The 46,349-nt window shown below is 62.4% G+C and carries 40 protein-coding genes and 1 pseudogene; 22 read left to right on the top strand and 19 right to left on the bottom strand.

The annotated features are described in order from the left end of the window. From ABIB57_RS25960 to ABIB57_RS25975, 4 genes are all read left to right on the top strand, one after another. Positions 1–208 (top strand): hypothetical protein (locus ABIB57_RS25960; RefSeq protein WP_354044306.1); only part of this gene is annotated, 208 nt, incomplete at its 5' end. 78 nt (positions 209–286) lie between these two features. After that, a complete protein-coding gene (metK, locus tag ABIB57_RS25965) occupies positions 287–1,543 on the top strand; it encodes a methionine adenosyltransferase (protein ID WP_354044308.1) in 1,257 nt (418 codons plus the stop codon). Between the two features lie 95 nt (positions 1,544–1,638). Next, positions 1,639–2,352 carry a tRNA (guanosine(46)-N7)-methyltransferase TrmB gene (gene trmB, locus ABIB57_RS25970; RefSeq protein ID WP_354044309.1) on the top strand — a complete coding sequence of 238 codons (714 nt, stop codon included), beginning with the start codon at positions 1,639–1,641 and terminating at the stop codon, positions 2,350–2,352. 112 nt (positions 2,353–2,464) lie between these two features. After that, positions 2,465–2,854 (top strand): winged helix-turn-helix transcriptional regulator, encoded by a 390-nt coding sequence (locus ABIB57_RS25975; protein WP_354044311.1) that lies wholly within the window; start codon positions 2,465–2,467, stop codon positions 2,852–2,854. 112 nt (positions 2,855–2,966) lie between these two features. On the opposite strand, the gene ABIB57_RS25980 is transcribed toward ABIB57_RS25975, so the two are convergent. Next, the gene (locus ABIB57_RS25980; RefSeq protein ID WP_354044312.1) at positions 2,967–3,248 is read right to left on the bottom strand and encodes a hypothetical protein; all 282 of its coding nucleotides are present in this window, start codon (positions 3,246–3,248) and stop codon (positions 2,967–2,969) included. A 257-nt stretch (positions 3,249–3,505) separates the two neighbouring features. Here ABIB57_RS25980 and ABIB57_RS25985 point away from each other — a divergent pair, with 257 nt between their 5' ends. From ABIB57_RS25985 to ABIB57_RS26015, 7 genes are all read left to right on the top strand, one after another. Next, positions 3,506–4,171, top strand: a complete 666-nt coding sequence (locus ABIB57_RS25985; protein ID WP_354044314.1) for an FAD-binding oxidoreductase — start codon at positions 3,506–3,508, stop codon at positions 4,169–4,171. 108 nt (positions 4,172–4,279) lie between these two features. Beyond that, positions 4,280–4,900 carry a ribosome maturation factor RimP gene (gene rimP / locus ABIB57_RS25990; protein WP_299727481.1) on the top strand — a complete coding sequence of 207 codons (621 nt, stop codon included), beginning with the start codon at positions 4,280–4,282 and terminating at the stop codon, positions 4,898–4,900. Beyond that, the gene (gene nusA, locus ABIB57_RS25995) at positions 4,900–6,495 is read left to right on the top strand and encodes a transcription termination factor NusA (protein WP_354044315.1); all 1,596 of its coding nucleotides are present in this window, start codon (positions 4,900–4,902) and stop codon (positions 6,493–6,495) included. Before rimP ends, nusA begins: the two co-directional genes overlap by 1 nt. Continuing rightward, the gene (locus tag ABIB57_RS26000; RefSeq protein ID WP_354044317.1) at positions 6,476–7,201 is read left to right on the top strand and encodes an RNA-binding protein; all 726 of its coding nucleotides are present in this window, start codon (positions 6,476–6,478) and stop codon (positions 7,199–7,201) included. The genes nusA and ABIB57_RS26000 overlap by 20 nt, the downstream gene beginning before the upstream one ends. Positions 7,202–7,214: 13 nt before the next feature. Further along, positions 7,215–10,136 carry a translation initiation factor IF-2 gene (gene infB / locus ABIB57_RS26005; RefSeq protein WP_354044318.1) on the top strand — a complete coding sequence of 974 codons (2,922 nt, stop codon included), beginning with the start codon at positions 7,215–7,217 and terminating at the stop codon, positions 10,134–10,136. A 119-nt stretch (positions 10,137–10,255) separates the two neighbouring features. Continuing rightward, on the top strand, positions 10,256–10,537 hold the full coding sequence (locus ABIB57_RS26010; RefSeq protein WP_354044319.1) for a DUF3800 domain-containing protein: 282 nt from the start codon (positions 10,256–10,258) through the stop codon (positions 10,535–10,537). Positions 10,538–10,566: 29 nt separating this feature from the next. After that, the gene (locus ABIB57_RS26015) at positions 10,567–11,019 is read left to right on the top strand and encodes a DUF3800 domain-containing protein (protein WP_354044321.1); all 453 of its coding nucleotides are present in this window, start codon (positions 10,567–10,569) and stop codon (positions 11,017–11,019) included. 273 nt (positions 11,020–11,292) lie between these two features. On the opposite strand, the gene ABIB57_RS26020 is transcribed toward ABIB57_RS26015, so the two are convergent. The 5 genes from ABIB57_RS26020 to ABIB57_RS26040 form a co-directional block, all read right to left on the bottom strand. Next, a complete protein-coding gene (locus tag ABIB57_RS26020) occupies positions 11,293–11,919 on the bottom strand; it encodes a L,D-transpeptidase (protein ID WP_354044322.1) in 627 nt (208 codons plus the stop codon). 156 nt (positions 11,920–12,075) lie between these two features. Further along, positions 12,076–12,498, bottom strand: coding sequence for a bleomycin resistance protein (locus tag ABIB57_RS26025; protein ID WP_354044323.1), 423 nt, complete (start codon positions 12,496–12,498; stop codon positions 12,076–12,078). A 66-nt stretch (positions 12,499–12,564) separates the two neighbouring features. Continuing rightward, on the bottom strand, positions 12,565–14,691 hold the full coding sequence (gene pnp, locus ABIB57_RS26030; RefSeq protein WP_354044325.1) for a polyribonucleotide nucleotidyltransferase: 2,127 nt from the start codon (positions 14,689–14,691) through the stop codon (positions 12,565–12,567). Between the two features lie 519 nt (positions 14,692–15,210). Beyond that, the gene (gene rpsO, locus ABIB57_RS26035) at positions 15,211–15,480 is read right to left on the bottom strand and encodes a 30S ribosomal protein S15 (RefSeq protein WP_299727505.1); all 270 of its coding nucleotides are present in this window, start codon (positions 15,478–15,480) and stop codon (positions 15,211–15,213) included. Positions 15,481–15,680: 200 nt separating this feature from the next. Further along, positions 15,681–15,875, bottom strand: coding sequence for a hypothetical protein (locus tag ABIB57_RS26040; protein WP_354044326.1), 195 nt, complete (start codon positions 15,873–15,875; stop codon positions 15,681–15,683). Positions 15,876–15,971: 96 nt separating this feature from the next. Here ABIB57_RS26040 and miaB point away from each other — a divergent pair, with 96 nt between their 5' ends. Continuing rightward, the gene (gene miaB, locus ABIB57_RS26045; RefSeq protein WP_354044328.1) at positions 15,972–17,369 is read left to right on the top strand and encodes a tRNA (N6-isopentenyl adenosine(37)-C2)-methylthiotransferase MiaB; all 1,398 of its coding nucleotides are present in this window, start codon (positions 15,972–15,974) and stop codon (positions 17,367–17,369) included. Here miaB and ABIB57_RS26050 read toward each other — a convergent pair. After that, positions 17,366–18,052 (bottom strand): class I SAM-dependent methyltransferase, encoded by a 687-nt coding sequence (locus ABIB57_RS26050; RefSeq protein WP_502914486.1) that lies wholly within the window; start codon positions 18,050–18,052, stop codon positions 17,366–17,368. The genes miaB and ABIB57_RS26050 overlap by 4 nt on opposite strands. Before the next feature lie 192 nt (positions 18,053–18,244). On the opposite strand from ABIB57_RS26050, the gene ABIB57_RS26055 reads away from it, so the two are divergent. The 4 genes from ABIB57_RS26055 (at position 18,245) to ABIB57_RS26070 (ending at position 21,796) form a co-directional block, all read left to right on the top strand. Next, positions 18,245–19,306, top strand: coding sequence for a PhoH family protein (locus ABIB57_RS26055; RefSeq protein ID WP_502914487.1), 1,062 nt, complete (start codon positions 18,245–18,247; stop codon positions 19,304–19,306). A gap of 23 nt (positions 19,307–19,329) precedes the next feature. Next, complete coding sequence (gene ybeY / locus ABIB57_RS26060; RefSeq protein ID WP_502914488.1) at positions 19,330–19,776, top strand: rRNA maturation RNase YbeY; 447 nt, start codon at positions 19,330–19,332, stop codon at positions 19,774–19,776. Between the two features lie 75 nt (positions 19,777–19,851). Continuing rightward, positions 19,852–20,880 carry a hemolysin family protein gene (locus ABIB57_RS26065; protein ID WP_354044331.1) on the top strand — a complete coding sequence of 343 codons (1,029 nt, stop codon included), beginning with the start codon at positions 19,852–19,854 and terminating at the stop codon, positions 20,878–20,880. Between the two features lie 4 nt (positions 20,881–20,884). Then, complete coding sequence (locus ABIB57_RS26070; RefSeq protein ID WP_354044332.1) at positions 20,885–21,796, top strand: acetamidase/formamidase family protein; 912 nt, start codon at positions 20,885–20,887, stop codon at positions 21,794–21,796. A 187-nt stretch (positions 21,797–21,983) separates the two neighbouring features. Here ABIB57_RS26070 and ABIB57_RS26075 read toward each other — a convergent pair whose 3' ends face one another. The 10 genes from ABIB57_RS26075 to ABIB57_RS26120 form a co-directional block, all read right to left on the bottom strand. Further along, positions 21,984–22,553: a NifU family protein gene (locus ABIB57_RS26075; RefSeq protein ID WP_354044333.1), complete on the bottom strand. Its 570-nt coding sequence runs from the start codon at positions 22,551–22,553 to the stop codon at positions 21,984–21,986. Between the two features lie 86 nt (positions 22,554–22,639). After that, a complete protein-coding gene (locus ABIB57_RS26080) occupies positions 22,640–23,113 on the bottom strand; it encodes a universal stress protein (RefSeq protein WP_354044335.1) in 474 nt (157 codons plus the stop codon). Between the two features lie 8 nt (positions 23,114–23,121). Beyond that, positions 23,122–24,153, bottom strand: coding sequence for a tryptophan--tRNA ligase (gene trpS / locus ABIB57_RS26085; protein WP_354044336.1), 1,032 nt, complete (start codon positions 24,151–24,153; stop codon positions 23,122–23,124). Between the two features lie 84 nt (positions 24,154–24,237). After that, positions 24,238–25,800 (bottom strand): murein biosynthesis integral membrane protein MurJ, encoded by a 1,563-nt coding sequence (gene murJ, locus ABIB57_RS26090; RefSeq protein WP_354044337.1) that lies wholly within the window; start codon positions 25,798–25,800, stop codon positions 24,238–24,240. Positions 25,801–25,944: 144 nt separating this feature from the next. Continuing rightward, positions 25,945–28,749, bottom strand: a complete 2,805-nt coding sequence (locus ABIB57_RS26095; protein WP_354044339.1) for a [protein-PII] uridylyltransferase — start codon at positions 28,747–28,749, stop codon at positions 25,945–25,947. Further along, the gene (mutS, locus tag ABIB57_RS26100) at positions 28,730–31,441 is read right to left on the bottom strand and encodes a DNA mismatch repair protein MutS (RefSeq protein WP_354044340.1); all 2,712 of its coding nucleotides are present in this window, start codon (positions 31,439–31,441) and stop codon (positions 28,730–28,732) included. The genes ABIB57_RS26095 and mutS overlap by 20 nt, the downstream gene beginning before the upstream one ends. A gap of 65 nt (positions 31,442–31,506) precedes the next feature. After that, complete coding sequence (locus ABIB57_RS26105) at positions 31,507–32,358, bottom strand: DUF2189 domain-containing protein (protein ID WP_354044342.1); 852 nt, start codon at positions 32,356–32,358, stop codon at positions 31,507–31,509. 181 nt (positions 32,359–32,539) lie between these two features. Beyond that, a complete protein-coding gene (gene xylA / locus ABIB57_RS26110) occupies positions 32,540–33,847 on the bottom strand; it encodes a xylose isomerase (protein WP_354044343.1) in 1,308 nt (435 codons plus the stop codon). Then, entirely contained in the window at positions 33,844–35,313 is a 1,470-nt protein-coding gene (xylB, locus tag ABIB57_RS26115) for a xylulokinase (RefSeq protein WP_354044344.1), read from the bottom strand. The genes xylA and xylB overlap by 4 nt, the downstream gene beginning before the upstream one ends. A gap of 93 nt (positions 35,314–35,406) precedes the next feature. Beyond that, the gene (locus tag ABIB57_RS26120; RefSeq protein ID WP_354044345.1) at positions 35,407–36,435 is read right to left on the bottom strand and encodes a LacI family DNA-binding transcriptional regulator; all 1,029 of its coding nucleotides are present in this window, start codon (positions 36,433–36,435) and stop codon (positions 35,407–35,409) included. A 136-nt stretch (positions 36,436–36,571) separates the two neighbouring features. On the opposite strand from ABIB57_RS26120, the gene ABIB57_RS26125 reads away from it, so the two are divergent. The 3 genes from ABIB57_RS26125 (at position 36,572) to ABIB57_RS26135 (ending at position 39,728) form a co-directional block, all read left to right on the top strand. Continuing rightward, on the top strand, positions 36,572–37,582 hold the full coding sequence (locus tag ABIB57_RS26125) for an aldose epimerase family protein (protein ID WP_354044347.1): 1,011 nt from the start codon (positions 36,572–36,574) through the stop codon (positions 37,580–37,582). Between the two features lie 220 nt (positions 37,583–37,802). Further along, on the top strand, positions 37,803–38,918 hold the full coding sequence (locus tag ABIB57_RS26130; protein ID WP_354044348.1) for an epoxide hydrolase family protein: 1,116 nt from the start codon (positions 37,803–37,805) through the stop codon (positions 38,916–38,918). 72 nt (positions 38,919–38,990) lie between these two features. Further along, positions 38,991–39,728, top strand: coding sequence for a helix-turn-helix transcriptional regulator (locus tag ABIB57_RS26135; RefSeq protein ID WP_354044349.1), 738 nt, complete (start codon positions 38,991–38,993; stop codon positions 39,726–39,728). Here ABIB57_RS26135 and ABIB57_RS26140 read toward each other — a convergent pair. Further along, complete coding sequence (locus tag ABIB57_RS26140; RefSeq protein ID WP_354044351.1) at positions 39,715–40,368, bottom strand: DUF1294 domain-containing protein; 654 nt, start codon at positions 40,366–40,368, stop codon at positions 39,715–39,717. The two genes, ABIB57_RS26135 and ABIB57_RS26140, sit on opposite strands and share 14 nt — an antisense overlap. A 144-nt stretch (positions 40,369–40,512) precedes the next feature. On the opposite strand from ABIB57_RS26140, the gene cfa reads away from it, so the two are divergent. Further along, entirely contained in the window at positions 40,513–41,628 is a 1,116-nt protein-coding gene (gene cfa / locus ABIB57_RS26145; protein ID WP_354044352.1) for a cyclopropane fatty acyl phospholipid synthase, read from the top strand. 56 nt (positions 41,629–41,684) lie between these two features. Here the strand turns inward: cfa and ABIB57_RS26150 are convergent. Further along, positions 41,685–42,983 (bottom strand): annotated as a pseudogene (locus ABIB57_RS26150) (YifB family Mg chelatase-like AAA ATPase); the annotation flags it as partial. A 588-nt stretch (positions 42,984–43,571) separates the two neighbouring features. Here ABIB57_RS26150 and ABIB57_RS26155 point away from each other — a divergent pair. After that, the gene (locus ABIB57_RS26155; protein ID WP_354044354.1) at positions 43,572–43,934 is read left to right on the top strand and encodes a hypothetical protein; all 363 of its coding nucleotides are present in this window, start codon (positions 43,572–43,574) and stop codon (positions 43,932–43,934) included. Between the two features lie 179 nt (positions 43,935–44,113). Beyond that, complete coding sequence (locus tag ABIB57_RS26160) at positions 44,114–46,123, top strand: AAA family ATPase (protein WP_354044355.1); 2,010 nt, start codon at positions 44,114–44,116, stop codon at positions 46,121–46,123. The last annotated feature ends 226 nt before the right edge of the window (positions 46,124–46,349 follow it).

Consider the following 46,349-nt stretch of genomic DNA (forward strand, 5'->3'; position numbering starts at 1 on the left):
GCACGTCTCGCCGCATGCCGCAGTCTTCGAGCCGTCCCGCTCTGCGGGCAAATCGATCCAGTGGATCGATTTGAGGAGAGAAGGCCATGAGAGCTACGCTCGAATGGCAAGGAAACCGCCCGGCATCCCCGCGCGGCGCTTCGGCACGGGCATTTTCTTCTCCGAGTGGACCGACACACATATCAAGCTTTCTTTATATCCCGCTTGACCGGGATGGGTCCAAGTGTCACAAACCCACCCGAATAGCGTGTTTTTCAGCATTTTCGGCATTTTGGGGAACTTCACCTTGGCCCGTTCATCCTACCTCTTCACTTCGGAATCGGTTTCCGAAGGCCATCCCGACAAGGTCTGCGACCGGATCAGCGACGAAATCGTCGATCTGGTGTTCCGCGAGGCCAAGAAGACCGGCATGGACCCGTCCAAGGTGCGCATCGCCTGCGAAACCCTGGCAACCACCAACCGCGTCGTCATCGCGGGAGAAGTGCGCGTGCCCGAGACGCTGCTGAAGAAGGACAAGGACGGCAAGATCCTGCATGACGCGGCGGGCAATCCGGTGGTCAATCCATCCAAGTTCAAGTCTGCGGCCCGCAAGGCGATCCGGGCCATCGGCTACGAGCAGGCCGGGTTCCACTGGAAGACCGCCAAGATCGACGTGCTGCTGCATGGCCAGTCGGCCGATATCGCGCAAGGCGTCGATGAAAACGGCAACAAGGATGTGGGCGCGGGCGACCAGGGCATCATGTTCGGCTATGCCAGCCGCGAAACCCCAGAATTGCTGCCGGCGCCGATCTATTACGCGCACAAGATTCTCGAAGTGCTGACCATCGCCCGCAAGGAAGGCACCGGCCCCGCCAAGGTTCTCGGCCCCGATGCCAAGAGCCAGGTCACCGTGCGTTACGAAAACGGCAAGCCGGTCGGCGTCACCCAGATCGTGCTCTCCACCCAGCATATCGATGCCTCGCTGACCTCTGCCGACGTGCGCAAGATCGTCGAGCCCTATATCCGCGAAGCGCTGCCCGAAGGCTGGATCTCCAAGGACACCGTCTGGCACGTCAACCCGACCGGCAAGTTCGTCGTCGGCGGTCCCGATGGCGATGCAGGCCTGACCGGCCGCAAGATCATCGTGGATACCTATGGTGGCGCGGCCCCGCATGGCGGCGGCGCGTTTTCGGGCAAGGACCCCACCAAGGTCGACCGTTCGGCCGCTTACGCAGCGCGCTACCTGGCCAAGAACGTCGTCGCCGCCGGCCTTGCCGATCGCGCCACGATCCAGCTTAGCTATGCCATCGGCGTGGCCCAGCCGCTGTCGATCTATGTCGACCTGCACGGCACGGGCACGGTGGATGAGGAAAAGCTGGAAATCGCCCTGGGCAAGGTCATGGACCTGACCCCGCGCGGCATTCGCACCCATCTGGATCTCAACAAGCCCATCTATGCCAAGACTTCGGCCTATGGGCATTTCGGCCGCAAGGCGGGTCGCGACGGCTCGTTCTCCTGGGAAAAGACCGATCTGGTGAGCGCCCTCAAGGCTGCAGTAAAGTAATCCACGCTTCTGCGTTCGGCCCTATCCTGTCATGGATGGGGCCGAACCATTTTTGCCACGACCTCGTGGTGCAACGGTCCCATGAGGTCTGCGCCGTGACGAAATCCGACGACCATCAGCTTCCCAAAACCCTGAGTGGCGAGCCGCGCGCGTTTTTTGGCCGCCGCTCGGGCAAGAAGCTGCATGGCGGCCAGCAGGCGGAGTTCGACGCCACGCTGCCGGAGCTTGAAATCAAGCTCGACGGGTCGCTCGACCCGAAGACGCTGTTTCCCCAGGCCGAAAAAATCATCGTCGAGATCGGCTATGGGGGCGGGGAGCATCTGGCGCTGGAGGCCTCGCGTTCTCCAACCACCGGCTATATCGGGTGCGAAGTGTTCACCGGCGGCATCGGCAAGATGGTGCAGGCGGTCAATGCGCAGGGCTTGCGCAATGTGCGGCTCTATACCGACGATGCGTTCAAGCTGCTGCTGGCGCTGCCCGATGCGAGCCTGGATGAAGTTTATCTACTCTATCCCGATCCCTGGCCCAAGACGCGCCATCACAAGCGGCGGTTCGTATCGCCGACAACGCTGAGCGAATTGGCGCGAGTGATCCGGCCTAGTGGGGTGTTCCACTTCGCCAGCGATATCGAGGACTATGCCAACTGGACGCTGGCCCACATTCTGCGGGCGCCGGCGTTCAGCTTCGAGCCCAGGACACCGGGGGATTGGCACCAGCCCTATCCGGGCTGGCAGGCGACGCGCTACGAGCAAAAAGCCCGGCGCGAGGGGCGAATGGTGAGCTTCTATTTCACGTTCACGCGACGTTAACCCCAAAACGCCGAACGCAGTGTTATCGCCCACGTGTCAAAGTTTAATTCCCCTGGCTCTGGAAGACAGCGGACAAAGCCCCATATCGGGGCGAACAGACGACGAGGCTGCCATGTCCAACTATGCTCGCGACCCCAACGAACCAGACGAAATGCTGGTGGTGAAACCGGGCAAATGGACGCTGATCGTGATCACACGACTGCGCAAGGACAAGCGACGCTTCAATGAATTGCGCCGCGATATCGGCGCCATTTCGCAGAAGACCCTGACCGCGACACTGCGCGACCTGGAGCGCGACGGGTTTATCTCGCGCACCTTATTCCCCACCATTCCGCCGCGTGTAGACTACGAGCTGACGGATTTGGGGCATCATCTGCTGGATCTGGCCGATAGCTGGCGGCAGTTTGCACTGCAACACCGCACATCGGTGGAAGCGGCGCGGCAGCGATTCGATGCGGCCGGCGAAGGGGCGGTCATCCGCCTGCTCAGCAGCCACGACTGAATTTTGGAATTTTCCAATTCCGGCGCCGTCGGACAAAGCCGGCGGCGCCTGGACGGTCAGTCAGTGTGAGAGCGCGGACGCTCTGACGCGTGGTTGACGCTATGTCCAATGCTTAGAGGGCGACGGGCTTGAGGGTATCGGGCGTAAAGAGCTGCGATACCTTGGTGCCGTCAGACTGGATCACGAAGGCGCGGACGAGAGTGCCCCAGTGTTCGACCGAAGTGGCGTTGACGCCCTGCTCATGCAGGCGGGCCAGTACGGCGTCGGTATCCAGATAGTTGCCATCGGCATGGTTGGAGTTGCTGTTGCCCATGTCGTTGTCGGCGAAAGCGGGAGCAGCGACGCTGCCCATGGCAGCAACGGCGACGAGAGCGATGATTGCGGACTTGATCATTTTAGTGTTCCTTTCGTTTGAACACACCGTAGATGATCGTGGGTCAGGGCCGTCGCAAGATCAAAGATTCATGGAATCCGCCCTTGACGTTTGCGTCAAGATGCCGATGGTTTTCACAAGGATATCAAGGCGTTGTGGAGATACCCGGTATCTCGCGAGACACTGCGTATCATGGAAGTGACGGATTGCAGGCCGGGGCTTTGAGGGCGGCTGGACCCCATTTAAAGTCCCCGCGTATCCCTTCAAAGGAGACCGCCGTGCCCACCAGCGTCAAGATTTTGAAGACCGAAATGGTCACTCACAATGTGCGACACTATCGTGTAGAAAAGCCGAAAAATTTTCATTTCGGCCCTGGGCAGGCCACCGAAGTCAGTATCGACAAGGATGGCTGGCGCGACGAGAAGCGGCCATTCACCTTCACGAGCCTGCAGGATGAGCCGACGCTGGAGTTCACCATCAAGAGTTATCGCGACCATCCGGGCGTGACCAATGCGCTGTGGGGCCTGGAAGCCGGCGATAGTCTGCTGCTGCGCGATGTGTGGGGCACCATTCAATATAAGGGCGTCGGCACGTTCATCGCCGGGGGCGCGGGGGTGACGCCGTTCATAGCCATCCTGCGCAGCCTCAATGCCAAGGGCGGGCTCAAGGGCAATCGGCTGATCGTCTCCAACCAAACGGAGCGCGACATTATCCTGCGCGACGAGTTCGAGGCGATGGACGGGCTCGAAACGCTGTGGACCGTCACGGGCGATGCGAAATCCAAGCTGCTGCAGGAGCGGATCGACGTGGATTTCCTCAAGAGCCACATCACCGACTTCAAACAGAACTTCTACCTGTGCGGGCCCGACGCCATGGTCAAGGACCTGTGCGAGGCGCTGGAACAGCTGGGCGCCGATGTGTCGAGCGTGACCTGGGAGAAGTAGCCCGCCCTTGCGGCTTTCTGCGTTGCGCGCTATATAGGCCACAACATCTCAGCAAGTTTGCAGAGTGGGAGCCTCCCGGCCCCGCTCTTTTTTATTACCCAAGGACCGATGAGCTTCAACCTTACCGAACCGCGTTACATCAAGCAGACCGGGCTCGAAGCCCGCGTGGCGGCGATTGTCGAGCCGGTGGCCAATGGGCTGGGCTATGCGCTGGTGCGCATCAAGATCACCCAGGAAAATGGCTGCACGCTGCAGATCATGGCCGAAGACGAGACCGGGCGCTTCACCATCGTGGATTGTGAAAAGCTGAGCAAGGACGTGTCGCCGGCGCTGGACGTCGAAGACCCGATCGACCGCGAATATCACCTTGAGGTCTCCTCCCCGGGCATCGACCGGCCGTTGGTGCGAGCACGCGATTTCATCGCCTATATCGGCCATGAGGCACGGGTTGAGCTGGGCGACATGGTCAATGGCCGCAAGCGCTTCCGCGGCACCATCAAGGCCGCCGACGCCGACAGCTTCACCATCACCGTGCCGGACGCCCCGGCCGGGACTGATCCGGACCACAAGTTGTCCCTCAGCCTGCTGGGTGAGGCTAAACTGGTGATGACCGATGCGCTGATGGAAAAGGCGCGCATCGACCAGGAAGCCCATCCGATTGACGACGACGAAACCGAGACGATCGAAATTACCGATACGGACGAACCGACCTCCGAGGAGTTGAACTAATGGCCGTTAGCGCGAACCGACTGGAACTGCTGCAGATCGCAGATGCCGTTGCCCGCGAGAAATCGATCGACCGCATGGTGGTGATCGAAGCCATGCAGGACGCGATGGAAAAGGCCGCCAAGGGCCGCTACGGCGCCGAAACCGAAATCAAGGTCGAGATCAATCCGCGTTCGGGCGAAACCCGCATGTGGCGCCTCTTGGAAATCGTCGAAACGGTTGAAGAGAACAATCGCCAGGTTTCGCTCAAGGATGCGCTGCCCAAGAACCCGACCGCCAAGGTTGGCGACTTTCTGACCGAGCCACTGCCGCCGATGGAATTCGGGCGCATCGCCGCCCAGTCGGCCAAGCAGGTGATCGTGCAGAAAGTGCGCGATGCTGAGCGCGAGCGCATGTATGACGAATATTTCAACCGCATCGGCGAAATCGTCAACGGCACCGTCAAGCGTGTCGAATATGGCAATGTGATTGTCGATCTGGGTCGTGGCGAAGCCATCATCCGCCGCGACGAGCTGATCCCGCGCGAAATGTTCCGCTATGGCGATCGCGTGCGGGCCTATGTCTATGACGTGCGCCGCGAACAGCGCGGCCCGCAGATTTTCCTTTCCCGCACCCATCCGCAGTTCATGGCCAAGCTGTTCATGCAGGAAGTGCCCGAGATCTACGATGGCATCATCACCATCCGCTCGATCGCCCGCGATCCGGGGAGCCGGGCCAAGATTGCGGTGACGTCTTCGGACTCGTCCATCGATCCGGTCGGCGCTTGCGTTGGTATGCGTGGTTCGCGCGTGCAGGCCGTGGTGGCCGAGTTGCAGGGCGAGAAGATCGACATCATTCCGTGGACCGACACCATTGCGGACCTCGTCGTGAGCGCTCTGCAGCCGGCCGATGTGGCCAAGGTGGTGCTCGACGAGCAGGCCGAGCGCATCGAAGTGGTGGTTCCCGACGAGCAGCTGTCGCTGGCCATCGGCCGCCGTGGCCAGAATGTGCGTCTCGCTTCGCAACTGATCGGCTGGGATATCGACATCCTGACCGAGCAGGAAGAGAGCGAACGGCGCCAGAAGGAATTCACCGAACGTTCGACTTTGTTCATCTCCGCCCTTGACGTTGACGAGATGGTTGCCCAACTCTTGGCATCCGAAGGCTTCTCCTCGGTTGAGGAACTGGCCTATATCGACGTCAACGAAATCGCCACGATCGAGGGTTTCGACGAAGAAACCGCCGGCGAAATCCAGAATCGCGCCACCGAATATCTTGCCGCCATCGACCGGGGGCATGATGAAGAGCGCGTCAAGCTGGGCGTTGCGGACGAGCTTTATGAGATCAACGGGCTGACCGCCGCCATGCTGGTGGCTCTCGGCAAGGAAGAAATCCGCACCGTCGACGACTTTGCCGGTTGTGCCGCTGACGATCTCGTCGGCTGGAGCGAACGCAAGGACGGCGAGACCAAGCGCTTTGAAGGCACCTTCAAGGACTTCCCGGTCTCTCGCGAAGAAGCCGAAGACATGATCATGCAGGCCCGTATCAAGGCCGGCTGGATCGAAGCCGACGCCGAGCCCGTCGAGGAAGTTGGCGAGGTTGCAGAAGAAGCCGTCTGACGCGGACGTTGACGAGGGCCGCCCGGTGGGTCGGCGCCAGGATGCGACGCGGTTATGCGCCCTCACCCGGGCGGAATTGCCGATCCCGGAGCTGATCCGCTTCGTGCTCGGCCCCGACGGGGTGCTGGTGCCCGATACTGAGGCCAAGGCCGAAGGGCGGGGCGTGTGGATCACGCTCAGCCGCGAGGCAGTGGCCGAGGCGGTGAAAAAGAAAGTGTTCGGACGGAGCCTCAAGCAAGAGGTGGTTCTGCCCGACGACCTGCCGGGACTGACTCAATTGCGGCTGGAACAGCGCCTGTTTGCGGCGCTGGGCATGGCCCGCAAAGCCGGTCAGTTCACCTTCGGGGCGACCAAGGTGCGTGCCTTGCTGGAGAAGGGCGATCTGATCGCCCTGATCACCGCAAGCGACGCCTCCCCCGACGGGCGCAGCAAGATGACGGGGCCGTTAAAAGCCCTCCATCACGCGGCGCGGGAAGACGAAAAAGTAGGATTCGAGATACCTCATTTCGAAATGCTCACCAGTGAGCAATTGGGTTTGGCACTCGGGCTCGAAAATGTGATACATGCTGCGCTCATAAGAGGGGCGGCAGCCCAAGCGGCGCTCGAAAAAGCCAGGAGACTGGCCCGTTACAGCGCCAAACCGAGGGAAAATGACACCGGCCGCCATGCGGTTGACGGTGACGTTTTGCCAGACGAGACAAGATAGAGACGCGAGATACATGGCTGATAACGACGACAAGCGCACCGACGACACCTCTGGCGCTGGCAAGAAGACGCTGACATTGAAGGGCGGGCCGGGCCTCGGCAGTCGCCCTGGCATGGCACGTCCGCAGTCGCGCACCGTGGTTGTCGAGAAGCGCACACGCCGCGTTGCAACGCCGGGCGCTCCCAGTGGCGCGCCGCAGCGTCCGCAGGTGGCAACGCCCAGCGGCGGCGCTCCCGTGCAGAGCCAGCGTCCACCCCAGACACGGCCGGTTCAGAGCCAGCGCCCGGTCGCGGGCCTTTCGGCCGCCGAGGCCGAAGCGCGCCGCAACGTGCTGCGTGAGGCTGGTGCCCGCGCCGCCGAGGACCAGGCCCGTTTCGCCGCCGAGGAAGCGCGCCGCGTCGAGGACGATGCGCGCCGCCGCCAGGTTCGCGAAGACGCTGCCCGCCAGGACGAAGAGCGTCGCGCCAGCGAAGCGCCGGTGGCCGAAGAAGCTCCAGCGCCACAGGTCGAAGTTGCAGCCCCACCTCCGGTCGTGGCCGCCGAGACAGCAGCGCCTGTTGCGGTTCCCGTAGCCCGTCCGACCGAAGCCAGCGCAGCGCCGCAGGCGCGCCCGACCGAAGCTGCTCCCGCAGCGCCGTTCGTGCCGCCATCGCAGCGCAATGCCGGCCCGTCCAGCGTGCGTGTGGTCGCCGGCCGTCCCGGCCAGCCGCCGCGCCCGGTTTCGACCCGGCCCGCTGGCGATCGTCCCAATCCAAACGCGCGTCCGGAAAGCGAACGCGGCGCCGGCGCAGCTCTGCGCCCGAACGCCAATGCCCGCCCGTCGGGTACTGCCGGGGCCCGTCCTGCGGGAACCGCCGGAGCCCGTCCGGCCGGTGCCGGCATGGCGCCGATCGGAAATGTGCCGCCCGCACCGCCGAGCGAAGCCGATGGTCGCAAGATCCGTACCGGCGCGCCTTCGGCCCGGCCGACGACGGAAGCCGAACTCGAGAATGCCCGCCGCGCTGCGCGTGCGGCGCCCGAACGCCCGGTTCGCCGTGGCGACGAAGCCAATGCGCGTGGCCGCCTGACGGTGACCAATGCGGGCGTCGAGGGCGATCGCGACAAGGGGCCATCGCTGGCCGCCATGCGCCGCCGCCGCGACAAGAAGATGGGCCGCAACCAGCAGTCCGCGCCCAAGCTCAGCCGCGAAGTCATCATTCCTGAAGCCATCACGGTGCAGGAACTGGCGAACCGCATGGCCGAGCGCTCCGTGGTAGTCATCAAGATGCTGATGGCGCAGGGCACGATGGCGACGATCAACGACGTGATCGATAGCGATACCGCCGAACTGATCGCCATCGAATTGGGCCACACGGTGCGCCGTGTGTCCGATGCGGACGTGGAAGAAGGCCTCTATGACGTGCCGTCCGACGATCTGGCCGAAGACCTGACCGATCGCGCACCGGTGGTGACGATCATGGGTCACGTCGACCACGGCAAGACCTCGCTGCTTGACGCGATCCGCGAAGCCAATGTCGTGTCTGGTGAAGCCGGTGGCATCACCCAGCACATCGGCGCGTATCAGGTCGTCAAGAATGGCGCCAAGATCACCTTCCTCGATACCCCGGGCCATGAGGCGTTCACCGCCATGCGTGCCCGTGGCGCGCAAGCGACCGATATCGCGGTTCTGGTGGTGGCGGCGGATGACGGCGTGATGCCGCAGACGATCGAATCGATCAAGCATGCCAAAGCGGCCGGCGTTCCGATCATCGTGGCCATCAACAAGATGGACAAGCCATCGGCCAATCCGCAGCGCGTTCGCACCGAACTGCTGCAGCATGAAGTGTTCGTCGAATCGATGGGCGGCGACGTGCTGGACGTGGAAGTGTCAGCGGTGACCAAGGAAGGTCTCGACAAGCTGCTCGAAACGATCCTGCTGCAGGCCGAAGTGCTGGAACTCCGGGTGGCCCGTGACGGCCGCGCCGAAGGCCTGGTCATCGAAGCCAAGCTCGATCGCGGCCGCGGTGCGGTGGCGACGGTGCTGGTGCAGCGCGGGACCCTGGCGATCGGCGACATCGTCGTCGCCGGCACCGAGTTTGCCCGCGTGCGCGCGCTGATCAACGATCAGGGCGAGCAGGTCAAAGATGCCGGCCCATCGGTTCCGGTGGAAGTGCTTGGCTTTACCGGCGTGCCGAATGCGGGCGACCGCTTCTCGGTGGTCGAAAGCGAAGCGCGGGCCCGTGAAGTCACCGAATACCGTCAGCGCGCCATTCGCGAGAAGACGGCGGGCGGCGGCGCCACCAGCCTTGAGCAGATGATGAATCAGCTCAAGATTGCCGGCATTGCCAAGTTCCCGCTGATCATCAAGGGCGACGTGCAGGGTTCGGTCGAGGCGATCACCGCTTCGCTCAACAAGCTCTCCACCGATGAAGTTTCGGCGCAGATCCTGATGAGCGCGGTGGGTGGTATCACCGAGTCGGACGTGACCCTGGCGGCGGCATCAAGCGCCATCGTCATCGGCTTCAACGTGCGTGCCAATAAGCAGGCGAGCGATCTGGCGACGCGCGACGGCATCGAAATCCGCTATTACAACATCATCTACGATCTCGTGGATGACGTGAAGGCGGCGATGAGCGGTCTGCTCAAGCCCGAACGGCGCGAGACCTTCATCGGCAATGCGACGATCCTGGAAGTGTTCAACATCTCCAAGGTCGGCAAGGTTGCGGGTTGCCGCGTCACCGACGGCATCGTGGAACGCGGCGCCGGTGTGCGCCTGATCCGCGACAACGTCGTGGTGCACGAAGGCAAGCTATCGACGCTCAAGCGCTTCAAGGACGAAGTCAAGGAAGTCCAGACCGGCCAGGAATGCGGCATGGCCTTCGAGAAATACGAAGACATGCGCGCCGGCGACGTCATCGAATGCTTCCGCGTCGAGACCATCCAGCGCACGCTCTAGGCGTCAGCCAGCGTTCATCGCGAGACAATTAGAAGGGCACGGAGCAATCCGTGCCCTTTTTCCATTATGTGCTCATGTTGACATTGCTTAAGCGCTTCGAATAACTTTACACGATGCATATGTGCTTTATTGATGAGAGCGGCACTCCAGCCAAACTTGGTGCCGACAAGCCCCGATATTTTGTCCTCGCAGGGTTGGTTATACCCGAAGAGAGATGGCCAAAAGTCGCTCTGCAGCTCCGTGGACTTAAGGCGCGTTACAACTACTGGGGCGAACTTAAATGGCGGTTTTTTGCGCCCGGAAATAGGGGCGATGACAACCCAATGGCTGCGTGGGATCAAGCGCGGAGAAACGAATTTAGGGAGAAGCATTCAAGATCGTCTCAGGGGACAGATCTCTGAAAATCGTTGCCGGAATCTGCGACGCGCCGTTGGCCTACACAAGAGCGAACATCAACGAGCAAAACGACGTCTATTTTCAGACGTATAAGGTCGTGACCGAGCGATTCCAATACTATTTGCAAGACCTCCAAAAGGAAGCTGGCACCACGTTTCGCGGCATCATTATTGCGGATCACCGCGGCCACGACGACGACAAAAGGTTGCGGGTTCAGCACCAAAGGCTAGTGGAGGAAGATCGAACGAACACATCCACATACAAGAATATGGTAGAAGGTCTTTTCCTAGTACCCTCTCACATGAGCGTAGGAATACAGCTCGTCGATTTGGTTGCCGGCGCCAATTGGCGGCGCTTTGACTCTGGAGATACCTATTGGTTCGACAAGATCAGGCTGTCAATTCGCGCTCACAGAGATGGCAGAATTGACGGCTATGGAATAGCGCGCGTGCCGCACTATGGTTGGACTGGACATATTGAGGATTGACGCCGGGTGAAGCCGTAACTTCAACGTGCAAGCTGACGCACTCCCGGCTCCACAGTCGTACGCTAACCTATTGAAAAGTCAAGTATTTGCTAAGTGTTTGATTCGATTCGCTTTATGCGCCTCCGCGTCTGCGCCGAAATGAAAAAGGCCCAGTCCGAAGACTGGGCCTTTCGTGTCCAGGTCATTCCCGCGGGAGCGGAAAAGCGTCGTTTCGGGTGACTACGGAAGCCGAAACAAAGGTTCCCGCTCACGCGGGAATGACCTGGAGATGGGTTAGCTCTTGACGATCACCTGGGCGCCTGGCGAGACGCGTGCATAGAGGTCGATAATGTCCTGGTTCATCAAGCGGACGCAGCCCGAGGACACGTTGGTGCCGATGGAATAGGGCTCGGTGGTGCCGTGCAGCCGGAAATGGGTGTCATTGCCGCCGCGATAGAGATACAGCGCGCGAGCGCCGAGGGGATTCTCCAACCCGCCGGGCAGGCCACGCGCGTAATCGGCATAACGCTCAGGATCGCGCCGGATCATGTTGCCCGTCGGCGTCCAGGTCGGCCATTCGGCCTTGCGGCCGATGGTGGCGCGACCCTTGAACTGCAGGGCTTCCTCGCGGCCGACGCCGACGCCGTAGCGCATGGCCGTACCGCCAGCCTGGACCAGATAGAGGTGATGGCCGGGGGTGTCGATGACGATGGTGCCGGGCTTTTCGCCGCCATCATAGGCGACTTCCTGGCGCCACCACTGCGGGTCGACGCGGCGCAGGTCGACAGGCGGAATGGCGAAGGGCTCATTGGTCGGCGTCGAGTACATTGCGACATATTGCGGGTCGATCCGGGGACCTTCCGCGACGCGATTACGACCACCGGTGGCGCAAGCGGCAAGCGTCAGAGGCATTGCGATCATAAAGAGGCGGCGGCTGATCACGTCTCGGTCCTTTGGTAAGCGATTGTTCTGGTTAGCTAATGACGTATGCGGCGTCGGGGTGAGTTGTCGAGTGCAAGAAAGCATCACTCGCGCGCCGCCCGACTTTGGCCGCACTCAATCGCAGCTTTGTGAACGTCAAAGCGGTGTTGCGGCAACAACACAGGGTGGTTCGCAGAGGCGCAACAGATAGCCGTCGGGGTCAGCGACCACAAATTGGCGTTGTTGCAGCAGTGATTCGCCCCGCCGATAGCTGCGCATTTCCAGCGGCAGGACCAGAGCAATGCCATCCCCGGCCAATGCAGCCAGCATGGGATCGAGCGTCACCACGGTGATCTGCAGGTTCAGTCCCTGCCCGAGCGGGGTATTGGGTTCAATAGTGCGGAAGGCACGCCCTGCCCCGATCTGGTCGAGCATCAATTGTGCCGCGCCCAACTGGAGAAACGCAAAACCCTCTTCGGGGCGCTCATAGATTACCGCAAAACCCAGCACGTCGCGATAGAACCGGAGACTGGCGTTGCAGTCGCGCACGGCGAATTCCGGTATCAGCGCATTGAACACTACAGGCTCCATAACAAAAGAGCCCGGACATCGCTGTCCGGGCCCGATCCTTGTGCGCTGCCGAACTTACTCGGCGGCTTCGCCCTGGGCGACTTCCTTGCCGGTCGCCTGATCGACGACCTTCATGGAGAGGCGGACTTTGCCGCGCTCGTCGAAGCCCAACAGCTTGACCCAGACCTTATCGCCTTCCTTGACCACGTCGGTGGTCTTGGCAACGCGGGCTTCGGCCAGCTGGGAGATGTGCACGAGGCCATCCTTGGCGCCGAAGAAGTTCACGAAGGCGCCGAAATCAGCGGTCTTGACGACGGTGCCCTGGTAGATGGCGCCGACTTCGGCTTCGTCGGTGATCGAGCGGATCCACTTGATCGCAGCTTCGATCTGCGCGCCGTCCGAGGAGGCGATCTTGATCGTGCCATCGTCTTCGATGTTGATCTTGGCGCCGGTCTTTTCGACGATCTCGCGGATCACCTTGCCGCCGGTGCCGATCACTTCACGGATCTTGTCGGTCGGGATCTTCATGGTCTCGATGCGGGGAGCGAACTCGCCAACCTGCGAACGCGACGCGGTGATCGCCTTGGCCATTTCACCCAGGATGTGGATGCGGCCGCCCTTGGCCTGCTCGAGCGCGATCTTCATGATCTGCTCGGTGATGCCGGCGATCTTGATGTCCATCTGAAGGGACGTAACGCCCTCTTCGGTGCCAGCCACCTTGAAGTCCATGTCGCCGAGGTGATCTTCGTCACCCAGGATGTCGGACAGAACGGCGAACTTCTCGCCTTCCAGGATCAGGCCCATGGCGATACCCGCCACTGGACGCTTCATCGGCACGCCGGCATCCATCAGGGCGAGCGAGGTGCCGCAGACGGTTGCCATCGAGGAGGAACCGTTGGACTCGGTGATCTCCGACACCACGCGAATGGTGTAGGGGAATTCTTCGACCGAAGGACGGATCGGGTTGATGGCGCGCCAAGCAAGCTTGCCATGGCCGATTTCGCGGCGGCCCGGGGAGCCCATGCGCCCAGCTTCACCCACCGAGTATGGAGGGAAGTTGTAGTGCAGCAGGAAGTTCTGCTTGTAAGTGCCTTCGAGCGAGTCGATGTACTGCTCGTCATCGCCGGTGCCGAGGGTCGCAACGACCAGCGCCTGGGTTTCGCCACGGGTGAAGATAGCCGAACCATGGGTGCGCGGCAGGACGCCGACTTCGGACACGATCGGACGCACGGTGGTCAGGTCGCGACCATCGATGCGCAGGCCGGTATCGAGCACGTTCCAACGAACGACCTTGGCCTGCAGGTGCTTGAACACCGAACCAACGTCTTCAGCAGTCAGCTCGCCAGCTTCGACGCGGGCGGCGAAATGCTTCTTGGCGGTTGCCTTGACGGCGTCAACCGCAGCGTAGCGGTCTTCCTTCTTGGTGATCTTGTAGGCCGATCGGAGGTCGGCTTCGACCACGCCCAGCATTTCGGTTTCGACGGCGGAGTGATCCTCGGCCTCGAAATCGCGGGCATCCTTGGCGGCGAGTTCGGCCAGCTTGATGATGGCGGCGATGACCTTGCGGCTTTCGGCATGGCCGAACATCACGGCGCCGAGCATCACTTCTTCGCTCAGTTCCTGGGCTTCGGATTCAACCATCAGCACGGCGTCGTCGGTGCCGGCCATAACGAGGTCCAGCTTGGAGTCAGCACGACGGTCGACGGCGAGGTTGAGGACGTACTTGCCATCCACATAGCCGACGCGGGCAGCGCCGATCGGGCCCATGAAGGGCACGCCCGAAATGGTCAGCGCGGCGGAGGCGGCGACGATCGCCAGCACGTCCGGATTGTTTTCCATGTCATGCTGCAGCACGGTGATGACCACCTGGGTCTCATGCTTGTAGCCGGCGGGGAACAGCGGGCGAATCGGGCGGTCGATCAGGCGAGACGTCAGCGTCTCGTTCTCGGTCGGGCGGCCTTCACGCTTGAAATAGCCGCCCGGGATCTTGCCGGCGGCGAAGTATTTTTCCTGGTAGTTGACGGTCAGCGGGAAGAAATCGATGCCGGGCTTCGCGGTCTTGGCGCTGACAACGGTGGCCAGCAGCACGGTTTCGCCGAGAGTGGCGAGCACGGCGCCGTCAGCCTGGCGGGCGATCTTGCCGGTCTCGAGGGTGAGCGGCTGGCCGCCCCAATTGAGTTCGACTTTGTGGTGATCAAACATGTTTAACGTCTTTCCATCTCTGCTGAACGGCCCGGAGCGCGGCGCGTAGCGACCGCGTGACTATTCAGTGTGCACGCACCGGACAGGCACCCCATGTGCATGTCCCGGCTCAAAATCAGGCACTGTTTGCGCCCGGCGGGCTGACGAAACATGGGCAAGACAACAAGACGCTCCCCGATTTGTCTGGGGTGCCTCACGAAAACCAAAACCAAAGAACCTGATTTTGCGAGCGTGAGGCGGAGTGGGAGCGGCCAATAATCCTGCCATGCTCCGGCAATCGCCGGTCTACGCTTAGAGACTGTTTGCTAATTCTACTGCGACGGCCAACTGTCGGCGTTTTCTGCGCTTCCGGTGCTCACGTACAAAAGTACGTTCCGCTCCGGTTCTCGAAAGCCACCGCCATTTGACTCGCCACAGCGAATTTTCAAACGGTCTCTTATCGCCCATTTGCCACATCGGGCGGGGGCGACGGCGAATGCGGAGATTGGTCCCCGCATCCGCAATTCAGAACCGCGTCGGTTAGCGACGCAGGCCGAGACGCTCGATCAGGGTCTTGTAACGCGCGTCGTCGATCTTCTTGACGTAGTCGAGAAGGCGGCGGCGGGTGGAGACCAGACGGAGCAGACCGCGACGGGAATGGTTATCCTTGGCGTGGCCCTTGAAGTGCTCGGTGAGGTTGGCAATACGTTCCGACAGGATCGCGACCTGGACTTCGGGCGAGCCCGTATCATTGGCCTTGGTGGCGTATTCGCCGATCAGTTCGGTCTTGCGCTCAGCAGTAATCGACATCGGTATACCCTTTCAAAAGAGGATGGGTCGCCCCAGCAGGGATGTCGTCCAGGTGGGGCCGTGAAAACTTGGGCCCATTGAGCCAAAGTTGGGCTGCATATAGTGCAAAAGGGCCAGTAACGCCAGAATTTATTGCGCCAAGCCGAAGCCCGCCGACGCGGAACGCCAGCGGGCTCGGGCGGCAATAGCGGAAACTGTTGTCAGTACTTGGCGGTAGGATCGCTCGAGGGAAAACTCTCGTCCAGCGCCTCATCGGTCTTGTCCCAGTTCTTGGGCTTGTCGGCGTGGGAGTCCTTGCCGGCCGGGCGAACCTGGACCGGGGCGTCCTTGGGGCCGGGCTTCTTGCCGTTCTTGAGGGCGGCGGCGCCGGGCGTGGTTTTTTGCGCTTCGGTCATGATGACCTCCTATGGCTGGTCCTCGGTCAACGGGGTAGTGCCGGCAAGGTTGCGCCAAGCTTTGCGGCGGCTGGGAGTCTCTGGTAAAGAGCGCCCATGACCGAGATTATCGCCAATACCAAGAAGCTGTTCATCAAGACCTACGGGTGCCAGATGAACGTCTATGACAGTGACCGCATGGCCGACGCCTTGGCGCCGCACGGCTATGAGCCGACTGGCGACATCATGGCGGCCGACCTGGTGCTGCTCAACACCTGCCACATTCGCGAAAAGGCGAGCGAAAAGGTGTTTTCCGAGCTGGGCCGCATGAAGGAATTGCAAGACCTCCGCCGCGCCGCGGGGGCCGACCTGATGATCGGCGTCGCCGGTTGCGTGGCGCAGGCCGAGGGCGAGGAAATCGCCCGGCGGGCGCCGGTGGTCGACATGGTGTTCGGGCCGCAGAGCTATCATCGCCTGCCCGAGATGCTGAGCGAAGCCGCGTCACGGCGCAGCCTTCATCCCAGCCAGCAGCGGGCGGTGGTGGATACCGACTATCCTGAAGAAGACAAGTTCGAGCACCTGCCGGCCGCTTCCAAGGAAGTCACGATCAAGCGCGGGCTGACGGCCTTTTTGACGGTGCAGGAAGGCTGCGATAAATTCTGCGCGTTCTGTGTCGTGCCTTATACGCGCGGCTCTGAAGTGTCGCGGCCGGTGAGCCAAGTGCTGACCGAGGCGCGTAATCTCGTTGCTGCAGGGGTGAAGGAAATCACCCTGCTGGGGCAGAACGTGAATGCCTATCACGGGTTGGATGCGGCTGGGCGGACGGTCGGATTGGGCGAACTCGCCTATCTGCTGGCGGACATCGCCGGGCTGGAGCGCGTGCGCTATACGACCAGCCATCCGCGCGATATGGACGACGCCCTGATCGCGGCGCATCGCGACCTGGATATTTTGATGCCCTACCTGCACCTGCCGGTGCAGTCGGGCTCCGACACTATGCTCAAGGCGATGAACCGGCGGCACACGGCGGCCGAGTACCTCAGGACCATCGAGCGCATCAAGACGGCGCGGCCGGACATGGCGCTATCGGGCGATTTCATCGTCGGGTTTCCGGGCGAGACCGAGCAGGATTTCGAGGACACGCTGAGCATCATCCGCGACGTGGGTTATGCATCGGCCTATTCGTTCAAATACTCGACGCGGCCGGGCACGCCGGGCGCGAACCTGGGCGGCCAGATCGCCGAGGAGATCAAGACCGAGCGACTGCATCGACTGCAGGACCTGGTCAACGCGCAGACCACGGCGTTTCATGCCGCCTGCGTGGGCAAGACCATGCCGGTGCTGATCGAGCGGCCGGGGCGGATGCCGGGACAGGTGGGCGGACGCTCGCCCTACCTGCAAGCGGTGCATCTGGACGGGAGCCCCGATCTGATCGGCGCGATCCACCAGGTAGAAATCGTCGGCACCAGCACCAACTCGCTGGTGGGGCGGCTCAAAGTCGCACAGGCGGCCTAGGCGTAGGCCAACCAGCCTTTGAAACTCAGGCCGGCATAGAACAGGCTGACATCGGAAAACCCGGCCTCGCGCAACAGGGCTTCGTCGTCCTCGGGCGACAGGATGGAGAGCCTGGTGCCGATCGCCTGTCTGGCGCTTTCCACATTGGCGGGGTCGGTGCCGCCGAAGGCGACGTGGCGGGCGATCCACAGGGATCGTTCGGGCTCGGTTTGCGGAAAGCTGATATGGGCGACCACGAAGGGTGCGCCCGGCACCAGGCGATGATGGACTTGGCGCAGGGTGTCGAGCCGCCTCTCGCGGGGCACGAAATGCAGGGTCAGCAGGCAGGTGGCGCCGTCGAATGGGCCGATCGGGGCGGAGTCGATATAGCCTTGTTGCAGCTCAATCCGGGTAGCGTGCGGTTCCACGATCTGCGCCGCAACCGCCAGCATGTCGGCCGAGGGGTCGATGCCGGCAAACGTCCAGCGCGGGTGATCGTCGGCGAGGGTTTTCAGCTCCAGGCCGCCCCCTGCCCCCAGTACCAGGATTTTTCCCTCGGCGGGGACGCGCTCGGCCAGCAGCATCGAAGTCATGCGCTGCAGGCCGGCGAAGCCGGGAACCTGGCGGGGCGGGCCTTCGGCATAGGACCGCGCGTGGTCGGCGTTAAAGGCTGACGCGGCAGGCAAAGGGTGATCGTTTCTCATGTAACATTTATTGTTACAAATGGCGTCTCAATGTCAAGCCTGCTGAACTGTTCCCCAAGCCTCTTGTCTCGGTCCTGAGCAGTCACAATATTGCTACAGACACGGAACGCAAATCCGCCTAGCCTCTTGAGTCTAACGCGGTGCAAGCCCGCACCGTGTTCCCCCGAGCGCGGGGCAACCCGCGCCACTTCATTGTGGAGCCATTCTAGTTTGAGCAGGCATTTGTCCCCGACCGCAGACAACGCACTCGCATCCCAACTTGAACTCGCTTTTGAAGACAATCGGCTCGCCGCCCAGTTGTACGGCGATTTCGACCAGAACCTTGCCTTGATCGAACAAAGGCTGAAGGTTTCGGCAACTCCGCGCGGCAATCACGTACTGATCAAGGGTGCCGCAAGCAGCGTCGACCAGGCGCGCCGCGTGCTGGAATCGCTCTACGGCGTTTTGGAAGAAGGCCGATCGGTCGAGATTTCCGACGTCGATGGCGTCATCCGCATGATCGAAACCGAAGACAGCCAACTCACCCTGCCCACGCTGGAGCGCAAGGGAAAAGTGCGCATGGCACAGATCGCCACGCGCAAATCCACCGTCGTCGCCCGCACGCCGGCACAGGATGCCTATATGCGCGCCATGGAGCGCTCCGAACTGGTGTTTGGCGTAGGCCCAGCCGGTACGGGCAAGACTTATCTGGCGGTAGCACATGCGGCGAGCCTGCTCGAACGCGGCGATATCAACCGCATCATCCTGTCGCGTCCGGCTGTGGAAGCCGGTGAGCGGTTGGGCTTTTTGCCCGGCGACATGAAGGAAAAGGTCGATCCCTATCTGCGCCCGCTCTATGACGCGCTCTACGACATGATGAAGCCGGAAAACGTCGAACGGTGCCTGACCTCGGGCATTATCGAAGTCGCGCCACTCGCCTTCATGCGCGGGCGGACGCTGGCGAATGCCGTCGTCATCCTCGATGAGGCGCAGAACACCACCTCGATGCAGATGAAGATGTTTTTGACCCGTTTGGGTGAGAACTCGAAGATGATCGTCACCGGCGATCCGACCCAGGTCGACCTGCCGCGCGGCGAGAAATCGGGGCTGGTGGAGGCCGTGGGGCTGCTCGACGGCGTCGAGGGCGTGCATATCAGCCGCTTCAACGATAAGGACGTGGTGCGCCACGCTCTCGTCGGGCGCATCGTGCGTGCCTACGAGGCCGACACAGCCAAGCGGCTCGCCGACAAGGCCACCGAAGGGGTCGTGCGCTGACTGCTTCGCCACTGCACATCGACATCAATCGCAATGATGAAGCCTGGCCGGAGGATCTTGATCCTCTGGCCGAGCGCGCCGTGCTGGAGGCACTCAAGCAATCCAAAGCCAAGGTCAAGGGCGCGGCGGAACTGTCGATCCTGCTGACCAATGACGAGGAGCAGCACGAGCTCAACAAGCAGTGGCGCGGCAAGGATTCGTCCACCAATGTGCTGAGCTTTCCGCAGATAGAGCCATTTGGCCCCGTCGTCGGCATTCTGGGCGATATAACGCTGGCGCGCGAAACGCTGGAGCGGGAAGCCGCCGATCAAGGCGTGACCTTCGAAGCGCATTTCACCCATCTGGTGGTGCATGGGTTCCTGCACATTCTGGGCTATGATCATCTCAACGATGAGGAGGCAACCGAGATGGAAAGCCTCGAAACGCGCATATTGGCCACATTGGGGATCGACGACCCCTATGCCGATTAGCGCAGCCCCCCTATATTACTCCACGCATTATCCCGTTTTGAGAACAGATAGCTGCTCCTTGGGCGGCGAGAGACCATGAACGACAGCGACAGTTTGGTGCCGCGCGCACCCGAAAACCCCGAGCCTCCTTCTAGTCCCGCCTCCGCGCCTGCGCGGGGGCCCTCGATCTGGAATCGCTTCCGCGCCATGCTGGCCCGCGGCACGGTTTCACTGCGCGACGACCTGCAAGTCGCACTCGACGAGCAGGGGAGCGCAGAGACTGCGGACTTCTCCGAGAGCGAGCGGACGATTCTGCAGAATGTGCTGAAGCTCTCCAACGTGTCGGTGGCCGACGTGATGGTGGAACGAAGCGACATACAGGCTGCCGGTATTGATATCAATCTTGGCGCTTTGCTGGGGAAATTCCGTCAGGTCGGCCATTCGCGCATGCCGATCTATGAGGACGGGCTCGATAACATTATCGGCTTCATCCACGTCAAGGACGCGCTGCAGCGTATCACCGAGCCGGTAGCCGATCCGACCAAGGATATCCCGGTCAAGCTGGTTTCGGCGGCGCTCAAGCAGAAGATCAACAGGCTCGACCTGCTGCGCACGGCGATGTTCGTGCCCACCACCATGCCGGTGGGCGACCTGCTGCAGTCGATGCGCGCCAGCCGCGTGCATATGGCCATCGTGGTGGACGAGTATGGCGGCACCGATGGCCTTGTGACCATTGAGGACCTGCTGGAGGCCGTCGTCGGCGATATCGAGGACGAGCACGACGAGTTGGAAGCGGCGCTGATCCGCAAGGTGGGCGTCGATACTTATATCGCCGACGCGCGGGCGGAGCTGAGCGATGTGCGCACGCTGATCGGGCCGGATTTCGATCCGGGCGAATATGGCGACGAGGTCGACACCATTGGCGGGCTGGTGTTCGATCTGGCCGGCCATGTGCCCAAGCGCGGCGAGAAAGTGACGCGGCTCGAGGGTTTTGAATTCGAAGTGCTGGCGGCCGATAGCCGGCGCATCAAGCGGCTGCGCATTCGCCGCAAGGCAAGCGAGACCGAAACGCTGGCGATTACCGACCAGCGCAGCGACAGCGAAAAAGCGGCGGCAGCGGAGTAGACCCATGACCTTGCATCGGCTCGAGCCCAGCGTGTGGCACAACGTGCTGGGCACGCTGCCGGCGGCCCTGACCGTGGCGGATGGCGACAGCGTGGTAACGCAGACGCTGGATGCGGCTGGGTTTGACAAGGACGGGGTCAGCCGTGCCCACGGTCCCAATCCGATGAACGGGCCGATTTTTATTACTGGCGCAGAACCGGGCGATGCGCTGTGTGTCGAGATCGTACGGATGACGCCGATCCGCGACCGGGGCTGGACCCGTGCGGTGCTGGCCGGGAACGTGGTCGATCCGGAACGCGTGCGGACTTTGCCATCGGCGGATCGGGTGCAGTGGATTATCGAGAACGGCACGGCGCGGCTGGAGCAGCCGGTGGCCGGACTTGAGCATCTGGTGCTGCCGCTGGGGCCGATGATCGGCTGTTTCGGAGTGGCGCCGAGCCTGGGACAGGCATTTTCGACCGCCACCAGCGCCGAGAATGGCGGCAATATGGATTATCGCGGCTTCGGCCCCGGCGCCAAGGTGTGGTTTCCGGTGGCGGTGCCTGGGGCGTTGTTCTTCCTCGGCGACTGCCATGCCATCCAGGGCGATGGCGAGATTGTCGGCACCGGCGTGGAGACGGCGTTCGAAGTCGAAGTGCGGCTGAGCGTGGTCAAGGCGCGCAAACAGGTCTGGCCGCGGGGCGAGACGGCGGAGGCGATCTTCACGGTGGGCAATGCGCGGCCGTTGGATCAGGCGCTGCAACATGCCACGACGGAAATGCTGGACTGGCTGATGACCGATTATGGCTTGAGCGCCACGGCGGTGAGCCATCTGCTGGGGCAGGTGGTGCGCTACGAGGTCGGCAATGTATTCGATCCGGCCTATACGATGGTGTGCAAGGTCGAGAAGAAGTGGTTGCCGCCGCAGGTGGTGTAATCACCGCGCAAGCAACACCCACGATCTGTCCCCGGACTTGATCCGGGGATCATTCTCAGCTTGTGCCGTACTGAGAGTGGCCCGCGGATCAAGTCCGCGGGAAGGTCAGTGGGTGGGTGAGAACGTGGCAAACAAAAGCCCCGGCGATGTGATCACCGGGGCTTTGGCTTGCTGCTAGACTGCTAAATTAGACCTGCTGCACGGCTTCGACGCCGGGAACGAAATGGCGGAGCAGATTTTCGATGCCATTCTTGAGGGTGGCGGTCGAGGAGGGGCAACCGGAACATGCACCCTGCATGTGAAGGAAGACCGTGCCTTCCTTATAGCCTTTGAAGATGATGTCGCCGCCGTCCATGGCCACCGCAGGGCGGACGCGGGTCGATAGCAACTCCTTGATCACTTCGACGGTCTCGCTGTCTTCGGCTTCGAAGAACTCTTCGCCACCGTAGACTTCCGTAGCCACGCCGGAGGTGTTTTCCATGATCACCGGCTTGCCGGAGAGGAAGTGGTCCATGATGACGCCGAGAATCGCCGGCTTGATATGAGCCCAGTTGGTATCGTCCTTGGTCACCGATATGAAATCGGAACCCAGGAACACGCCACTGACGCCGGAAATGGCGAACAGGCCCATAGCCAGCGGCGAGATCGCCGCGGCTTCTGGATTACGGAAATCGCGCGGTTCGCCCTCGAGCACGTCGCGGCCGGGAAGGAACTTGAGGGTCGCCGGATTGGGTGTGGCTTCGGTCTGGATGAACATGAAAGTATCCTCGCGGCAAGGGCGCGGTAAGAATTAGAATGCTTCTAAAATAGTGTTTTTGGGCGCGGAAGCAAGGGGGATTCGGCCTAGCAGATGGCGATGATTTCCTCGTCAGTCATGCGGCCGGGGACGATGGTCAGGGGGATTGGCAAGGCGTTGGCCCGGTTGGCGAAATGCAACACCAGCGGGCCGGGACCGTCGGCCGAGACGGAGGCCGCGAGCGCCAGGATGGCTATATCGCGGTCTTCGCCGATGACGCGCTCGATCTGCTCGGCCGCGTCACCCTCGCGAATGACCGATTCCACCTTGATGTCGCCAATGTCCCTGAGACGGGCCAGGCGGACGTCCAGATTGCGCTCGGCCTCCTCGACGGCCTCGGCGCGCAGAACATCCTCGACGCCCAGGCCAACAAAGCCGGGGGGCTCGACCACGCTCATCAGCACAACCGTGCCGCCGGTACGCTTGGTGCGGTACGCGGCAAAGGTGAGGGCGCGGTCGCATTCGGGCGTTTCGTCGATGACGACGAGGAATTTGCGCCGGTATTCGCTGTGTTCGGCCATGGAAACTCCTACCGAATGAAGCCGACGATGCGGCGGACGTCTTTCATGGTCGCCTCGGCAATGACCGAACCACGCTCGGCGCCGTCGCGCAATACGGCGTCGATGGCGGTAGTGTCGTCGATCAAGCGGCGCATTTCGCTGGCTATGGGAGCGAGGACCGCGACGGCGAGCTCCGCCAGCGCGGGCTTGAAGGTGCCCCAGCCCTTGCCGCCGTACTCGGCGATCACATCGGCCTTGGTCTTGTCGGAAAGCGCCGCATAGATGCCGACGAGATTGTCGGCTTCGGCGCGGCCCTTGAGGCCTTCGACGGTTTCGGGCAGCGGCTCTGGATCGGTCGTGGCGCGCTTGATCTTCTTGGCGATCGTATCGGCATCGTCGAGCAGAGAAATGCGCGACTGATCCGAGGGATCGGACTTGCTCATCTTCTTGGTGCCGTCGCGCAGGCTCATGATGCGGGTGGCAGGACCGGCGATCAAGGGCTCGGTGATGGGGAAGAAATCGGGCTCGAAGCCTTCCTTGGCGATGGACGCGGCATAATCATTGTTGAACTTGGCGGCGATGTCGCGCGTCAGTTCAAGATGCTGCTTCTGGTCGTCGCCGACCGGTACATGGGTGGCCTTGTAGAGGAGGATATCGGCGGCCATCAGGCTGGGATAGGCAAAAAGGCCGAGCGAGACGTTCTCGGAATTCTTGCCCGCCTTGTCCTTGAACTGGGTCATGCGGCTCATCCAGCCCATGCGCGCGATACAGTTGAAGACCCAGGCCAGTTCGGCATGCTGGACGATCTGGGACTGGTTGAAAATGATCGAGCGCTTGGGATCGACGCCCGCAGCGATGAAAGCGGCGGCGACTTCGCGAGTGGCGCGGCGCAGATCGTCGGGGTCCTGCCAGACGGTGATGGCATGCATGTCGACGACGCAATAGATGCAATCGTGGGTGTCTTGAAGGGGGACAAACCGGCGGATAGCGCCGAGATAATTGCCGAGGTGCAGATCGCCCGAAGGCTGAATGCCCGAAAAGACGCGCGGGGTGAAGGCCATGAAAAAGAACCCAACAGGAGACAGTCGGCAACCATTATAGGCGAACGCGACTATTTGGAACCGCAGAGTTGGTGACCGTGCACGTCAGCCGGCGCGGCGCAGGCGCTTGAGGAGCATCCCCAAAGGCTGGGCGCCGGAGATATGGATCAGGGTGAAATAGAGCGCCATGCCGAATACCACGAGGGCAGCGAGGACGCTGGCCTGGATATAGATGGGACTGCCGGTGGCCAACAGGTGGGCGCCGCGCAGGGCGAAGAGATAGAGCACGCCGCCCATCAGCAGGCTGATGAGAATGATCTTGAGGTGATTACGCCATTCGTCGCGAGTGAGGGCGAAATGGCCGCGAATGGCGAGGAAAACGCCCAGTAGGACGGCATTGAGCCAAGCCGCGATCGTGGTAGCCAGGGCGATGCCCACATAGGTCAGCGACGGAAACAGCCAGAGCGACAGGCCGATATTGGCGACCACCGAAATGCCGGCGAAGATGGTCGGCGTCATGGTGTCCTTGCGCGAGAAATAGCCCGGTTGCAGCACGCGGATCAACACATAGGCGGGCAGGCCGATGGCGAAGCCGATCAGCGCCTGCGACACCGCGATGGTATCGGCAGGGCTGAACAGGCCGCGCTCATAGAGCACGCGCACGATCGGGGTGGCGAGGCCGACCAAAGCGGTGGCGGCGGGCATGGAGAGCAGCATGGAGAGCAACAGCGATTGGCTTTGGCTGGTGCGAGCCTCCTTGTCGCGGCCGGCACCGATGTGGCGGGACAGCTCGGGCAACAGGACCGTACCGATGGCGATGCCCACAATGCCGAGGGGGAGTTGATAGAGCCGGTCAGCAAGGCCCAGGATGGCGATGGCGCCACTGGCGCCCGAAGCGATAGTGGTGCCGACGATGATGTTGATCTGGGTGATGCCGCCAGTCAGGATCGCCGGAATGGCCAGAACCCAGAAGCGGCGCACTTCGGGATCGAACCGCGGCAGGCCGATGCGCGGCACGAAGCCGGCGCGGCGGATGGCCCAATAGACCAACATCAATTGGGCGATGCCGCCCAGCATGGTGGCGATGGCGACCCAGAAGGCGGTATCGGCGGGATTATCCAGCGCGATGATGGCCAGCGGGACCAGCGCGGCGATGTTGACGATGTTGAGCAGGATGGGCGCGAAGGCGGCGGCGAAGAAGCGGCCCAGCGTGTTGAGAATGGCCCCATAGGCGGCCATCAGCGACATGCAGGCCAAGTACGGGAACATGATGCGAGTGAGGAACACCGTCAGTTCGAATTTTTGGGGATCATCGACAAAGCCCGGCACGAAGAAGACCGTGATCTGCGGCATGAAGATTTCGAACAGGATGGTGATGATCAGGATGGCGGTCACCAGCCAGCTCATGATCTTGGCGGCGAGCAGCTTGGCCGACTCGGCACCGTCGCGTTCGAGCGCGGTCGAGAACATCGGCACGAAGGCGGTGTTGAACGCGCCTTCGGCGAACAGGCGGCGGAACAGGTTGGGGAAGCGGAAAGCTGCGGCAAAAGCATCGGCGGCGGGGCTGGTGCCAAGCACGGCGGCCATCAGAGCGTCGCGGGCAAAGCCGAAGACGCGGCTGCCCAGGGTGAGCACGCCGACATTGATGAAATTGCGGTAGAGGCTCATGGGAAGTGCAGGACCCCCACCCGACCTCCCCCTGTCAGGGGGAGGAGCTGGGCCGGCATGTCATGCAAAAACGCGCAACAATCACCGCGCCGTTCCTCCCCCTGACAGGGGGAGGCTGGGTGGGGGTAAGGCCGCGCCCACCAGCTACCCATTGACGACCTTGGCGCGCTCTTCGGCTGGCTTGGCGTGGAACACGGCCATGAGGGCGTCGTGGATTTTGCGCTGGCGGGGCTTGCTGGCGATCTTCTGGCCGGTCAGGTCGGTGACGTAGAAGACGTCGACGGCCTTTTCGCCATAGGTGCCGATATGGGCCGAGCCAATGGTGAGATTGAGATCGCTTATTTCGCGCGTCAGCGCGTGCAGAAGGCCCATGCGGTCGAGGCCAGACACCTCGATGACGGTGAATTTTTCCGAGAGAGCGTTGGACACGCTGACCTGGGCGGGCAGCGCGAACGGCTTCAGGCGCTTGTTGTGGCGCGATTCCTTGCCCAGATCGATCAGGATCGTCCGCTTTCCCTGCAGCAATTGCTTGACCGTGTCGATGATGCGCGTGGCGCGGACCTTTTCGTCCTCGTCCGACGCGAAGGAGCGGCGGAGGCGGAAGGTGTCGATGGCGCGGCCGTCGCGAGTGGAGAAAATCTGCGCCCCGATGATAGATGCATCCTGCATGGTACAGGCGCCGGCGATCAGCGACAGCAGGCGGGGATGGTCGGGCGTGTAGAACGAAACCTCGGTAATGCCCTCGAAGGCTTTGATACGGATCGAGCCGGCAAAGGGCTGCTCGGCCATATCGGCATGGCGGATCATGCGGGCATGTTCGAGCTGCAATTCGGGCTCGGCGCGCAGCCAGTAGTGATCGTATTGGCGGGCAGTATAGCTGGCGATATCGCTCGGTGACCAGCCGTCGAGCGCCTGGGCCAGTTCGTGGCGGGCGGCGCCGATCCGGTCGGATTGGGTGACCTGGGAATGGCCGCCCGAGAGCAGAGGCTCGGTGGCGTAATAGAGGGCACGCAGCAGGCTGCCCTTCCAGCCGGTCCAGACGCCCGGCCCGACGGCGCGGATATCGCAGGCGGTGAGGATCATCAGCAGGGCTAGGCGCTGCGGCGATTGCACCACGTCGGCGAAGGCCTTGGCGGTTTCGGGATCCTGGATATCGCGGGCTTGGGCGACCTCGCTCATCAGCAGGTGATATTCGATCAGCCAGGACACGGTATCGGTTTCGGCGGCGCTGAGACCAAAGCGTGGGCACAGCTTCCTGGCGATGCGGGCGCCGGCGATCGAGTGATCCTCGGGGCGGCCCTTGGCGATATCGTGCAGGAACAGCGCCACATAGAGCAGGCGCGTATCGTTGAGCTGGGGCAGCAATTCGTGGGTCAGCGGCAGCTCGTCGCGCAGGCCCCCATTGGCAATCTGGGCCATGACGCCGACGGCGCGGATCAGGTGCTCGTCCACCGTATAGTGGTGGTACATGTTGAACTGCATCAGGGCGACGATCTTGCCGAAATCGGGCACGAACTTGCCTAAAACGCCGCTTTCGTTCATCTGGCGCAGAATGCGCTCGACCGAAAGCGGGGCGGTCAGGATGGTCAGGAAATAGCTGTTGGCCTTGGGGTCATGGCGTAGATCGTTGTCGATCAGCGCCAGCGAGCGGGTGATTTCCTTGATCGCATCGGGGTGGAACAGTAGTTCCTCGCGACCAGCCACGAGGAACATCTTGATCAGGTTGACTGGGTCTGTTTCGAACACGTCCGGGCGGGCGATGTTGAGGCGGCCGGTGTCGAGGACGAAGTCCGTTTCGCCCTTGATCTTGGACTTGCCCGAGCGGAATGGCGCGAAAACGCGGCCGATCAGGTCCATGTCCTTGGCGTGGTTGAATTCGAGGCTGGCGCAGAAAATGCGGGTCAGGTCCCCCACATCCTTGGCGACGAGGAAATAGCGCTTCATGAAGCGCTCGACGCCCAGCATGCCGACACGCTCGGCATAGCCCATGCGTTGGGCCAGTTCGGGCTGCACGTCGAAGGTCAGCTTGTCCTCGGCGCGATTGGTGAGGAAATGCAGGTGGCAGCGCACCGCCCACAAGAAGTCCTCGGCGCGCGAGAACAGGCGGTATTCGGCGGGGCTGAGCACGCCCTTGCCGACCAGTTCATGGCTGGTCTTGACCTGGTAGAAATATTTGCCGATCCAGAACAGGGTATTGAGATCGCGCAGCCCGCCCTTGCCGTCCTTGATATTGGGCTCCACCACATAGCGGGTATTGCCCATGATGCGGTGGCGTTCGTCGCGCTCGGCCATCTTGGCGGCGATGAATTCGGGGCCGGTGCGGGGCATGATTTCGGTTTCGAAGCGATGCACGAGCTGTTTGAACAGGCTCATTTCGCCGGTGAGAAAGCGCGCTTCGAGCGTCGCGGTGCGCACGGTCATATCGGCGCGGGCCATGCGGATGCATTCATCCACCGAGCGGACGGCATGGCCGACCTTCTGGCCCAGGTCCCACAGCATGTAGAGGATGTATTCGGTGACCTGCTCGCCCCAGGGCGTCTGTTTGTAGGGCAGGATGAACAGCAGATCGATGTCGGAGCCGGGGGCCAGGGTGCCGCGGCCGTAGCCGCCGACAGCGGCGAGCGCAATGGCTTCAGCACCGGAGGGATTATCGACCGGGTAGACGCGGCGAATGGCGAATTGGTGCACCGCAGAAATGATTTCGTCCTGGGCCGAGGACAGGTTTTCGGCGCAGCGGGTGCCCTTGCTGGTGGCCAGCAATTCGGCTTCAGCGGAGGTGCGGGCATCGGCCAGGGTCTGGCGGACATGGGCGAGCACTAGAGCGCGTGCGGCGGCGCTCTTGGGGGGCTCGGCGCCAATCAGGGCATCGAGCTCATCCAGGATGGTGGACGCGGTTTTCAGCGCGAACTGGGGTTTTCGCGGTTTGACGTCAGCTTCGGCGAGCGGCATCGCGGATTTTCTTCAACTCGTAGATCAGCTCGATAGCTTGCTTGGGGGTCATTTCGTCAGGTCGGACGGCGTCGAGCTTTTCGGCAACGGGGTCGGTGGCGGCTTTTACCGGGGGAGGCCGGTGCGCAAACAACGGCAAATCGTCTAGCACGGCAGCGTTGCTGCCGGAAGAGGCCGTGCCCGCCGAGCGCTGCTCCAGCACGGCGAGGACTTGGCGGGCGCGGGCCAGCACTGGCTCGGGCAGGCCGGCGAGACGGGCGACCTGGATGCCATAGGAGCGATCCGCGGCGCCGGCGCCCACTTCGTGCAGGAACACGACATCGCCCTCCCACTCACGTACCTTCATGGTTACGTTGCAAACGCGAGTGAGGGTTTTCTGCAGGCTAGTGAGTTCGTGGAAATGGGTGGCAAAGAGGGCGCGGCAACCGGTGGTTTCGTGCAAGGCTTCGACAGCCGCCCAGGCGATCGAGAGGCCATCGAAAGTGGCGGTGCCGCGGCCAATTTCGTCGAGAATGACCAGGCTTCGCCGCGTCGCGCGGTTGAGGATAGCGGCGGTTTCGACCATTTCCACCATGAAGGTGGAGCGGCCATGGGCGATATCGTCGCTGGCGCCAACGCGCGAGAAGACGCGGTCGATGACGCCGATATGGGCGGAGGCGGCGGGCACGAAACTGCCCATTTGCGCGAGGATCGCGATCAGCGCGTTTTGGCGCAGGAAAGTGGATTTGCCGCCCATGTTCGGGCCGGTGACCAGCCAGAGGCGGCCACCCCCGATGGCGTCGGAGCCGGATAGGTCGGCATCGTTGGCCACGAAACTGTGACCTTCGGCCGCCACCATATCCTCGACAACCGGGTGGCGGCCGGCGCGGATATCGAAGGCGAGGGAGGTGTCGATCTCGGGCCGGGCATAATTGCGGGTGGCGGCGAGGTGGGCGAGACCAGCGGTGACATCAAGTTCGGCGAGCGCATCGGCCAGTTCGCGCAGGGCATCGGTGCGGCTGAGGACATCGTAGCGCAGGCTGGCGAAAATCTTGAGTTCGAGGTCGAGCGCCGCTTCATGAGCGCGGGCGATGTGGCCCTCGAGATCGGCCAGCTCTGCGGTGGTGAAGCGCATGGCGTTGGCAAGTGTCTGGCGATGGATGAAGGTGGCGCGCAACGGCTCTTCGAGGAGACGCGAACCCTGACCGGCGGGGACCTCGACGAAATAGCCGAGGACGCCGTTGTGGCGGATCTTGAGCGAGCGGACCTCAGTCTCCTCGATCAGGCGCGATTGCAGGGCGGCAACGACCTCGCGGGTTTCACTGGCGAGAGCACGTTCGCCATCGAGCTTGCCGTCATAGCCCTTGCGCACGAAGCCGCCATCGCGGGCCTGCAAAGGCGGCTCATCGGCGATGGCGAGGGTCAGTTCAGACGCCAGATCGAGCGGGGCGGCTGCGAGGCAATCGGCGATGCGGCGCAAGATAGGCGGCACGTCGGGCATGGTGGCGAAATGGGCGGCCAGGGCCGAGGCGGCGGCGACGCCGGTGCCGATGGCGGCCAGATCGCGCGGGCCGCCACGGTCGAGCGCGAGCCGGGTGAGGGCGCGGGCTAGATCGGGCACGGTCTTGAGATCGGCGCGGAGGCGGGCGGCCAGCATGCCGTTATCGACCAGGGCCGCCACCGCATCGAGGCGGTGGTTGATTTCGGCGGCATCGCAAAGTGGGGCGGCGAGGCGGGTGGCGAGCAGGCGCGAGCCTGGGCCGGTGACGGTCAGGTCGATGGCATCCCGCAGTGAGCCCTTGGACTGACCGCGCTGGGTGACGAGGATTTCGAGCGACGAGCGCGTGGCCTGATCGATCGCCATATGGGGGGCGGCATAGGCATCCGAGGGCGGGCGAAGGGCGACGGGGGCGAGGCCCTTTTGGGACTCGCGGACATAGGCCACCAACGCCCCGAGAGCCGCGCGGGCGGCGCGGGTCAGCACGGTCGGATCGTAGAGATCGGCCGGGAAGGCGGCGCGCAGCTGGGCTAGGGCGGCTTCGCTGTCAAACACTTCGGCTGGCACCAGCGACGTCACGGCAACAATCGAGGGCGGCAGTAGGTGGCGTTCGCGCATCAGCGTGCGGGTGGCCTCGGTCAGCAGCAGTTCGGCGGGATCGATGCGGGCGAGTTCGTCCTGCAAGGCTTCGGCGGTGAGGTCGAGGCAGGCGGTTTCCCCGGTCGAGACATCGGCCCAAGCCAGCGCGAAATCGGTATCGCCGTGACGCACCATGGCGAGGGCGGCGAGATAATTGGAAGAGCGGGCCTGGAGGTGATCATCCTCGGTCAGCGTGCCAGGGGTAATCAGGCGAACGACATCGCGCTTGACCACCGACTTGCCGCCGCGCTTCTTGGCTTCGGCGGGGTCTTCGACCTGCTCGCACAAGGCGACGCGATGGCCAAGGCGGATCAGCTTGTTGAGATAGTCATTGGCGGCGTGGATGGGCACGCCGCACATGCGGATATCCTGGCCCAGATGCTTGCCGCGACGGGTCAGAACGATGCCCAAAGCGGCGCTGGCGATCTCGGCGTCCTCGAAGAACAGCTCGTAGAAATCGCCCATGCGATAGAACAGCAGATAGCCCGGATTGACCGCCTTGATCTCGAAATACTGCGCCATCATGGGCGTCAGCACCAGGGGCTCGGCGGGAGGATCGAAAGGCGTTTGGTCCATCAAGGTCTCGGCCACCGCTGGGAAGCCGAGAACTTAGGGGCTTAGGCCGCAAAATCCAACAGCGGTCAGGCGGTTTTTCCCGGTTTCGTGGCACGGACGGAGCGCGTCGGCATGGTGGAGGCCTCCGGCTCGATCAGCTTGCGATAGAGATGCCAGGTGGCATGGCCGAAAATCGGGATGACGACGGCGAGGCCGACGAACAGCGGGATCGAGCCCAGCACCAGGCCGACAGCAACGATCAGGCCCCAGAGCGCCATGGGCAGCGGGTTTTTAATCACGGCGCGGAACGAGGTTTCCACTGCTGCAGCGGCGCCGACGTCGCGGTCAAGCATCAAGGGGAAGGCCACGACGGTGGTGCAGAGCGTGACAATGGCGAAGGCCAGGCCGATCAGATTGCCGACGATAATCAGCGTCCAGCCCTGCGGCGTGGACAGGATCTGTTGCACCATGACGTCGATCGTCATGGGTGGGGCTGCGCCGAACAGGTTTTCGTAAAGGGCCTGCGCGGCGGTCAACCAGAGGGTGAAGACCACGAAGAGCAGGACGCCCACCGCAAAGATGGAGCCGATGGCGGGGGAACGCAGCACCCGGAAAGCGTGTTGCCAAGAGGTATCGAGGCCCTGTTCGCGCCGCCGGCTGATTTCATAGAGGCCGATAGCAGCAAAGGGGCCGATCAGCGCAAAGCCGCCGAGCAACGGATAGAGCAGAGGCCAGGTGTAATAGCCCGAGGCCCAGACGGTCAGCACGATGGCGACCGCCGGATAGATCAGCGCCAGCAGGACCATGTGGGACGGTTTCTCCCAAAAGTCGGCCATGCCGAGGCGCAGACTGTCGATCAGATCGGCAGTGTGGATTTTATTGATGGTGGGATGCGCCAGCCGCTCGGTGGTACCACCAATCACGTGAAAATTTGCCATTGTGCATTCTCCGCTACCAAAGGGTGCAGAGGTCATTCGCCGGACCGGGCATGGGGGTTACAGGGCGGTCGGGCGAACGCTGGTCTGCATCTGAGGCGAGAATAGAGCAGATGCGACGTTTTGTCGCCCCTGGTCGGGAAATCGTGAACCGGCCGCCGCAAAGGCGGCCGGTTCGGCGCGATCAGACGAAGCGGTTGATCAGGTTTTCCAGATATTCCTGCTGGCCGGAGCGCGGCTGCGGGTTGATGTTTTGCGCATCGACGCGAGCCGCGAGATCGGCGAGCGAGACTTTGCCCTCGAGGATCGCCTTGCCATCGGGCGTGTTCCAGCCGGCATAGCGGGCGTCGAGGGTCTTGTCATAGGTGCCGTCGGTGATCAGCGCCGCTGCCGCCTTGAGCGAGCGGGCGAGCACATCGAGGCCGCCGACGTGACCATGCAGCAGGTCTGCGGGATCGATAGACTGGCGGCGCACTTTGGCGTCGAAATTCCAGCCACCGGAGTTGAGTCCACCAGCCTTGAGGATCTGGTAGAAGGCCAGCGTAGTGTCGGGCACCGAATTGGGGAACTGGTCGGTATCCCAGCCGGACTGGATATCGTTGCGATTGGCGTCGACGGAACCCAAAATGCCCAGCGAAGCGGCCAGCGCCAGTTCATGCTCGAAGGTGTGGTTGGCGAGGAAAGCGTGGCCGACCTCGATATTGCACTTCACATCTTTTTCCAGGCCATACTTGCGCAGGAAGCCATAGACCGTCGCGACGTCGAAATCGTACTGGTGCTTGGACGGTTCCTGGGGCTTCGGCTCGATCAGGATCTGGCCCTTGAAGCCGATCTTGTGGGCATGCTCGATGACCAGATGCAGGAAACGGCCCATCTGGTCCTGTTCCTGCCCGATCTTGGTGTTGAGGAGGGTTTCATAGCCCTCGCGACCGCCCCAGAGCACGTAATTGGCGCCGCCCAGTTCGTGGGTCAGTTCCAGCACGTTCTTCACCTGGCCGGCGGCGTAGGCGAACACATCCGGATCGGGATTGGTCGCGGCGCCGGACATATAGCGGCGATTGGAGAACAGGTTGGCGGTGCCCCAGAGCAGCTTGGTGCGGCTCGACTGCATCTTCTTGGCGAAGATATCGCCGATAACGCGCACATTGCGGTTGGATTCGGCCAAAGTTTCACCCTCGGGGGCGATATCGGCGTCGTGGAAGCAGAAGAAGGGAATATCGAGCAGGTCGAACAGCTCGAACGCCACGTCGGCCTTGATCTTGGCGCCCTCGAGGCCCTTGTCATACCAGGGACGATCGAAGGTGCGCCCGCCGAACGGATCGCCGCCCTCCCAGGCAAAGGTGTGCCAATAGGCGACTGCGGGGCGGATATGATCCTCCATCCGCTTGCCAAGGACGATCTCGTCCTTGTTGTAATGGCGATAGGCCAGCGCGTTGGCGCTGTTGGCCCCTTCGAACTTCACCGGCGAAATTCCCTTGAAGAAATCAGTCACGTCCGTGCCTCCTCGATGGCGGGATAAAGTGCGCGATAACGCGCATATTGGTCGGCGTAGGCGTTGGTGAGGCTCCGATCAGGAGCGATCACGGTCTTGATGGCGGGCATTGTCATGACACTGGCAGGATCGGCGCCGGTGGCGGCGCAGAGGCCAAGCCGTGCAGCGCCGAGCGCGCCGCCGAAATCGCCGTCCTCGGGGAGGGCGATTTCCATGTTGAGATTGGTGGCGATCATCTTGAGCCAGAGCGGGGACTTGGAACCGCCACCGACCGCGAGCAAGCGGTCGATTTTCGTGCCAGCATCGTTGAGCACACGCTGGCAATCGCGGAAGGCGAAGGTGACGCCCTCCATGACGGCCTGGGCGAGTTGCGCCGGCTCGGTGCTCTGGCTGAGGCCGGTGAAACTACCCCGAGCATTGGCATTGTTGTGCGGTGTGCGTTCGCCCGAGAGGTACGGCAGGAAGATTTCCTCGCCGGGGCCTTTGAACTGCGCTTCGGCGGCGCGGGACAGGTCGGCCTGCTGCTGGCCGGTTATGCGGGACAGCCAGTTAAGGCTATCGGTGGCCGACAGGATCACGCCCATCTGATGCCAGGTATTGGGGATGGCATGGCAGAAGGCGTGAACGGCGCCATTGGTATTGGGGCTGAAGCGCTCGTTGGAGACGAAGATGACGCCCGAAGTGCCGAGCGAGACAAAACCCTCGCCGGGACGGATGGCGCCGATGCCACAAGCGGCGGCGGCGTTATCGCCGGCGCCACCAGCGATGACGACATCGCCGCTCATGCCCCAGCGGGAGACGAATTCGGGTTTGAGATTGGCGGAGGGCGCCGAACCTTCGACGAGGCGCGGCATGTGCGAGCGGTTGAGGCCGGTGACGGCAAGCAGCTCGTCGGACCAGTCGCGCTTAGCGACATCGAGCCAGAGCGTGCCGGCGGCGTCGGACATTTCCTCGACGTGCTCACCGGTCAGCAGCAGGCGGATATAGGCCTTGGGCAGCAGCACCTTGGCGATTTTGGCGTAAATCTGCGGCTCGTGCTTGCGCACCCAAGCGATCTTGGGCGCGGTGAAGCCGGGCATGGCGATATTGCCAGCGAGCTGGCGCAGACTGGGCAGCGCGGCTTCCATTTCGGCGCATTCGGCAGCGGCGCGGCCGTCGTTCCACAGGATGCAGGGGCGGAGGACTTCGTCGTCCTTGCCCAGCAAGGTCGCGCCATGCATGTGGCCGGAGAGGCCGATGCCGCGCACCTGGCTGAGTTGCTCGGGGTTGGACTTAGAGAGCTTGTCGATAGCGGCGAGGGTCGCGGTCCACCAATCGGCGGGGTTTTGCTCGGACCAGCCGGGATGGGGGCGGACCGGCTCAACGGCGGGGGCAGTGGCTTCGCCCAGGGCGCGGCCAGCTTCGTCGATCAGCAGGGCCTTGACGCCGGACGTGCCGATATCGATGCCGAGAAAGGTGGCACTCATGAGGTACGTACCTCCGAGCCAGGTGCAAACAACATCTAAACGTCCTCCCTGCCCATTTTTGGGCTAGCGCCAATTTGATGGATGGCGTGCTTCTTAGCGCAAGTTGTCGCGCAGGAAAATACCGATTTCAATAGGGTCGGTTTTGGCGATGCCGCTGGCGCCGAGCGCAAGCGAGCGGGCGGCCGCGATGGCAGCGCGGATTTCACCGTCTGGATTCTGATCCAGCACGACGTCGATGGCCCCGGAACGCAGGCCATTGCGGGTCGGCTCAGTGAGCTCGTGGGCGATGACACGGATGCTGCCGGAGCGGTGCGAAGCATCAAGCGCGGCGACGAGGCCGGAGTTACCGGCACCCAGATTGTAAATGCCGGCGAGGTCCGGATGGCTGTTGAGGAGCTTACCCACCAGGGCTTCGGTTTCGGCGCGCTCGTCATGGCCTTCGATTGGGCCGACCAGCGATACGGCGGGAAATTCGGCAGCCATGGTCGCGCGAAAGCCTTCGAGGCGGTCGCGGTGATCGCGCAGATGCAGAGAGCCGGCAATGAGCGCGACCTTGCCGCCCGCCGGGCAGAATCGTCCCATGAGCGAAGCGGCGGTGCGGCCGGCCGCGACATTGTCGATGCCGATGAAGTGGCGGCGGCTGGAACCGGGCAGGTCGGACACCAGGGTCATCACCACGACGCCACGGCGGCTGGCGTGGTCGACGGCGGCGAGCACCGAAGTGTCTTCGCTGGCGACGATGACGGCGCAGTCGCAATCGCGCGGATCGAGCGCGTCGAGGCTGCGGGCCAAAGCATCGGCATCGAGTGCCTTCAGCCGGACGGTATTGAGCTGGAGCCGATCGGCCGGCGCCTGGGTAGCACGGCGGGTGACGGCGTCGGCAAGGCCGGCCATGAACTCGTTGGAGCTATCGGGGATGATGAAAACGACGCGCAGATCGCGCGCCCGGGCCAGCAGCGAGGCCGACAGATCGCGCTGGAAACCCAGGGTCGCAATGGCGGTTTCGACTTTTTCGGTTGTGGCGGGGCTGACACCGGCGCGGCCATTGAGCACGCGGTCGACCGTGGCCAGCGATACGCCGGCAGCACGGGCCACATCGTGGACGGTGGCGCGCCGTCTCATGCCGATCTCGTCCAAGCTTCACCCCTGAATTGCGTGCCGCCACAGTCGGCAGGGGCGGCCAAAAGGTCAAGTGCGACATTGCGGGTGGGCCGGAAAGCAGGCTACACGTTTGCCGCAAAAGACGAAGGGGCATGCAATGGCAATCGAAGTTTCGGCATTTGGCGAGTTCAAGGGCAAGCGGGTCGATCAGTTCCGGCTGACCAGCGAAACCGGGGTTGCGGTCGATATCATCTCCTACGGCTGCGTGGTGCGTAACTGGCGCGTGCCGGTAGCCGGTAGCCTGCGCTCTGTGGTGCTGGGGTTCGACGAGTTCGACGCTTATCCCGAGCACAGCCCGCACTTCGGCTCGCTGGCTGGCCGGGTGGCCAACCGCATCAAAGGCTCTTCGTTCGATCTCAACGGCAAGCATTACGACTTGCCGCCCAATGCCGGAGCGCTGCATCTGCACGGCGGCAATGAGGGACTGGGCCGGCAGGTGTGGGACGGCGAGGTCGATGGCGGCACCAATGCGGTGCGCTTCACCCATTTCAGCCCGGATGGCGCATCGGGCTATCCCGGCAACGTCAATTTCGCCGCCACCTATCGGCTGACCGGCAACAAGCTGCGACTGGAACTTGAGGCTACGACCGACCGGGCCACCCCGATCAGCTTGGTGCAGCACCAGTATTTCAACCTCGGAACGGGCAATGATGTGCTCGACCACCACATCCAGGTGAACTCGAGCGCCTATACCGAACTGGGCGAGGACCTGTGCCCCACCGGCGCCATCCTACCATCGGCGGGCATGCAGTACGATCTGCGCGGTGGGCGAGTCATGCGCGATCAGGCGGGCAATCCCGTGGCCTATGATATCGGGCTGGCGCTAGATACCGGGCGCAGCCATGCCGAGCCGATCGCGGTGGTGAAGGGCCCGGATGGGGCGCTGACGCTCAAGCTGTGGACTGACAGGCCGGGCGTGCAGGTTTACAATGGCGTCTGGACCGACATCCCGGTGCCGGGGCTGAACGGCAAGCGCTATGGCAAGCATTCGGGGCTGTGCCTCGAGGACCAGAATTTTGCCGATGCGGTGCACAATCCGCATTTTCCATCGGTGATTCATTCGCCCGAGCGGCCGTATAGCCATTGGTGCGAGTTCGAAATCGCGTAGGGCGGTATACTTTTAATACATCTCTCAGCGCCCACCGTCCTGTCTCCGCATGTGCCGCATTGATAGAGGCCCGCGGATCAAGTCCGCGGGAAGCGTAGTGGGCGGGACAGATCGCGCCACCACATCCTGCCCAGTCGGCCACAAGCCTCTCCTGACTCGAACTGTCAGGAAGCAAGCGCATTGATATTCACGCGGCACCTCGCCGCGTGGAGACTTTGCCATGATGCCGTTTCAGATTGCCGTCGACGACAGCGCACTGGAAGACCTCAAGGTGCGGCTGGCCGATACGCGGCTACCGCAGGTGCTAGACGACGTCGGCTGGGACTATGGCATCGAGACCGGGTTTTTAAGTCGGCTGATCAGCCATTGGGGCCATGCGTTCGATTGGCGGGCGGCCGAGGCGCGGCTCAACGGCTTTGCGCAATTTACCGAGGAAGTCGACGGCGAGACGGTCCATTTCGTCCACGTGAAGGGCGAAGGCGGCCGGCATGTGCCGCTGCTGCTGACCAATGGCTGGCCATCCAATTTTGTCGAATTGCTGCCCATCGTGCCGCTACTGACGCGGGAGGTGGACGGCGTGTCGTTCGATATCGTCATTCCCTCGCTCCCCGGCTACGGCTTTTCCAGCAAGCCGACTGCGCCGGGCATGAACCTGACCAAAGTGGCGCCGCTGTGGGCGGAATTGATGAGCCGGCAGGGCTATGAGCGCTTCATGGTCAGCGGCTCGGACCTGGGGGCCGGGGTCGAGATGGTGTTGGTCAAGACCGCGCCGGAGCGGATCATCGGGGCGCATTATTCCAATGTTTATTCGGGCTTTGCGCGGCCGGACGAGCCGACACCCGAGGAGGCGGCCTATTTCAAGGGTATCGATTACTGGGCCTTCGCAGAGGGCGCGTATGCGATGATCCAGGGCACCAAGCCGGCAACACTGGCGGTGGGGCTGAATGATTCGCCCGCAGGGCTGGCAGCGTGGATAGCCGAGAAATACAACGGCTGGAACCAGGCTGATCGGCCGATCGAAACGGCGTTTGCGCTGGATGACCTGTGCACAATCCTCTCGGTCTATTGGTTTTCCCAGAGCATCGGCTCGTCGGTGCGGCTCTACAAGGAGGCCTTTGCCGATCCCGACCTGATCAAGCCCGGCCCGCCGCACCGGGTGCCGCATGGCATTTACCTGCCGCCGGGAGACAATCCAGCGCCGCGGGCCTGGGGCGAGCGCCATTTGCAGAATATCGTGCGCTGGACCGAGGCCACGGCGGGTGGGCATTTTCCGGCGCTGGAATTTCCCGAAGAGTTCGCCGCCGATATCCGTGGCTTTCATGCGCAGATTGCCTGACCGCCAAAGCAGCGAGGTGCTTGGCGGCGGCTGTGGAATCGGGCATGCCTTTGGTCCAGAGGAGAACGAACCATGGACAAAACAGAGCGCCTGTTCGCGGTCATGGATGCACTGCGGCGGCATCGGCGGCCGGTTACGGCGGCGGCTTTGGCCGAAGAGCAGAATGTTTCGGTGCGCACGCTCTATCGCGACGTGCAGACCCTTATCGGGCTGGGGGCGCCGATCGAGGGGGAAGCTGGGGTCGGCTATATGCTGAAGCCCGGGTTCTTCTTGCCGCCGCTGATGTTTTCAGCCGAGGAGCTGGAGGCCCTGGTGCTGGGCGCGCGCTGGGTGCAGGCGCAGCCCGACGACGGACTGGCTGGGGCGGCGCAGAATGCGCTGGCCAAGATCGCCACCGCCTCGCCCGAGGACCTGCGCGACAAGATTAACGATACCGGGCTGTGGCCGGTGCTGGTGGCCAGCAAAAGGCCACCGGTGGCGATTCTGGGCCAGATCCGGCTGGCGATGCGGCAGGAAAAGGCGCTGCATATCGCCTATGAGGACGAGGGCGGACGCACCTCGCAACGCAGCATCTGGCCGATTCAACTGGCCTATTACGAGGGCAAGCAGATCATCGTCGCCTGGTGCTGCATGCGCGAGGCATTCCGCAATTTTCGCACCGACCGCATTGCGACGCTGACGGCGATCGAGGAGCGTTACGGGCGCCGACGGCTGGCCATGGTCAAGGAATGGCAAGTGGAGCAGGAGCGTGAGTGGGCCGAGTGGCGGGCTCGCGACGCGGCGGCCAAAGCCGGCCTCAGCCAGCAATAAGGCCGGTCAGATCGCCTAGAGAAATGCGGCCGCTGACGAGGCCGGCGAGCCAGAGACCGTGCACGGCAGCGATGACATAGCTTATGGCGGCGAAGCCGCGCTTGGCGGTCTTGTGGCGAAACAGTTGCTGGGCCAGGAGCCCGCCGATAATGCCGAAGGCCAAGTCAATGCCATGCAGCATATCCTCGCTGGTACGCCATTCACCCGCTTCGGCACTTTGCTTGTCGCGGTAATAGAGCCAGGCCGAGGCGGCACTCATCACCAGATACACCACGGCCAAAGCGGTCGGGATCGAGCCGGCGAGCCAGCCGATCGCCACGAGGGCCAACAGGATCAGGCCAAGATAGGTCCGCAATTGGTTATAGCCGGATGCGGCCGGTGTTGGACTGGTTTCGGTGCCCCGCGCCAGAGCTCGGGCCTTGACCGGGTTAGCCCCGGCAATGCTGACATTGACCGCGGCGGGGCCACCATCGCGGCCGCGGCCGATGGCGTAGCTGACGCGGTCACCAAGGTGCGGGCGGGTGGCGATGCGCCCGATCTGGGAGATGTGGACAAACAGGCGCGGGCCGCCACCATCGGGATGGATGAAGCCGAAGCCGCGCTCGTCATTCCACTCGATCAGTTCACCACGCTGGGCCATTGGTCCGCTCCGTACCGCAACCAGTTTAGGGACAAGGCGTTACCGGGCGATGGATTTTTGCCGCTGTCAGATTCTTGTTGATCGTCGATTGACGATGGAGTTAACATGGACCGTTTCCGCAACAATCAGCATCCTAATTAAATCATGTCCAGCACCGCCAAGACTTTCATCGAGACGCAGCTCAAAAGGACTGGGGTGGTTATCAACGGCCCCAATCCGTGGGACCCACAGGTGCATAACGAGGCGTTGTACGGACGCCTGCTGAGCCAGGGTACGCTGGGGCTGGGCGAGGCCTATATGGACGGCTGGTGGGACGCTGAGGCGATCGACCAGTTCATTTTCCGGCTGGTTTCGGCCCATATCCAGGACAATTTCCGGCCTGACCTGGCGCTGATCGGCAGCGTGCTGCGCGGCAAGCTGCTGAATATGCAGCGCCTCAAGGTGCGCGAAGTGGGTGAGAAGCACTACGATATCGGCAATGAGCTTTACGCCGCCATGCTCGATAGCCGCATGATCTACTCCTGCGGCTACTGGCAGGACGCCACCACGCTCGACGCCGCGCAGGAGGCCAAGCTCGACCTGATCTGTCGCAAGGTGGGGCTGGAAAAGGGCATGCGTATTCTCGATATCGGCTCGGGTTGGGGCGGGTTCATGCAGTTTGCCGCCGAGCGCTATGGGGTGAGCGCGGTGGGCGTGACCATCTCGAAGGAACAGGCGGCGCTGGCCAATGAGCGCACGAAAGGCCTGCCGGTCGAGACGCGGCTGATGGATTATCAAGCACTCGAGGGCAAATTCGACCGCATCATCTCAATCGGCATGTTCGAGCATGTCGGCTACAAGAATTACCGGCCCTATTTCACCAAAGCGCGCGAGCTTTTGGTGGATGATGGGCTGATGCTGCTGCACTCGATCGGTGGCCATACCACGACGAGCCATGGCGATCCGTGGAGCGAAAAGTACATTTTTCCCAATGGCATGCTGCCCTCGATCGCACAGATCGGCACGGGAATAGAAAAGCTGTTCGTGATGGAGGACTGGCACAATTTCGGCGCCGATTACGACAAGACCCTGATGGCTTGGCTCGAGCGGTTCGAAGCGGCCTGGCCAAAGCTGGCCGACCAATATGACCAGCGTTTCTATCGCATGTGGCGCTACTACCTAACCTCGTTCGCGGCGGTGTTCCGGGCGCGCAATATCGGGCTCTGGCAGGTGGTGCTCTCGCCCCATGGCGTGCCGGGTGGCTATACCAGCGTGCGATGAGTCAAGGATTCACGTGAAACTTTCCACCGCAAAGCCGGTCATCGGATCGTCATTGATCAGGTCACGGCCAGGTTGATGCGGTAGCTCAAGGCTTCGGCGATGTGAGAGCGGGCGACCTTTTCGGCCCCCGCAAGATCTGCCAGCGTGCGCGCGACTTTCAGCACCCGGTGATAGGCGCGGGCGGAGAGCGAGAAGCGCTCAGCCGCCTGCAGAAGCAGGGCCTGGCTGTCGCGATCGGGATTGACCACGGCTTCGATCAGGGTCGGGCCGGCCGCGGCATTGGTGTAGACGCCGGGCGCGCCGGCATCGAGGTAGCGCTGGCGCTGGCGCTCACGGGCCAGATGCACGCGCTGGGCAACCACGGACGAGGGTTCGGCGACGCCGCCCGGCGCGATCATGTCGGCGGCGCTGACAGCGGGCACGTCAATGCGGATATCGATGCGGTCAAGGAAGGGACCGGAGACACGGGATTGGTAATCGCCCGCGCAGGCGGCACCACGCTTGCACGTATGGCCCGGACTGCCCGCCATGCCGCATTTGCAGGGATTCATCGCCGCGATCAGTTGCACGCGGGACGGATAGGAGACGCGGGCATTGGCGCGGGCAATGACGGTTTCGCCCGATTCCAGTGGTTGGCGCAGGCTATCGAGCACCTGCGGCGCAAACTCTGGGAGTTCGTCGAGGAACAGCACGCCATTATGGGCCAGACTCACTTCCCCAGGGCGGACGCGAAGACCGCCGCCGACCAAAGCCGCCATAGACGCCGAATGGTGCGGCGCGCGGAAAGGGCGGCGGTCGGAAATGGCGCCACCGGCCAGTTCGCCGGCAATAGACTGGATCATCGACACGTCGAGCAGCTCGCGCGGATTAAGTGGTGGCAGGATGGAGGGCAGGCGCGCCGCCAGCATCGACTTGCCGGCGCCGGGCGGGCCGATCATCAGCATGTTGTGGCCCCCGGCGGCGGCGACTTCGAGCGCGCGACGGGCGACCTGCTGGCCGCGCACTTCGCTGAGATCGGGCAGGGCGGTATTGGGGAGGTAACGCTTGGGCAGGGGGCGGGTGGCCAGTTGATGGCCGGTGAGGTGATTGACTAAAGCAAGCAGGCTATCGGCAGCCACAATATCGATGTCCTCGCCGGCCCAGGCGGCTTCGGGGCCGGACGCTGTGGCGCACATGATACCGAGGCCCCGGCCATGGGCGGCAATGGCGGCCGGCAGGACGCCCTGCACATGGGCGAGGCGACCATCGAGGCCCAGTTCACCCAGGGCCAGAAAGCCGTCGAGCGCGTCGCGCGGAATGGCGCCGATTTCGGCCATCAGTGCCAGGGCGATGGGCAGATCGTAGTGGCTGCTTTTGACACATGTCTTTTTGACATCACAACTCTGTGAACGCGACCGTGTTACACTGATCCTGGATTGATATGGGGACCGGCCCGGCGAAGTGGCTCCCACATAGCAGACGAGCTGGGCCGGTCAGGCACCAGCTTAATAAGTTGGAACTAGCTAAGTGTTCCGCTTTTTCGCACTGAGCGCCGAGTGTTCCGCGGCCTCACTAACGTTGATCCCGCCCAATATACCGGCAAGCGCAGACCTGGTCCCCCTTCGCCATCGGCCGCGAAGAAGGCGACTCCTCGGGCCTCCAGGGCCCGACGGACAAGAAGATAGGTTTCCACTGAACTGCGACGTCCACCTTCCAGATCCGCGAGGGTCCGTTCACCAATACCAGCGTCATTGGCCAGCGCCTCTCGTGTGAGACCTAGCGCCACTCTGGCAGCCAACAGGAGTTCCGGATGCATATCCATCAAGTGGATTTGGCATGCTCCGGAACCCGTATCCAGAACTCAAAGTACCATCGCTTAAAGTGCATCTGGTTACACGCGAAAAACCATATCATTTGCCGAATCACGTAGTTTGGCTATGCTTTCAGGTAACGGAGACCCGAAAATGAAACAGACCGAATCACTTCGGTGGCTGGGAGTTGAGGATTTGGCAGCCAAGATAGATGAAACCCTTCAGCTAGCGGAGCACCTCACAATCCTCCTGCGGGAGGGAAACTTCTCTGATCAGCAACTTCGTCACACGCCAGTATTCGCTAGGGCGGCCTACATGCAAAAAACCGAGTACGTCTGCATTGGGCTGCTCAGAACCGGCAAAACCGTTGCCACCGATATCTCGAACACGGACGACATTGTAGTTGATGGCGGTCATTTGGGCTGGGTGCTCACCCGCAACGGGCTATACCGTGTTGAGAAACTTTTCGGATACGGATGGCAGCCTGGGCAGCGATTTACGGGTGCAGAGACGTGACCCGGCTAAAGGGGGCATCAGAGAACAGCCGGCGTTTTGCGGTTTTCAATGCGTCGCGAACTTACCGCGCTCGGATTCTAGGTTGTCATGGGCTTTATCAAGGCCGAAATCCACCGGTTTAGCCGCCCCCGCAGACATCTCTACGCGACGACTGGGCTCGCCGGAGTCCGAGGACGAACATGGCGAATCGAAGAACACCAGAAAAACGTGGCGCGGATGTTATTCTTGGCGTCGGGCTTGCCCGCCAACTGCTAAACGGCCTGCGCCAACGGGCTTCAGCTGAACTCAAATACGATACCCGCTCAGAGGCAGAGGAGGTGGCTCTTGCCGAGAAGATGCAAGCCAATATGCGGCTGCCCGCCGACAAAGCCGCTTATGCGATCGCTTTGGGATACTGCTTGGCGCCTTATTTTCCTACGGTTGAAGACCTGATGGCGACCAAGGCATTCTTGGTTGTCAGGTGCAGACCTGGTGATGATGCGGAGAGGGTAGGCGAGGTGCTTTCCGATGCCACGCCGCACCGCGTCCGGGCGATTGCGCATAATCCGCACTACGCCTTGGAGGGCGACGTCCGCCTTCTGGTTCTCGACGATGTCGGCGTCCGCTACACCGATCGGATGGTTCGTCCGATTGCACAGGCGGCCGAACGGTGCATTCCCATCTTTTGCACCTTGGCGGCCGATGATCCAGTTCCAGCGGCCCTTGCTGGTGCTGAGTTGATGTTGGACTTGCCGCCGATGACTCCAGAGATGCTCGCTCTACTGTTCGAAGCCGCGCATGATGAGGTCCCGCAAGGGGTTTTGAGCCTCACTTCGGCTGACAAGCTGCGAACCGCCGATCTGGTAGCGCACATTCGCCGGGCCCGCCCGGCGGCGGCATGTTTGTCAGGGCTGCTGCAGGTGGTCAGCACGAAGATAGAGGTGCCCAAACCGGCAACCGTGCGGCTCGATGACCTCGCCGGTTATGGGGAAGCGAAAGCTTGGGGCCTCGAACTCGCTCAGGATATGAAGCTGTGGCGCGAGGGAAAGCTCGACTGGGATGAGGTCGACCACCGAGCTGTCGTCTTGGATGGTCCGCCAGGCACCGGCAAAACAAGTTTCGCATCCGTGCTGGCCGGTTCGCTCGACGTACCATTGATCGCGTCGAACGTCGCCGAATGGAACGGGCACAAGCACCTCTCAGGCACCCTCAATCGAATGAAGGAGGTCTTCGCTGAGGCCACCACCAAAGCACCCTGCGTTCTGCTCATCGATGAGATCGATGGCATTTCCAGCCGAAGCCAACTGGCGGGCGAGTATGTCGAGTACTGGACCCAGATCGTCAATTTGATGTTGGTCCTCGTCACTGATGCCACGAACACACCAGGCGTGGTTATCGTAGGCGCCACCAACCATGTCGAGCGGATTGACCCGGCTCTGATGCGTGCGGGTCGACTTGATCGGATCATTCGGATCGAGTTGCCTGATGCCGAAGCCATCGCCGCCATTCTTGCGCGCTACATTGGAGCGGGTGTGGAGGCAAAGGACTTGTCTTTGCTCGCGCATCGTCTGGTCGGACAGACTGGCGCTGACATCGAGAAGCTGGTCCGGGCGGCGAGAGCCTCGGCGCGCAGGGCAGGGCGGATGTTTTCGGTCGCCGAGATCGCGGCTCAGGTGCCCGATCCGCTCAACAAACTCTTGCCCCGGGTTCGCCGGCGTATCGCAATCTACCGCAACGGCCAAAGGATTGTCGCCCAGGTACTGGGATTGGCAGAGATGGCACCGAATGCGGGCGATTTCACCCGTCAGTTGGAGAAGGCCTTGTCAGAGGAGCGCTTTCACACCGAGCAGACCTGCAACGATGTACTTGCCGTCATCATGGCCGGCCGCGCCGCGGAAGAAATCGTGTTCGGTGATGTGTCGACCTTCGGATCGGGTATTCCAAGTTCAGACCTGGCCGTGGCGACGGCGATCGCCAAGGATTTGGAGCTCAAGACTGGCTTCGGCGAATGCGGGGTAATCTATTTGGACGGCGATGATCATCGACTCTCCACTTCCACACCCGCTGCTGCCAGTGTTCGGCGACGGATTGAGGCGGCCTTAGCGCGGGCATCGGCGGTTCTGCTGGAGAACGTTGACGAGCTGGAGCGAGTTGACGGAAGAGGAACCACCACTGGCTGGACTTCGGGCAACGTAAGATTGCTGCATTAGCGGGGAAACTCCGACACCCAAAAGGCAAAGTGACGGCTGACACAACTAATGCCTTTAGACGAACTTGCTATATCGGTGCCCAATGGTCCGCACGATGCGGAACGAACAAATGCACGATTGATTAGTCAGGCGTGTTGATTGCCACTGAGAACTGACCCTCTGAGGGCGTAAATTTTCACTGAGATTTGACCCATGTTTTGATCGTTCCCAGGCTGTTTGCCGGGGG

It is taken from the genome of Devosia sp. UYZn731, from assembly GCF_040546795.1.
Classification (GTDB): Bacteria; Pseudomonadota; Alphaproteobacteria; order Rhizobiales; family Devosiaceae; genus Devosia.

What these genes read in the sequence shown, in the direction of transcription:
- ABIB57_RS26130 (WP_354044348.1), top strand. Translation starts at nt 37,803, where the DNA reads ATGATGCCGTTTCAGATTGCCGTCGACGACAGCGCACTGGAAGACCTC.
- ABIB57_RS26065 (WP_354044331.1), top strand. Translation starts at nt 19,852, where the DNA reads ATGAACGACAGCGACAGTTTGGTGCCGCGCGCACCCGAAAACCCCGAG.
- pnp (WP_354044325.1), bottom strand. Translation starts at nt 14,691, where the DNA reads ATGTTTGATCACCACAAAGTCGAACTCAATTGGGGCGGCCAGCCGCTC.
- murJ (WP_354044337.1), bottom strand. Translation starts at nt 25,800, where the DNA reads ATGAGCCTCTACCGCAATTTCATCAATGTCGGCGTGCTCACCCTGGGC.
- ABIB57_RS26125 (WP_354044347.1), top strand. Translation starts at nt 36,572, where the DNA reads ATGGCAATCGAAGTTTCGGCATTTGGCGAGTTCAAGGGCAAGCGGGTC.
- ABIB57_RS25975 (WP_354044311.1), top strand. Translation starts at nt 2,465, where the DNA reads ATGTCCAACTATGCTCGCGACCCCAACGAACCAGACGAAATGCTGGTG.
- ABIB57_RS26040 (WP_354044326.1), bottom strand. Translation starts at nt 15,875, where the DNA reads ATGACCGAAGCGCAAAAAACCACGCCCGGCGCCGCCGCCCTCAAGAAC.
- ABIB57_RS26070 (WP_354044332.1), top strand. Translation starts at nt 20,885, where the DNA reads ATGACCTTGCATCGGCTCGAGCCCAGCGTGTGGCACAACGTGCTGGGC.
- ABIB57_RS26160 (WP_354044355.1), top strand. Translation starts at nt 44,114, where the DNA reads ATGGCGAATCGAAGAACACCAGAAAAACGTGGCGCGGATGTTATTCTT.
- rpsO (WP_299727505.1), bottom strand. Translation starts at nt 15,480, where the DNA reads ATGTCGATTACTGCTGAGCGCAAGACCGAACTGATCGGCGAATACGCC.
- ABIB57_RS26010 (WP_354044319.1), top strand. Translation starts at nt 10,256, where the DNA reads ATGTGCTTTATTGATGAGAGCGGCACTCCAGCCAAACTTGGTGCCGAC.
- ABIB57_RS26120 (WP_354044345.1), bottom strand. Translation starts at nt 36,435, where the DNA reads ATGAGACGGCGCGCCACCGTCCACGATGTGGCCCGTGCTGCCGGCGTA.
- nusA (WP_354044315.1), top strand. Translation starts at nt 4,900, where the DNA reads ATGGCCGTTAGCGCGAACCGACTGGAACTGCTGCAGATCGCAGATGCC.
- ABIB57_RS26020 (WP_354044322.1), bottom strand. Translation starts at nt 11,919, where the DNA reads ATGATCGCAATGCCTCTGACGCTTGCCGCTTGCGCCACCGGTGGTCGT.
- ABIB57_RS26095 (WP_354044339.1), bottom strand. Translation starts at nt 28,749, where the DNA reads ATGCCGCTCGCCGAAGCTGACGTCAAACCGCGAAAACCCCAGTTCGCG.
- ABIB57_RS26140 (WP_354044351.1), bottom strand. Translation starts at nt 40,368, where the DNA reads ATGGCCCAGCGTGGTGAACTGATCGAGTGGAATGACGAGCGCGGCTTC.
- infB (WP_354044318.1), top strand. Translation starts at nt 7,215, where the DNA reads ATGGCTGATAACGACGACAAGCGCACCGACGACACCTCTGGCGCTGGC.
- rimP (WP_299727481.1), top strand. Translation starts at nt 4,280, where the DNA reads ATGAGCTTCAACCTTACCGAACCGCGTTACATCAAGCAGACCGGGCTC.
- ABIB57_RS25980 (WP_354044312.1), bottom strand. Translation starts at nt 3,248, where the DNA reads ATGATCAAGTCCGCAATCATCGCTCTCGTCGCCGTTGCTGCCATGGGC.
- mutS (WP_354044340.1), bottom strand. Translation starts at nt 31,441, where the DNA reads ATGGACCAAACGCCTTTCGATCCTCCCGCCGAGCCCCTGGTGCTGACG.
- miaB (WP_354044328.1), top strand. Translation starts at nt 15,972, where the DNA reads ATGACCGAGATTATCGCCAATACCAAGAAGCTGTTCATCAAGACCTAC.
- ABIB57_RS26105 (WP_354044342.1), bottom strand. Translation starts at nt 32,358, where the DNA reads ATGGCAAATTTTCACGTGATTGGTGGTACCACCGAGCGGCTGGCGCAT.
- ABIB57_RS26155 (WP_354044354.1), top strand. Translation starts at nt 43,572, where the DNA reads ATGAAACAGACCGAATCACTTCGGTGGCTGGGAGTTGAGGATTTGGCA.
- ABIB57_RS26135 (WP_354044349.1), top strand. Translation starts at nt 38,991, where the DNA reads ATGGACAAAACAGAGCGCCTGTTCGCGGTCATGGATGCACTGCGGCGG.
- trpS (WP_354044336.1), bottom strand. Translation starts at nt 24,153, where the DNA reads ATGGCCTTCACCCCGCGCGTCTTTTCGGGCATTCAGCCTTCGGGCGAT.
- cfa (WP_354044352.1), top strand. Translation starts at nt 40,513, where the DNA reads ATGTCCAGCACCGCCAAGACTTTCATCGAGACGCAGCTCAAAAGGACT.
- ABIB57_RS26075 (WP_354044333.1), bottom strand. Translation starts at nt 22,553, where the DNA reads ATGTTCATCCAGACCGAAGCCACACCCAATCCGGCGACCCTCAAGTTC.
- ABIB57_RS26050 (WP_502914486.1), bottom strand. Translation starts at nt 18,052, where the DNA reads ATGAGAAACGATCACCCTTTGCCTGCCGCGTCAGCCTTTAACGCCGAC.
- ABIB57_RS26080 (WP_354044335.1), bottom strand. Translation starts at nt 23,113, where the DNA reads ATGGCCGAACACAGCGAATACCGGCGCAAATTCCTCGTCGTCATCGAC.
- xylB (WP_354044344.1), bottom strand. Translation starts at nt 35,313, where the DNA reads ATGAGTGCCACCTTTCTCGGCATCGATATCGGCACGTCCGGCGTCAAG.